At 67.2% G+C, this 55305-nt stretch carries 59 protein-coding genes (2 of these 59 cut by a window edge); 19 read left to right on the top strand and 40 right to left on the bottom strand.

The window, feature by feature from the left end; translation table 11 throughout:
• The 3 genes from KZX46_RS06265 to KZX46_RS06255 all read right to left on the bottom strand — a co-directional run.
• On the bottom strand, positions 1–363 hold the beginning of the coding sequence (locus tag KZX46_RS06265; protein ID WP_219775925.1) for a sulfate ABC transporter substrate-binding protein. The gene continues 642 nt to the left of window position 1, outside the view; only the first 363 of its 1005 coding nucleotides appear in the window; it begins with the start codon at positions 361–363; the stop codon falls past the left edge of the window.
• Between the two features lie 129 nt (positions 364–492).
• Positions 493–918 carry an Rrf2 family transcriptional regulator gene (locus KZX46_RS06260; RefSeq protein ID WP_216710555.1) on the bottom strand — a complete coding sequence of 142 codons (426 nt, stop codon included), beginning with the start codon at positions 916–918 and terminating at the stop codon, positions 493–495.
• Positions 919–964: 46 nt separating this feature from the next.
• Complete coding sequence (locus tag KZX46_RS06255) at positions 965–1909, bottom strand: DUF5996 family protein (RefSeq protein WP_219775924.1); 945 nt, start codon at positions 1907–1909, stop codon at positions 965–967.
• Between the two features lie 503 nt (positions 1910–2412).
• Here KZX46_RS06255 and KZX46_RS06250 point away from each other — a divergent pair.
• Positions 2413–3786 (top strand): DEAD/DEAH box helicase, encoded by a 1374-nt coding sequence (locus KZX46_RS06250; RefSeq protein ID WP_219775923.1) that lies wholly within the window; start codon positions 2413–2415, stop codon positions 3784–3786.
• 65 nt (positions 3787–3851) lie between these two features.
• Here KZX46_RS06250 and KZX46_RS06245 read toward each other — a convergent pair whose 3' ends face one another.
• The 4 genes from KZX46_RS06245 to KZX46_RS06230 are packed head-to-tail and all read right to left on the bottom strand — an operon-like array spanning position 3852 to position 6261.
• On the bottom strand, positions 3852–4307 hold the full coding sequence (locus KZX46_RS06245; RefSeq protein ID WP_216710552.1) for a peptidylprolyl isomerase: 456 nt from the start codon (positions 4305–4307) through the stop codon (positions 3852–3854).
• Between the two features lie 30 nt (positions 4308–4337).
• Positions 4338–4769: a thioesterase family protein gene (locus KZX46_RS06240; protein WP_219775922.1), complete on the bottom strand. Its 432-nt coding sequence runs from the start codon at positions 4767–4769 to the stop codon at positions 4338–4340.
• Entirely contained in the window at positions 4770–5444 is a 675-nt protein-coding gene (locus KZX46_RS06235) for a glutathione S-transferase N-terminal domain-containing protein (protein WP_219775921.1), read from the bottom strand. It lies immediately after the preceding gene.
• Between the two features lie 37 nt (positions 5445–5481).
• Positions 5482–6261, bottom strand: coding sequence for an enoyl-CoA hydratase (locus KZX46_RS06230; protein WP_219775920.1), 780 nt, complete (start codon positions 6259–6261; stop codon positions 5482–5484).
• 133 nt (positions 6262–6394) lie between these two features.
• Between KZX46_RS06230 and KZX46_RS06225 the strand changes: the two genes are divergently transcribed.
• Positions 6395–7336 (top strand): polysaccharide deacetylase family protein, encoded by a 942-nt coding sequence (locus KZX46_RS06225; protein ID WP_219775919.1) that lies wholly within the window; start codon positions 6395–6397, stop codon positions 7334–7336.
• A gap of 7 nt (positions 7337–7343) precedes the next feature.
• On the opposite strand, the gene KZX46_RS06220 is transcribed toward KZX46_RS06225, so the two are convergent.
• The 5 genes from KZX46_RS06220 to miaB all read right to left on the bottom strand — a co-directional run bounded on the left by KZX46_RS06220 (position 7344) and on the right by miaB (position 13074).
• A complete protein-coding gene (locus KZX46_RS06220) occupies positions 7344–9005 on the bottom strand; it encodes a S10 family peptidase (RefSeq protein WP_226896130.1) in 1662 nt (553 codons plus the stop codon).
• A 279-nt stretch (positions 9006–9284) separates the two neighbouring features.
• On the bottom strand, positions 9285–10193 hold the full coding sequence (locus KZX46_RS06215) for a hemolysin family protein (protein ID WP_216710547.1): 909 nt from the start codon (positions 10191–10193) through the stop codon (positions 9285–9287).
• Positions 10194–10198: 5 nt separating this feature from the next.
• Complete coding sequence (gene ybeY, locus KZX46_RS06210; protein ID WP_216710546.1) at positions 10199–10705, bottom strand: rRNA maturation RNase YbeY; 507 nt, start codon at positions 10703–10705, stop codon at positions 10199–10201.
• A 6-nt stretch (positions 10706–10711) separates the two neighbouring features.
• Positions 10712–11698 (bottom strand): PhoH family protein, encoded by a 987-nt coding sequence (locus KZX46_RS06205; RefSeq protein WP_219775918.1) that lies wholly within the window; start codon positions 11696–11698, stop codon positions 10712–10714.
• A gap of 89 nt (positions 11699–11787) precedes the next feature.
• Positions 11788–13074 (bottom strand): tRNA (N6-isopentenyl adenosine(37)-C2)-methylthiotransferase MiaB, encoded by a 1287-nt coding sequence (miaB, locus tag KZX46_RS06200; RefSeq protein WP_255615528.1) that lies wholly within the window; start codon positions 13072–13074, stop codon positions 11788–11790.
• 155 nt (positions 13075–13229) lie between these two features.
• Between miaB and KZX46_RS06195 the strand changes: the two genes are divergently transcribed.
• Together KZX46_RS06195 and KZX46_RS06190 are read left to right on the top strand one after the other, a co-directional pair.
• A complete protein-coding gene (locus tag KZX46_RS06195) occupies positions 13230–13607 on the top strand; it encodes a hypothetical protein (protein WP_219775916.1) in 378 nt (125 codons plus the stop codon).
• A 214-nt stretch (positions 13608–13821) separates the two neighbouring features.
• Positions 13822–14412, top strand: coding sequence for a hypothetical protein (locus KZX46_RS06190; RefSeq protein WP_219775915.1), 591 nt, complete (start codon positions 13822–13824; stop codon positions 14410–14412).
• Positions 14413–14527: 115 nt separating this feature from the next.
• On the opposite strand, the gene KZX46_RS06185 is transcribed toward KZX46_RS06190, so the two are convergent.
• A complete protein-coding gene (locus tag KZX46_RS06185; RefSeq protein ID WP_219775914.1) occupies positions 14528–15172 on the bottom strand; it encodes a DNA-3-methyladenine glycosylase in 645 nt (214 codons plus the stop codon).
• A 78-nt stretch (positions 15173–15250) separates the two neighbouring features.
• On the opposite strand from KZX46_RS06185, the gene KZX46_RS06180 reads away from it, so the two are divergent.
• The 5 genes from KZX46_RS06180 to KZX46_RS06160 all read left to right on the top strand — a co-directional run bounded on the left by KZX46_RS06180 (position 15251) and on the right by KZX46_RS06160 (position 18664).
• Positions 15251–15568: a 2Fe-2S iron-sulfur cluster-binding protein gene (locus tag KZX46_RS06180; RefSeq protein ID WP_219775913.1), complete on the top strand. Its 318-nt coding sequence runs from the start codon at positions 15251–15253 to the stop codon at positions 15566–15568.
• 64 nt (positions 15569–15632) lie between these two features.
• Positions 15633–16841, top strand: a complete 1209-nt coding sequence (locus KZX46_RS06175) for a sensor histidine kinase (RefSeq protein WP_216710540.1) — start codon at positions 15633–15635, stop codon at positions 16839–16841.
• Positions 16838–17632, top strand: a complete 795-nt coding sequence (locus KZX46_RS06170) for a LytTR family DNA-binding domain-containing protein (RefSeq protein ID WP_216710539.1) — start codon at positions 16838–16840, stop codon at positions 17630–17632. Before KZX46_RS06175 ends, KZX46_RS06170 begins: the two co-directional genes overlap by 4 nt.
• Before the next feature lie 134 nt (positions 17633–17766).
• Positions 17767–18351: an RcnB family protein gene (locus KZX46_RS06165; protein ID WP_219775912.1), complete on the top strand. Its 585-nt coding sequence runs from the start codon at positions 17767–17769 to the stop codon at positions 18349–18351.
• Positions 18352–18418: 67 nt separating this feature from the next.
• Positions 18419–18664 carry a hypothetical protein gene (locus tag KZX46_RS06160; protein WP_219775911.1) on the top strand — a complete coding sequence of 82 codons (246 nt, stop codon included), beginning with the start codon at positions 18419–18421 and terminating at the stop codon, positions 18662–18664.
• Positions 18665–18749: 85 nt separating this feature from the next.
• Here the strand turns inward: KZX46_RS06160 and KZX46_RS06155 are convergent, their stop codons facing one another.
• From KZX46_RS06155 to KZX46_RS06145, 3 genes are read right to left on the bottom strand one after another with little or no spacing between them, the layout of a single operon-like run.
• Complete coding sequence (locus KZX46_RS06155) at positions 18750–20198, bottom strand: efflux transporter outer membrane subunit (RefSeq protein WP_219775910.1); 1449 nt, start codon at positions 20196–20198, stop codon at positions 18750–18752.
• Positions 20195–21802 (bottom strand): DHA2 family efflux MFS transporter permease subunit, encoded by a 1608-nt coding sequence (locus KZX46_RS06150; RefSeq protein WP_226896128.1) that lies wholly within the window; start codon positions 21800–21802, stop codon positions 20195–20197. The genes KZX46_RS06155 and KZX46_RS06150 overlap by 4 nt, the downstream gene beginning before the upstream one ends.
• 1 nt (position 21803) lies before the next feature.
• Positions 21804–23045, bottom strand: a complete 1242-nt coding sequence (locus KZX46_RS06145) for an HlyD family secretion protein (protein ID WP_219775909.1) — start codon at positions 23043–23045, stop codon at positions 21804–21806.
• Between the two features lie 79 nt (positions 23046–23124).
• Between KZX46_RS06145 and KZX46_RS06140 the strand changes: the two genes are divergently transcribed.
• A complete protein-coding gene (locus KZX46_RS06140; RefSeq protein WP_219775908.1) occupies positions 23125–23562 on the top strand; it encodes a MarR family winged helix-turn-helix transcriptional regulator in 438 nt (145 codons plus the stop codon).
• Here KZX46_RS06140 and KZX46_RS06135 read toward each other — a convergent pair.
• Both KZX46_RS06135 and KZX46_RS06130 read right to left on the bottom strand, forming a co-directional pair.
• On the bottom strand, positions 23559–24320 hold the full coding sequence (locus KZX46_RS06135; RefSeq protein ID WP_219775907.1) for a M48 family metallopeptidase: 762 nt from the start codon (positions 24318–24320) through the stop codon (positions 23559–23561). The two genes, KZX46_RS06140 and KZX46_RS06135, sit on opposite strands and share 4 nt — an antisense overlap.
• Positions 24317–25888 carry a lysine--tRNA ligase gene (locus tag KZX46_RS06130; protein WP_219775906.1) on the bottom strand — a complete coding sequence of 524 codons (1572 nt, stop codon included), beginning with the start codon at positions 25886–25888 and terminating at the stop codon, positions 24317–24319. Before KZX46_RS06130 ends, KZX46_RS06135 begins: the two co-directional genes overlap by 4 nt.
• A 169-nt stretch (positions 25889–26057) precedes the next feature.
• Between KZX46_RS06130 and KZX46_RS06125 the strand changes: the two genes are divergently transcribed.
• Positions 26058–27569, top strand: coding sequence for a M20/M25/M40 family metallo-hydrolase (locus tag KZX46_RS06125; RefSeq protein WP_219775905.1), 1512 nt, complete (start codon positions 26058–26060; stop codon positions 27567–27569).
• Positions 27570–27605: 36 nt separating this feature from the next.
• Here the strand turns inward: KZX46_RS06125 and KZX46_RS06120 are convergent, their stop codons facing one another.
• On the bottom strand, positions 27606–28010 hold the full coding sequence (locus KZX46_RS06120) for a heme-binding protein (protein WP_219775904.1): 405 nt from the start codon (positions 28008–28010) through the stop codon (positions 27606–27608).
• Between KZX46_RS06120 and KZX46_RS06115 the strand changes: the two genes are divergently transcribed.
• Together KZX46_RS06115 and KZX46_RS06110 are read left to right on the top strand one after the other, a co-directional pair.
• Entirely contained in the window at positions 28005–28286 is a 282-nt protein-coding gene (locus KZX46_RS06115) for a hypothetical protein (RefSeq protein WP_219775903.1), read from the top strand. The two genes, KZX46_RS06120 and KZX46_RS06115, sit on opposite strands and share 6 nt — an antisense overlap.
• A gap of 112 nt (positions 28287–28398) precedes the next feature.
• The gene (locus KZX46_RS06110) at positions 28399–28875 is read left to right on the top strand and encodes a hypothetical protein (protein WP_219775902.1); all 477 of its coding nucleotides are present in this window, start codon (positions 28399–28401) and stop codon (positions 28873–28875) included.
• Positions 28876–28919: 44 nt separating this feature from the next.
• Here KZX46_RS06110 and KZX46_RS06105 read toward each other — a convergent pair whose 3' ends face one another.
• Positions 28920–30170 carry an arsenic transporter gene (locus KZX46_RS06105; protein ID WP_219775901.1) on the bottom strand — a complete coding sequence of 417 codons (1251 nt, stop codon included), beginning with the start codon at positions 30168–30170 and terminating at the stop codon, positions 28920–28922.
• Entirely contained in the window at positions 30167–31288 is a 1122-nt protein-coding gene (locus tag KZX46_RS06100; RefSeq protein WP_219775900.1) for a metallophosphoesterase, read from the bottom strand. Before KZX46_RS06100 ends, KZX46_RS06105 begins: the two co-directional genes overlap by 4 nt.
• Before the next feature lie 188 nt (positions 31289–31476).
• Between KZX46_RS06100 and KZX46_RS06095 the strand changes: the two genes are divergently transcribed.
• Positions 31477–31779, top strand: coding sequence for a hypothetical protein (locus tag KZX46_RS06095; protein ID WP_219775899.1), 303 nt, complete (start codon positions 31477–31479; stop codon positions 31777–31779).
• Between the two features lie 184 nt (positions 31780–31963).
• On the opposite strand, the gene KZX46_RS06090 is transcribed toward KZX46_RS06095, so the two are convergent.
• On the bottom strand, positions 31964–34348 hold the full coding sequence (locus KZX46_RS06090) for a hypothetical protein (RefSeq protein ID WP_219775898.1): 2385 nt from the start codon (positions 34346–34348) through the stop codon (positions 31964–31966).
• Between the two features lie 124 nt (positions 34349–34472).
• Here KZX46_RS06090 and KZX46_RS06085 point away from each other — a divergent pair, with 124 nt between their 5' ends.
• On the top strand, positions 34473–37220 hold the full coding sequence (locus tag KZX46_RS06085) for an ATP-dependent DNA helicase (RefSeq protein WP_219775897.1): 2748 nt from the start codon (positions 34473–34475) through the stop codon (positions 37218–37220).
• 65 nt (positions 37221–37285) lie between these two features.
• Positions 37286–37834: a histidine phosphatase family protein gene (locus KZX46_RS06080; protein WP_216709586.1), complete on the top strand. Its 549-nt coding sequence runs from the start codon at positions 37286–37288 to the stop codon at positions 37832–37834.
• Between the two features lie 355 nt (positions 37835–38189).
• Here KZX46_RS06080 and KZX46_RS06075 read toward each other — a convergent pair whose 3' ends face one another.
• The 11 genes from KZX46_RS06075 to KZX46_RS06025 are packed head-to-tail and all read right to left on the bottom strand — an operon-like array spanning position 38190 to position 46050.
• The gene (locus KZX46_RS06075) at positions 38190–39110 is read right to left on the bottom strand and encodes an NAD(P)/FAD-dependent oxidoreductase (protein WP_219775896.1); all 921 of its coding nucleotides are present in this window, start codon (positions 39108–39110) and stop codon (positions 38190–38192) included.
• 28 nt (positions 39111–39138) lie between these two features.
• Positions 39139–39408 carry a hypothetical protein gene (locus tag KZX46_RS06070; protein ID WP_219775895.1) on the bottom strand — a complete coding sequence of 90 codons (270 nt, stop codon included), beginning with the start codon at positions 39406–39408 and terminating at the stop codon, positions 39139–39141.
• Positions 39405–39785, bottom strand: coding sequence for an iron-sulfur cluster assembly accessory protein (locus tag KZX46_RS06065; protein ID WP_219775894.1), 381 nt, complete (start codon positions 39783–39785; stop codon positions 39405–39407). Before KZX46_RS06065 ends, KZX46_RS06070 begins: the two co-directional genes overlap by 4 nt.
• On the bottom strand, positions 39785–40246 hold the full coding sequence (locus tag KZX46_RS06060) for an SUF system Fe-S cluster assembly protein (protein WP_219775893.1): 462 nt from the start codon (positions 40244–40246) through the stop codon (positions 39785–39787). Before KZX46_RS06060 ends, KZX46_RS06065 begins: the two co-directional genes overlap by 1 nt.
• Complete coding sequence (locus KZX46_RS06055) at positions 40243–41451, bottom strand: aminotransferase class V-fold PLP-dependent enzyme (protein ID WP_219775892.1); 1209 nt, start codon at positions 41449–41451, stop codon at positions 40243–40245. The genes KZX46_RS06060 and KZX46_RS06055 overlap by 4 nt, the downstream gene beginning before the upstream one ends.
• Positions 41448–42185 carry a SufD family Fe-S cluster assembly protein gene (locus tag KZX46_RS06050; protein ID WP_219776874.1) on the bottom strand — a complete coding sequence of 246 codons (738 nt, stop codon included), beginning with the start codon at positions 42183–42185 and terminating at the stop codon, positions 41448–41450. Before KZX46_RS06050 ends, KZX46_RS06055 begins: the two co-directional genes overlap by 4 nt.
• Complete coding sequence (sufC, locus tag KZX46_RS06045; protein ID WP_219775891.1) at positions 42185–42925, bottom strand: Fe-S cluster assembly ATPase SufC; 741 nt, start codon at positions 42923–42925, stop codon at positions 42185–42187. Before sufC ends, KZX46_RS06050 begins: the two co-directional genes overlap by 1 nt.
• On the bottom strand, positions 42925–43320 hold the full coding sequence (locus tag KZX46_RS06040; RefSeq protein WP_219775890.1) for a hypothetical protein: 396 nt from the start codon (positions 43318–43320) through the stop codon (positions 42925–42927). Before KZX46_RS06040 ends, sufC begins: the two co-directional genes overlap by 1 nt.
• A complete protein-coding gene (gene sufB / locus KZX46_RS06035) occupies positions 43313–44800 on the bottom strand; it encodes a Fe-S cluster assembly protein SufB (protein ID WP_219775889.1) in 1488 nt (495 codons plus the stop codon). Before sufB ends, KZX46_RS06040 begins: the two co-directional genes overlap by 8 nt.
• Complete coding sequence (locus KZX46_RS06030; protein ID WP_216709576.1) at positions 44797–45240, bottom strand: SUF system Fe-S cluster assembly regulator; 444 nt, start codon at positions 45238–45240, stop codon at positions 44797–44799. Before KZX46_RS06030 ends, sufB begins: the two co-directional genes overlap by 4 nt.
• Before the next feature lie 42 nt (positions 45241–45282).
• Entirely contained in the window at positions 45283–46050 is a 768-nt protein-coding gene (locus KZX46_RS06025; protein WP_219775888.1) for an N-formylglutamate amidohydrolase, read from the bottom strand.
• Between the two features lie 14 nt (positions 46051–46064).
• Between KZX46_RS06025 and KZX46_RS06020 the strand changes: the two genes are divergently transcribed.
• Together KZX46_RS06020 and KZX46_RS06015 are read left to right on the top strand one after the other, a co-directional pair.
• The gene (locus tag KZX46_RS06020) at positions 46065–46946 is read left to right on the top strand and encodes a transglutaminase family protein (protein ID WP_219775887.1); all 882 of its coding nucleotides are present in this window, start codon (positions 46065–46067) and stop codon (positions 46944–46946) included.
• 5 nt (positions 46947–46951) lie between these two features.
• Positions 46952–47815, top strand: coding sequence for a transglutaminase family protein (locus KZX46_RS06015; RefSeq protein WP_219775886.1), 864 nt, complete (start codon positions 46952–46954; stop codon positions 47813–47815).
• A gap of 63 nt (positions 47816–47878) precedes the next feature.
• Here KZX46_RS06015 and KZX46_RS06010 read toward each other — a convergent pair whose 3' ends face one another.
• From KZX46_RS06010 to KZX46_RS05995, 4 genes are all read right to left on the bottom strand, one after another.
• Positions 47879–48643: a PEPxxWA-CTERM sorting domain-containing protein gene (locus tag KZX46_RS06010; protein ID WP_226896127.1), complete on the bottom strand. Its 765-nt coding sequence runs from the start codon at positions 48641–48643 to the stop codon at positions 47879–47881.
• Between the two features lie 236 nt (positions 48644–48879).
• The gene (locus KZX46_RS06005; RefSeq protein WP_219775885.1) at positions 48880–50145 is read right to left on the bottom strand and encodes an amidohydrolase family protein; all 1266 of its coding nucleotides are present in this window, start codon (positions 50143–50145) and stop codon (positions 48880–48882) included.
• A gap of 57 nt (positions 50146–50202) precedes the next feature.
• Positions 50203–50499 (bottom strand): type II toxin-antitoxin system RelE/ParE family toxin, encoded by a 297-nt coding sequence (locus tag KZX46_RS06000; protein ID WP_219775884.1) that lies wholly within the window; start codon positions 50497–50499, stop codon positions 50203–50205.
• A gap of 4 nt (positions 50500–50503) precedes the next feature.
• Positions 50504–50740, bottom strand: a complete 237-nt coding sequence (locus KZX46_RS05995; protein ID WP_370647502.1) for a type II toxin-antitoxin system ParD family antitoxin — start codon at positions 50738–50740, stop codon at positions 50504–50506.
• A 68-nt stretch (positions 50741–50808) separates the two neighbouring features.
• On the opposite strand from KZX46_RS05995, the gene KZX46_RS05990 reads away from it, so the two are divergent.
• Positions 50809–51150 (top strand): energy transducer TonB, encoded by a 342-nt coding sequence (locus KZX46_RS05990; RefSeq protein WP_219775882.1) that lies wholly within the window; start codon positions 50809–50811, stop codon positions 51148–51150.
• On the opposite strand, the gene prfB is transcribed toward KZX46_RS05990, so the two are convergent.
• From prfB to KZX46_RS05975, 3 genes are all read right to left on the bottom strand, one after another.
• A protein-coding gene (gene prfB, locus KZX46_RS05985) for a peptide chain release factor 2 (RefSeq protein WP_219775881.1) occupies positions 51147–52275 on the bottom strand; the annotation gives its coding sequence in 2 pieces (ribosomal slippage) (positions 51147–52205 and positions 52207–52275; 1128 coding nt in all). The genes KZX46_RS05990 and prfB overlap by 4 nt on opposite strands.
• 27 nt (positions 52276–52302) lie before the next feature.
• Positions 52303–53058: a hypothetical protein gene (locus KZX46_RS05980; RefSeq protein ID WP_219775880.1), complete on the bottom strand. Its 756-nt coding sequence runs from the start codon at positions 53056–53058 to the stop codon at positions 52303–52305.
• Positions 53059–53200: 142 nt separating this feature from the next.
• A protein-coding gene (locus KZX46_RS05975; protein ID WP_226896126.1) for a penicillin-binding protein 1A crosses the window boundary here: on the bottom strand, positions 53201–55305 show its 3' portion. Its footprint extends 310 nt past the window's final position; 2105 of the gene's 2415 nt are visible here — the last part of the coding sequence; the start codon falls outside the window, past its right edge; it ends in the stop codon at positions 53201–53203.

The following is a 55305-nucleotide window of genomic DNA, read 5'->3' as shown; positions in this document are numbered from 1 at the left end:
GACGATCGTCGAATAATACGGCGTCGAATTGTTCGGCAGGCGCTTCTGCCATGCCGCCGGGAGCAGCTTCGCCTTGTCGGCGATCTCGTCGATGTCATAGGCGAGCGCGAGCGTGACGACGTCGGCCTCGAGCCCGTCGATCACCGACCGCGCCTGCTTGCCCGATCCGCCGTGCGACTGGTTGATCGTGACGACGTCGCCGGTCTTCGCCTGCCACGCCTTGGCGAACGCGGCGTCGACGTCCTTGTACAGCTCGCGCGTCGGGTCGTAGCTGACATTGAGCAAAGTCACCGGCGCGGCGCGAACCGGGGCGGTCACCGCGGCGACCGCAAGCAGTACCGTCAATCCGATTATCGCGCGCATCGTCGCCTCCCGCAGGTCGTTACCGGGACACAACGTATCTCTACCCGGTAACTAGGCAATCGACCAAAATATTCGTCGCGCTAAAGCTGCGCTACGCCGCTTCCGCGCCGATTGTGCGGCCGCCTGCGCTCAGGCGGCTTCGCGCCGTTCGACCATGTCGGCAAGCGTCGTCCCGTCGAGGATCGACGCGGTGCCTTCGCGGACGGTCAGCATGACCTTGCGGATCACGCACGTCGCCTCGTCGTAGCAGTCGGCGCAGCGGTGGTACTTGGTCAGGCTGACGCACGGCACCAGCGCGAGCGGCCCTTCGATCGTGCGGATGATCTCGCCGAAGCTGATCGCGCGCGGTGCGCGGGCGAGGCGGTAGCCGCCCATCTTGCCGCGATAGCTCGCGACGAGCCCGGCGTTCTTGAGGTCGAGCAGGATGATCTCGAGAAACTTGCGCGGCAGTTTCTGGTCGGAGGCGATGACGCTGATCGGCACAGGGGCGACGCTGCCGGTACGGGCGAGGAAAATCAAAGCGCGCAGCGCGTAACGGGATCTTTGGGTCAACATCGGTACATCGCGGTAATGCACCCGCTCGCCCGCCAAAACAAGCTTTTCACGTCACAGCGCGTGGTACCCCGGGCACACCGACCCCGCATTCGAGGGCGTCGCGGTCCCATCCGCCAAGGTTGGCGGCGGCCGCATAGGTCGACTGGAGAAAGTCCATGATAGCGGCGTCGGGATCGGCGGCGGCGCGGACGTCGTCGTAGCGCAGGATGAACTCGCCGAGGCCACTGTCGAACTGCGCAGCGGCAGGCGCGACGGTGGCGGCGGCGAAGCCATCGGGCGCGGGATAGGCGTATGAATAGAAAGCGGGATGCGGATAAGCGTCGCTCCCCGGCCAGAATCCCGCACTCGATTCCTGATGGCTGTACGCCTCGCGCGCCACATCGAGCGGCAGGCCGGGACCGCCGGGATGGAGCGGCGCACGGCGGCCGGAAAAGCGGGTGACGGCAAGGTCGAAGCTGCCCCAAAAGAAATGCACCGGGCTCGCCTTGCCGAGGAAGCAGGTGCGGAATGCCTTGAACACCGTGTCGATGCGGACGAGCGCGCGGTGGAAGTCGCGGGCGGCGGCTGCGTCGAACGGACGGACCGCATGGTCGTCGCTGAAGCGGACGGCGTCGGGCATTTCGCTCGGCGCCTGGTCGATCGTGACGGCAACGCCGAGGTCGGCGAGCGCGGCCATCACCGCCGCGTAAAACGCCGCGATCGTTCCGGCTTCGAGCGCGATCATCTGCTCGGCACCGTCGCTGCACGACACCACCAACACCGCGTCGATCAGGTCGAAGTCGATCTGGAAACTTCGCGCCCCCGCCGGGATGGGCGATGTCGTCAGCCCGCGCGGCGTGACATAGAGCGCGACGTGCCAGCTATGGTTGAGCCACGGCGACAGCGTCAGCCGGACCTTGCCCGCGATCTGCGTCATCAACTGGAGGTGCAGCGCGGTCTCGCGCCACGCGGGCCAATCGAGTGTTGGCCATGGCGTCATTTTGTCGGTCATCGCTAACGCGTCCCCCGGTGCAGCGCTTCTCGACCTGAAACGCGTGGCGAAATAAGCCTGTCCTACACGCTGCCGCTCTGTCTAGGCTCGGCAGATGAGTTTGACGACTGCCCCTTTCCGCCGTGCCGTTCGACTGGAACGATGCGTGGAGAGTGTGTTTCGATTGAACGTGGCGTCAGGTTCGTCAACTTCGTCAAGCTGGCCTGACACTATCCATCGGCGTGGGCACCTCCGACTCGGGTCGGCCGATATCCCCTTGCGATGCGCACTCCGAGCAAAGCTTGACATGTTGCACCGCAGCAGCGATATGAGCGGCGCGTCAACGGACTCGTCCGTTCGGCGGGGTGCGTGATCAGCCGGTATCCGGCGCAGGCCCCGACCTCAGGCGCAGCCAACCAAGGCTACCCATATCACGCGGGTCGTCGAACGAGCCCGCGCTCGTTTGCCGATGTCCGGTAAGCGATTGTCGTGCGGCTCCTCCGCCCACGAAAGACTATTTCTCAATGACTTACTTCTCCGACTTCGGCCTTGCCGAGCCGATCTGCCGCGCGCTCGAAGCCAAGGGTTATACCGAGCCGACGCCGATCCAGACGCAGGCGATCCCGGTCGTCATGGCCAACCGCGACCTCTGCGGCATCGCCCAGACCGGCACCGGCAAGACCGCCGCCTTCGCCCTGCCGACGATCGACAAGCTCGCCAAGGCCCCCAAGGCGCTGACCCGCGGCGGCGTCCGCGCCCTCGTCCTGTCGCCGACCCGCGAGCTCGCCTCGCAGATCGCCGAGAGCTTCACCCAGTACGGCAAGTTCATGCGCCTGTCGGTCACGACCGTCTTCGGCGGCGTCCCGATCAACCGGCAGGAGCGGATCATGGCGCACGGCGTCGACGTCCTCGTCGCGACGCCCGGCCGCCTGATCGACCTGATCGACCGCGGCGCGATCGACTTGCGCAAGGTCGAGGTGCTGATCCTCGACGAGGCCGACCAGATGCTCGACCTCGGCTTCATCCACGCGCTGAAGCGCATCGTCACGCTGCTGCCGAAGTCGCGCCAGACGTTGTTCTTCTCGGCGACGATGCCGAAGGCGATCGAGGACCTCGCCGCGCGTTACCTGACCGACCCGGTCAAGGTCTCGGTCAAGCCCGCCGCGACGACCGCCGAGCGCGTTAGCCAGGCGGTCACCTTCGTCAACCAGGGCGAGAAGCCTGCGCTGCTCCAGATGATCCTCAAGCAGGACGGCGTCGACCGCGCTCTGGTCTTCACCCGGACCAAGCACGGCGCCGACCGCGTCGTCCGCCAGCTCGGCAATTCGGGCGTCGAGGCCGCGGCGATTCACGGCAACAAGTCGCAGGGCCAGCGCGAGCGCGCCCTCGAGATGTTCAAGAAGGGCCAGGTCAAGGTTCTCGTCGCGACCGACATCGCCGCGCGTGGCATCGACATCGACGCGGTCAGCCACGTCATCAACTACGAACTGCCGAACGTTCCCGAAAGCTACGTCCACCGCATCGGCCGGACGGCACGCGCGGGAGCCGGCGGCTCGGCGATCGCGTTCTGCGCCGACGACGAGCGGCCGTTCCTCCGCGACATCGAGAAATTGACCCGCATGAAGGTCGACATCCTGCCGCTGCCAGAGGACTTCCGTTCGCAGGTCGCAAAAACCGCCGCAGTCGAAAAGGCCGCGCCGCACGTCCCCCGCGACGTCGATCCCCGCAGCATGGCTGCGCGCCCGCACGGTAACAGCGGCCGTCGCGGCGGCGGCGGCGGTCGCGGTGCAGGCGGCGGCGGTGGTGGTTACGCCGGTGGTGGTGGCGGTGGTGGCGGTCGCCCGGCTCGCGACCCGCGCGTCGTGGTCAACCCGGTCCGCTCGCGCGGTCCGCGCTAAGCTAAACCGAAAGGGCCGCCGTTCCCTCGGGAACGGCGGCCCTTTTTTCGTTCAGGCCCGAATGATCAGACCGCGCGTGCCTTTAGGATCTTGCCCGGTGCGCGCGGCGGCTCGCCCTTCGGGAGGGCGTCGATGTGCTCCATGCCCGACACGACCTCGCCCCAGACGGTGTACTGGTTGTCGAGGAACGGTGAGTCGCCGAAGCAGATAAAGAACTGGCTGTTCGCCGAGTTGGGGTTGCTCGTCCGCGCCATCGACGCGGTGCCGCGCTTGTGCGGCTCCTTCGAGAATTCGGCCTTGAGGTCGGGCTTCTTCGATCCGCCGCTGCCGGTGCCGCTCGGGTCGCCGCCCTGCGCCATGAAGCCGGGAATGACGCGGTGGAAGACGACGCCGTCGTAGAAGCCCTCGTTCGCCAGCTCGGCGATGCGCGCGGTGTGGCCGGGGGCCAAGTCGTTGCGCAGCTTGATCGTCACGTCGCCGCCGTCGAGGGTCAGCACAAGGTTTTCAGGCGTATCGGTCATCGATTTACTCCGGTGAATGCGGAGGCGTACTTAGGGACGCAGCGCGAATTCGCCAAGCGCGGTTCGCAGCAAATCGGGGATCGGCGCAGGGCCGGCGTCGCCGCGATGGACCATGACGGTGTCGCACAGCCCGATGCATCCGCCGGGCTGGAACAGCCCCATCGCCACCCGCCAGCTCGATGTCCCCGTCGCCACGACCGCGACCCCGATCGATGTCGGGACGCGATACTTGCCCTCGCCGAGATAGTCGATTTCGACCCGTGCGACGAGAAAGCGCGGGCGGCCGACGCCAAAGCTGTCGCGGATATGCCAGTTGAAGCGGACCCGCGCCTCCTCGTACAGCCCCGCAACGGCGACGTTGTTGAGGTGGAAATTGACGTCCATGTCACCGAAGCGGGTCTCGACCGCGACGCTCCACGGATAGGCGGACGCGTCGAGCCGTCGCGGGTCGTGGCGCGCCATCTACGGCTTCGGCGCGTCGGCAGGCGGCGGCGCGCTGACCGCCTCGCCCTTAGTGTAAGCGGCAATCGTCGCCGGTCGTGCGCCGATCGCCTCGACCCAGCGCGCGACGTGGGCGTGGTCGTCGATCAGTCCCAACGCGGCGACCGCGCGAACCCACGGGTAGCTCGACATGTCGGCGACCGAATAATTCGCGCCCGCGGTGAACTCACTCTCGGCCAGCCGCCGGTCGAGGACGCCGAGCAGGCGCTGGGTTTCGTCGGTATAGCGCTTGATCCCGTACGGCACCTGCTCGGGGGCAAAGCGGACGAAGTGCATCATCTGGCCGGTCATCGGACCGAGCCCGCCGACCTGCCAGAACAGCCACTCCTTGACGGTCACGCGCTCGCGCAGCGTCTCGCCGGCAAAGCGCTTCGCCTTTTTCGCGAGGTACAGCAGGATCGCCCCCGATTCGAAGATGCTCAGCGGGCCGCCTCCGCCCGGCTGGTCGCCGTCGCCGGGCTCGTGGTCGACGATCGCGGGCATCTTGTTGTTCGGGCTGATCTTGAGGAAGTCGGGGGCGAACTGGTCGCCCTTGCCGATGTTTATCGGGTGGATCGTGTACGGTAGCCCGGTCTCCTCGAGCATCAACGTGATCTTGTGCCCGTTCGGCGTCGGCCAGAAATACAGGTCGATCATGGTCGTGGCTCCTTGGGATGCGCGACTTGGCGCGGGCTTATTGCGTCCGGCCGCGCGCCTGGACGGCGACGCGGTTGGTGGCGATGGTGTCGGGGGTGACACGTGCGTTGGCGGCGCTGCCACGCTCGTGTTCGATCGCCAGTCCATCGGAGAAGGTGGCGGCAAAGCCGTCATTGATCAGCCGCTTGAACGCGGCGGCAAAGCCCGGTTCGACCTGAGCCATGTCGGCGGCGAGCGCGCGCGCGGCGGCTATCAGTTGCGCGGCGGGGACGACGCGGTTGACCAGTCCCCAGCGCTCGGCGGTCGCGGCGTCGAGGAAGTTGCCCGACAGCGACAGCTCCTTGGCGCGGTGGATGCCGATCAGCCGCGACAGTTTCTGCGACAGCCCCCAGCCGGGCATAATGCCGACGCGGGCGTGGGTGTCGGCGAAGCGCGCGGTGTCGGCGGCGATCAGCACGTCGCAGGCGAGCGCGAGTTCGAAGCCGCCGGTAATGGCAACGCCGTTGATCGCGCCGATGACCGGCTTGCGGCACTGCTCGACTGCTTTGACGGGGTTGGCGCGTGGCTCGGTGCCGGTGGCGTCGGCCATCGCGCTCGCGTCGGATCCCAACTCCTTGAGGTCGAGCCCGGCGGTGAAGGCGCGGTCGCCTGCACCGGTCAGGATCACCACGCGCACTGCGTCGTCGGCGTCGAGCGCCGCCATCGCCCGCGCAAGATCGGCGCGCATCGCCTGCGACAACGCGTTCATCGCCTGCGGTCGATTCATCGTCACGGTGGCGATCGTGCCGTTGAGCGTCACCGTCAGAACTTCGGACACAGGCGACTCCGGTTGTGGGGGACGCGGCGACCCTATCGCTTCGCGCGGGGGAAGGTCAAAGCGCCGCTTGGCGACGGTCGTGATCTGCGCAAAGAAGGCGTGTTGAGGGCTCTTTTCAAAGGCGAGTGACCGAATGTCAAAGCGCGCGCTGATCGCGTTGATCCTGCTTGCCGCAAGCCCGGTCCATGCCGGCACCGTCGCGCTGACCTTCGACGACCTGCCGGTGTTCGGGCGGACCAAGCCGGTCGCCGATGGGGCCGCGATCACGCGCAAGCTGCTGGCGGGATTGCAGGCGAACCACATCCACGCGATCGGCTTCGTCAACGAGAGCCAGCTCGAGGACGATCCGGCGGGGCGGACCGCTTTGCTCGCCCGCTGGCTCGATGCCGGGATGGACCTTGGCAACCACACCTTCTCGCATCCGTCGCTCGATACGCTGCCGGTCGACGAGTATATCGCCGACGCCGCCAAGGGTGACGCCGTCACGCGGGTCCTCGACGCCGCGCATGGCAAGGTACCGCGCTGGTTCCGCTACCCGTTCCTCGAGACCGGGCCGACGCTGGCGATCCGCGACCGCTTCGCCGCGTGGCTGCGCAGCGACGGCTACCGCATCGCGCCGGTGACGATGGAGAACTCCGACGACATCTTCGCGATGGTCTATGACGAGGACATCGGCCGCGGCGACAAGCGCGCCGCGCGAAAGGTGCGCCGCGAGTACATCGCCTTTTCGCGCAGGATCGTGCCGTGGTATCGCAGCGCCGCGCGGATGCTCCTCGGCCGCGAGCCGGCGTACGTCTTCCTGCTCCACGCCAGCCGACTCAACGCCGACAGCATCGGCGCGCTGGCGGGAATTCTCCGTCACGAACACCTGCGCCCGGTATCGCTCGACACGGCGATGATCGACCCGGCTTATTCGTTGCCCGACACTTATGCCGGGCCGAACGGCGACGACTGGCTCGAACGCTGGGCGTATACGCAGAAGAAGGACCTGCCGTGGGACGTCCTGCCAGTGCCGCCGGGTGGAATTTCGCTCGAGGCGGCTCGGCTTGATTCGGGGCCTGCGAAGGAGCCGTGACCGCTTGCTACCGCGGCGCCGCGTCGTCGTAGAAGCGCGCAAGGTCGGCCTTCATCGAATGCAGCGCCTCGGTGTTGAGATAGACCATGTGCCCCGACGGGTAATACGCGAAACGCAGGTTGGGGCGCAGCGTCCGGTCGATCTGCATGTGGCCAAGGTCGTATTCGGTGCCGAAGAACGGCGTCGCCATGTCGTAGATGCCGTTCAACGAGTAGACCAGCAGGTGCGGATTCTCGCGCATCGCCGCCGACAGGTCGAGCGCGGTGTCGGCGTTGGTCGTCGCGCCGCCGCCGCGCTGCCCCGGCGCCCGGTGGTTGAAGTCCCACTTCAGCGTCTGCGAATAATAGGTCGGGCGGTAAGCCATGTCCGAGGTGAAGCCGAGGTCGTGCGCGAGATAATGGTGAAAGCTCGACACGAACGCGCCGGTGATGCCGGTGTCCGACGGGTCGAATTCGGGTGATTCAGCGGCGGCGTCGACATCGATGCCGGTGAAGCGGCTGTCGTAGCGCCCGAGCGTCCGGCGCTGGTCGCGAAGCAATTCCTTGCGGAAGCGGCCGAGATCGACGCGAAGATCGCTGTCGAGGATGAACTTGACCGACAGCCCGGTGAAGCCCGCCATCTGCTGCGCGATCGCCGACCGCTCGGCGTCGGGCAGGTCCTGCCCCTGCGCCAGTGCCTGCGCATACGGCCCGCGCGAGAATGCCCGCGCCTGCGCAAGGAAGGCGGGCAGGTCGGCGGGCGCCGGGATGCGGTGGTGATACGCAGCGGTCGCGGCATAGCTCGGCAGATAGTTGATCAGGTCCTGGTCGAGCCCGACCGCGCGACGGCCGTAGTTCATGATCGACGACAACAGGACGACACCATTGAGCTGCACCCCGTCCTGCGCGAGCCGGTACGACAACCCGCCCGACCGTGTCGTGCCGTATGATTCGCCGAAGATGAACTTGGGCGCGTTCCACCGGTCGTTGATCGTCAGCCAGCGCTCGATGCCGCGCGCGAAGGCGTCGATGTCGGCGTCGGTGCCCCACAACGACTGGAGCTTGGTGTCGCCGAGCGGCCGCGAAAAGCCTGCGCCGATCGCGTCGACGAAGACGAGGTCGGACTTGTCGAGCAGGCTGTCGGGATTGTTGACGAGCTGGAACGGCGGCCCCGCAGTCGCCCCCGGGCTGTCGGTCCGCACCCGCACCGGCGCGAGCGACCCCATGTGGAGCCACAGCGTCGAGGAGCCCGGACCGCCGTTGTACAGGAAGGTCACCGGCCGCCCGGGCTCGCCGGTGGTGTAGGCGACGTAGAACATGCTTGCGGTCGGCTTGCCGTCGTCGTCGCGGATCGTCACCGTTCCCGCCGTCGCAGTGTAGGCGATGCTCCGCCCGCCGATCGTCGCGGTGTGGCGCGACGGGACGCGCAATTCGCGGATCGGCGCGGTGGCGACGTCGCTGTCGCCAAGCTTATTCTCGCGGGCGCGCGCCGCGCGCGGATCGCCGGCGGGCTGGGTGTTGGTCGCGTCGCCGCGGCCGGCTTCGTCGGGCTCTGCGGTCGTGCCCCGCCGCGCAGCGCCGCGCGGCGTCTCGGCTCCGGCGGTCGTTCCGCCGTGGACGGGACGTTCCTGCGCGAACGCCTGCGTCGTCAGCGATGCCAAGGCAAATGCAGCTACCGCGAATCGCATCATGTCGTTCCCAATCAACCGCTTGTTTCGTTAACGCCGCCACACGGCGGCGTAAAGACCGCGCCCTGCACGCGGCGCGGCTCACCGATCAGGTACAAGGCGGCGCGGGCCGGAAATCTGGAAGTTGACGAAGTTGACGCCACGTCGAACCGAAACCCTCTCCCCGCGCAACCGCCGCGGTTCGCTTGCCGGTCTCCGCGTGTTTCGGGTTGCGCCATCGTTCGACCTTTCGTTTCGTTCGGCGAACGCTAGTGCGAGCGGGGACGTGTAGGACAGCGAATTCTATGCGGCGGGGACCGGGGGATACAGCCGCAACCGCCGGACCATCCGCGGGTCGCCGTCGATCACCTCGAAGCGCCAGCCCGAGGGATGGTCGATCATCTCGCCGACCGCGGGAACGCGCCCCGCGAGCATGAACACCATGCCACCGAGCGTATCGACCTCGCCGCCGATTTCCTCGGCCGCGAAGACGTGCCCGGTGGTTTCCTCGAGCTCCGACAGTTCGAGCCGGGCGTCGGCCTCGTACATATCGTCGCCGATTGCCTGGAGCAGCTTCGCGCCATCCTCGTCGTGCTCGTCTTCGATGTCGCCGACGATTTCCTCGACGAGATCCTCGATCGTCACCAGCCCGTCGGTGCCGCCGAATTCGTCGACGACGATCGCCATGTGCGTCCGCCCCGACCGCATCCGCGCGAGCAGGTCGAGGACGCGCATCGACGACGGCACGAACAGGACGGTGCGGAGCAGGGTGCGGACATCGAAGTCGGTGAACGGCTTCGAGCTGACCGCGTCGTCGAAAGTCGTCGCGATGCGGGTGTAGACGTCCTTGATGTGAATCATGCCGACGACGTTGTCGAGGCTGCCCTCGAACACCGGCAGGCGGCTGTGGCCCGCCTCGCGGAACAGCTCGACGAGATCGGCGAAGCGGTCGTCGACGTCGAATGCGACGATGTCGGCGCGCGGCACGGCGGCGTCGTCGACCAGCCGTTCGCCGAAGTGGAGCAGGTTCTTGAGCATCGTCCGCTCGACCGCCGACAGGTCGTCGCGGTCGGCCGGCTCGCCGACATGCTCGTCGATCGCCTCCTCGAGGCTTTCGCGGAGCGTCGGCTCGGCACCGCTGCCGCCGATCATCGTTCGGAGACCTCGCCACAGCCGTGTGGCGAAGTCGGTGCTAGGGTGGGGGTCGGCCATATCCCTTAATCGGTCGCCGCGTACGGATCGGCAAGCCCGAGTGTCGCCAGTGCGGCGGTTTCGAGCGCTTCCATATGCTCGGCCGCGGCATCGTCGCCGTGATCGAGGCCGAGCAGGTGGAGCATGCCGTGCGCGATCAGATGGCGCGCATGATCGATAAGGCTGAGCCCCTTGGCCGCCGCCTCGGCCGCGCAGGTTTCGTATGCCAGTACGATATCACCGAGCAGCACCTCGCCGTCGTCGGAGTTGGCGAGGCCGTCGAGCATGTCGGGCTGGACCATCGGGAACGACAGGACGTTGGTCGGCTTGTCCTGGTGCCGGTACTGCGCGTTGAGGGTGTGGACCTCGGCATCGCTCGTCAGCCGCACCGCGACCTCGACGGCATAGCCCGTGCGGTCGAGATGCGCATGCGTCGTCTGCGCGAGCGCGGCGGCGACGGCGGCGGACGCGATGCCCTCCCAGTCAGCGTCGCCCCAGTCTCCGTCAGCGACTTCGGTGTCGACGGTCAGCATCGCGCTTCAGCCATCCTGCGGCGGTCCCTCGTACGCCTCGACGATCGCGCCGACGATCGGGTGGCGGACGACTTCGCGTGAGCTGAAGCGGAGCGTCGCGATGCCGGGAATGCCGTCGAGCTTGCGGACCGCGTCGGCGAGCCCCGACGATGCCGGGTTGGGCAGGTCGACCTGGTTCGGGTCGCCGCAGACGACCATCCGCGAGCCCTGGCCGAAGCGGGTCAGGAACATCTTCATCTGGAGCGGCGTCGTATTCTGCGCCTCGTCGAGGATGATGAACGCGTTCGCCAGCGTCCGGCCGCGCATGAACGCGAGCGGGGCGATCTCGATCTCGCCCGAACTCAGCCGCCGCTCGACCTGCTCGGTCGGCAGCATGTCGTAGAGCGCGTCGTACAGCGGGCGCAGGTACGGATCGACCTTGTCCTTCATGTCGCCGGGGAGGAAGCCGAGCCGCTCGCCCGCCTCGACCGCAGGGCGCGACAGGATCAGCCGGTCGACCGATCCAGCGACGAGCTGGCTGACCGCCTGCGCCACCGCGAGATAGGTCTTGCCGGTGCCCGCCGGCCCGAGCGCGAAGATCACGTCGTCGCGGCCGAGCGCCTCGATATATTTCACCTGCGTCGGCGAGCGCGGCACGATCGTCTTGCGCCGGGTGCGGATGACGACCGCCGGATTGGGACCGCCGTCGTCGGCGAGGGTCAGCCCGGCGAGCGTCGGCTCGGCGCTCATCAGCACCGCCGCCTCGACATCGCCGACGTCGACGCCGTGGCCCTGCGTCAGGCGATTGTAGAGGGTGATGAGAATGTCGCGGGCGCGGGCGGCGCTGTCGGCCTCGCCTTCGATCGACACCTTGTTGCCCCGCGCCGCGATATAAACGCCGAGCCGGTTTTCGAGGACGATCAGGTTTTGGTCGTATTGGCCAAACAATGGCCCGAGCAATTGCGGCCGGTCGTATTCGAGCTCGAGCCGGACGCGGTCGCTCGCTCCTGTCACCGGCGATCCCGGACGCTGCGGGCGCGAGCCGCTGCCGCCGGAACGCGTTCCCCCACCCGAACTGCTCCGGGGCGCTGGTTTCTTCGGCACTAGGCGGCGGCTCGGGTCAGGGTCGACGTGTTGGCGATCACAGGCGCTCCTTCGAGGCTGTTGGGCTGGGCATCGATCAGGTCGACGGTGACGATATCCCCGATCTTCGCCGATGGCGAGACGACGAATACCGATTGCAGCCATGGTGACTTGCCGATCAGCTGTCCGGGACGACGACCGGGGCGTTCGAGCAACACATCGCAGCGCTTGCCGACGCTGGCGCGGTTGAACGCGAGCGCGGTTTCGCCGATCGTCGCCTGGAGTTCGGCGAGCCGCGCGTCCTTGACGTCTTCCGGAACCTGCTCGCCCATCGTCGCAGCGGGGGTGCCGGGGCGCGGGGAATATTTGAAGCTGTACGCCTGGGCGTAGCCGACTTCGCGCACGATGCTGAGGGTTTCGGCGAAATCGGCATCGGTTTCGCCCGGGAAACCGACGATGAAGTCGCCCGACAGCGCGATATCGGCGCGGGCGGCGCGGAGGCGGTCGAGGATCGCGAGGTAGCTCGCCCGGGTGTGGGCGCGGTTCATCGCCTTGAGAAGGCGGTCGGATCCCGACTGCACCGGCAGATGGAGGTACGGCATCAGCTGCGGCAGGTCGCGATGCGCGGCGATGAGTTCGTCGTTCATGTCGCGCGGATGCGACGTCGTGTACCGCAGGCGCACCAAGCCCCGCACGGCGGCGATCCGCGCCAGCAAATCGGCGAATGACGTCGTCACATCGCGATAGGCATTGACGTTCTGCCCGAGCAGCGTGAGTTCGCGCGCACCGCCTGCGACGAGCGCCTCGGCCTCGGCGACGAGCGCATCGGCGGGGCGCGAAAGCTCGGCGCCGCGCGTATACGGCACGACGCAGAAGGTGCAGAACTTGTCGCAGCCCTCCTGCACCGTGAGGAACGCCGACGCGGGCACGACGGCGCGGCGCGGCGGCAGGACGGCAAACTTCGATTCGACCGGCATGTCGGTGTCGACCCCGCCCGCCTTGAGCATCGCGGGCAGCCGGTGATACGCGTTCGGCCCGACGACGACGTCGACCGCGGGGGCGCGGCGGACGATCTCCGCCCCCTCGGCCTGTGCGACGCAGCCGGCGACGACGACGACCGGCTTGATCCCGTTGGGCCGCCGCGACGCTTTCAACCGGCCTATGTCGGAATAGACCTTCTCCGCCGCCTTTTCGCGGATGTGGCAGGTGTTGAGCACGACGATGTCGGCGCGCGCGGCGTCGGGCGCGGCGGCATAGCCCTCGGCCTCGAGCAGCTCGCCGATTCGCTCCGAATCATAGACGTTCATCTGGCAGCCGAAGGTCTTGACGAAATAGCTTTGGGTCACGGGGCCTCGCGCGGGTGGAGCGCCACCATAAGGCCTCACCGCCGCTGCGTCATCCGGCGATGATTGACTCGGGGGGCGGGGGCGGCTCAGTCTCGGCAAAAGCATTGGGGGCCCTCATGCCGATCGCTTTACTCGCCTTGCTTCTCGCTGCGCCAATTGCCGTTCCAGCGACTCTGCCGCCCGACCAAACGATCACGATCACCGGAATGCGGCTTAAGGACTATGCCGCCGCAGTCGACGCGTGCGCTGCCGGCCCGTGTTCGCCCAAAAAGGACATCGTCGTCTCGATCCGCTACGCCGAGGCGTTGTTCCGCGTCGGTAATTATATATCGGCGCGCGCCGTGTCCTCTCGAAGGCGGTCCGGCGCGAAGCGGGGGCGGGCAAGGTCGAGCCGGTTGCGTTGTCGCAACTCTATCTCGCCCAAGCGAACGTCGCCCGGCATTACGGCGAGCAGCGCGACGTCCGAAGCGCGACATATGCCAGCGCGACGGTGACGCATGAGTTCTTGCCCGCCGACAGCCCCGACCGGCTGTGGGCCGACCTGCGCGTCGCCGACCTGCGGCTTTCGATCGATCGGCGGGATGGCCTCGGCGCATATCGCGCAGTCGCCGCGGTCGCGCGCGCGCGGCGGGCCAGCCGTCGATCGCTGTCGCCGCCGACATTCATCTCGCGTGGGCCCTGCACAAGTCGCAACTTGATCCGGAGGCGTTGCGTATCCTCACGACTCTCGCCGCCGTCCCGGGCGACGCGGCGCGTCCGTACCGGCTGGCCGTGCGCATCCTCGCGGCGCGGATCGCCCGCGATGGCGGCGACAGGGCCGCGATCGACGCGGTGCTCCTCGATATCGTGGCAGAGCCCGACCTTGACGAGCCCATGCTCGTCTATAGTCCGCCGTTTCCCGAGCCGGCCGACCGGGTCGACGCCGATCGCTTCGGAGTTCGGATCGAAGATGCCATCAAGAATGTCGTCGTTTCGAGCGACTATGGCCTGCAATGGGTCGACATCGGTTTCGGCATCGCTGCCGATGGCTCCGTCGAGACGCCCGAGGTGCTGCGCGGTTCGCGGTCGTCGGCGTGGGCGGCACCGCTGGTCAAGATGATCGCGGGGCGGCGCTACATCCCGTCGGCGGTGACAGGCGGTGACGACACCCCCGGCCATTATCGGATCGAGCGATACACGCTGACCGCCGATTTCGAGGTTCCGATCGGCTCGTTGATCCGGCGCCGGTCGAATAAGCCGCATTTTGAACAGCTCGACCTGACCGACGGCAGAGCCCGCACCCCGCAGCATGCGAGCTAGAGCGAATTACTTACCAGGGAGACCGTTATCCCGCCTTTCTGGGAGTAACGGCAGTGAGCGCGATGATGGCTTTGGCTTAAATAATGTCAGAGCTCCACAGAAAGCTGGTCTCGACCTAAAGCGGCCCCTGACCCATCGCACCCGCCGCGCCGATCAGCGTATAATGGTGCCACAGGAACACCGCGAGCGCGCCGCGATATGGCGCGAACTCGGCGACGAGCTTGCGTGTTGCGGCTTCACTCGGGCGGGCGTCGAGGCCAAGGATGCGCCCCAGTTCGATCTGGACGGCAAGGTCGCCCGCCGGGAAGATGTCGGGGCGTCCGTCGGCGAACAGCAGATAGATTTCCGCCGACCAGCGCCCGATGCCCTTGACCGCGATCAGCCGCGAAATCGCTTCCTCGTCGTCCGCCGGCAGCGCGGCGAAGTCGAGCCCGTCGTGGACGCAGGCGTGGGCGAGCGCGTGGATATACGCTGCCTTCTGGCGTGACAGGCCGGCGGCGCGGAGGTCGTCCACCGGCACGTCGAGCACCGCCGACAGGTCGGTGAAGCCGCCGCACGCGAGACTCAGCTTGGCCCAGATGCTGTCGGCGGCCTTGACCGAGACCTGCTGCCCGACGATCGCCCGCATCAGCGTCTCGGGGCCGCGCTCGCGGATGCGGGGTTCGGGCATGCCGGCGCGGTCGATCGCCGCGGCGATCGCGGGCGATTTCGCCGCGATCGCGGTCATCCCGGTGTGCAACTCGGCGGCGGTCAGTCCCATGCGGCGGTCGATCCCTTGTCTCGCGGTGACGGACGCGTAATAGGCGCTTGCCTCATCATTCGTCGACAGGTCTACCCCGTGCCCCATATCCTTGTTACCGATCGCGCCGGAACCGAAGCCGAAGTTGCCGCCAAGCCCGGCCATTCGGTGATGGAGATCATCCGCGACGGCGGCTTTGACGAACTCCTCGCGCTGTGCGGCGGATCGTGCAGCTGCGCCACCTGTCACGTTTATGTCGATCCCGAGTGGTTCGACAAAGTCGGCCCGGCCAATCTCGACGAGGACGACCTGCTCGACAGCTCGGACCACCGCGTCGCGACGTCGCGCCTGTCGTGCCAGATCAATTTTACCCCGGCACTCGACGGGCTCAGGGTCCGGATTGCGCCGGAAGACTAAGGCCGATCGCCGGGTTCCTCCGGGGAGGTTTCCCAAAACCCCCCAACCCGGTAAACCATCGCCGATGTTGCGCCCCGAACTCCGCCACCAGGGCTTTTTCACCGACAAGAACCGTGCCTTCTGGTTGCTCCAGGGCGGCGGCTGGGGTGGTTATCTGCTCGTGCGGACGCTTGGCGGCCTCGCCAACCGGATGGGGCTGACCTTCGTCCTGCCGACGATCATCGTCACCGCAACGGGTTTTTCGCTGACGCTGCTGATGGCCGCAGCGTATCGGCGGGTCATCACGATGCGCGCCGTTTTCGTCTGGACGTTGACGCTGCTGATCCTCAGCGCGGCGTCGGCGCTGTTCTCGACGCTCGAGGTCTGGGCGCACGCGACCTTCTACGAGCCGGGGTGGAAGCCGCAGGGGATCGAGTTCCTCGGCGCGATCCTGCTCGACTTCTCGGTGCTCGGCGCGTGGAGCGGACTGTATTTCGGCATCAACTATTACCTCCTGCTCGCCGACCAGTCGGCGCGGATGGTCAGTGTCTCGGCGCAGGCGAATTCGGCACAGCTCGAGATGCTGCGCTACCAGCTCAACCCGCATTTCCTGTTCAACACGCTCAATTCGATCTCGACGCTGGTGCTGCTCAAGCAGACCGAGCGGGCGAACGCGATGCTCAGCCGCCTGTCGTCGTTCCTCCGCTACAGCCTCGTCGGCGAGCGCGAGGGGCTGGCGACGGTTGCGCAGGAAACCGAGGCGCTCAAGCTCTACCTCGACATCGAGCGGACGCGCTTTGAGGAGCGGCTGCGTGCGCGGTTCGAGATCGAGCCGCAGGCGATGATCGCGCGGCTGCCGTCGCTGATCCTCCAGCCTATCATCGAAAACGCGGTCAAATATGCGGTGACGCCGAGCGAGGACGGGGCCGACATCGACATTGATATCCGCGTCCTTGGGGCGAACGAGAACCGCCGCCTGATCATCACCGTTGCCGACACCGGCCCGGGGATCGACTTCGCGGCGTTGAACGGCGAGGCCCCGGTGACTACGTCGGGAACGGGTGTCGGGCTGCCGAACATTCGCGATCGGCTCGCTCAGGCGTATGGCGACGACCATCGGTTCGAGCTCGAACCGAACCTGCCGCGCGGTCTGATCGTGTTGCTGGACTTGCCGTTCCAGACCGACGACGGCAAAACGAGCGACGAGCTTTCGGTGGCAACCGAAGGCGGCCGCATCGATCTGAAGGCGGGGGCGCAGGTACCGGGACAATGGACCAGGGAAAGCGCAGTATGATTCGCACCATCCTCGTCGACGACGAACGCCTCGCGATCCAGGGGCTCGAGCTGCGGCTGGCACCGTTCGACGACGTCGAGATCGTCGAGCGCTGCGCCAATGGCCGCGAGGCGATCCGCGCGATCAAGACGCTCAAGCCCGATCTCGTCTTCCTCGATATCCAGATGCCGGGTTTCGACGGCTTTTCGGTCGTCGGCGGGCTGGCCGAGGTCGAGCCGCCGCTGTTCGTCTTCGTCACCGCGTACATGCAGCACGCGGTGAAGGCGTTCGAGGCGCATGCCGTCGACTATCTGATGAAGCCGGTCGAGGAGGACCGTCTTGCCGCGACGCTCGACCGCGTCCGCACCCGGCTCGACGAGAAGCGCAGCTGTGAGGAGCGCGAGCGGCTCAAGGACATACTTGTCCAGGTCGCTCCCGATTCGATGCCCGACGACATGGCGGCGGACGCCGATCCGGCGGCGAATCGCTTCGAGCGGATCATCAACATCAAGGATCGCGGGCAGATTTTCCGCGTCGAGGTCGACGATATCGAGCGGATCGATGCCGCCGGCGATTACATGTGCATCTACACCGCCGACCAGACGCTGATCCTGCGCGAAACAATGAAGGACCTCGAGAAGCGCCTCGATCCGCGCCGCTTCCAGCGCGTCCACCGCTCGACGATCGTCAATCTCGACAACGTCAAATCGGTCAAGCCGCACACCAACGGCGAATGCTTCCTCGTCCTCGGTTCGGGGACGCAGATCAAGGTCAGCCGCAGCTATCGTGATGTCGTCGCCCGCTTTCTCTAGCGCGTCGTCCAAGGCACGGTGCAGTAACGAATCGATGAACGCCGGATAACGGCGGAACTCACACGCGGTTCAGGGGTCGTGTGGCAATCCAGATGTCGATGGCAATGTGCCGTCGCGTTAAACAGAGGATTGCCATGCGTACGTTGATCTTGTCCGCGCTCCTGCTGACGGCGGCTGTCCCTGCCTTCGCGCAGGAAGCACCCCGCGATCAGAATTTTGAACATCGGGATGGCGACCACCGGGGTGACAATCGTGGTGGCGACAACCGTGGCGGTGACCAGCGCGGCGGCGATAACCGTGGCGACCAGCGCGGTGGCGACAACCGCAGCGGCGATAACCGTGGTTTCGACAACCGTGGCGGTGATCATCGCGACTTCCGTGGCGGCGACAATCGCGGCGGCTATGCCCAGGGCTACCGCCAGGGCGAGCATCGCGGTTGGGGCGACGACCGCCGCAATTTCCAGGCGGCGGAGGGCTATGGCCGCTGGCGTGGCCCGGCGTTCAATTACCCGCGCGGCTATGGCTATCGCTATTACGCCCCCGGCGCATTCCTGCCGCGCGTGTTTTTCGGCGGCAACTACTGGATCGGCAACCCCGGCTATTACCAGCTTCCGCCCGCTTACGGCGGCACGCGCTGGATCCGCGTCGGCCCCGATGCCCTGCTGATCCGCGGCTACGACGGCTATGTCGTCCGCGTCATCCGCGGCATCTTCTACTAATTTACCATTCCCGCGCCGGAGCGATATCGGTTCCGGCGCGTAATGATCTGACCTTTAGGAGAGCATAATGATCAAAAACTTGCTTCTTGCTGCGGCGGCCGTCGCGTCGCTCGGCGCGTCGATTGCTGCGAGCGCGCAGGACCGGATGGACGTCCGCCACGACCGGATGGAAATGCGCCATGACCGCCGCGACTTCCGCCACGATCGGCGCATGATGCGCCACGACCACCGGGAGATGCGCGGCCGCTACTTCTCGAACGGCCGTTATTACCATCACCGCTTTCGCCAGCACGGTCGGTGGATGTACCGCTAGCCGAGGCGCGTGACTGCCGCCCAATGGCGACGGACATGAATGAGACGGCCGGGCCCATCAAGGCCCGGCCGTCTCGCTGTGGGCATCAGGCTTCCCAACCCCCGCCCAACGCCTTGTACAACCGGGCAAGGTCGGTCAGCAGCGTCGCGTCGGACTGGGCGAGCGTGTTGCGGTTCGACAGCACCGATCCTTGCGCATCGAGCACCGGCTGGAAATCGGTCAGCCCGGTGAGAAAGCTTGCTTGTGCGAGCTGCGTCGCGCGTTCGGCGGCGGCGACACCGCGCCGGAGCTCGGCATTGCGCTTGAGCTCGGCATTATAGTCGGCGAGCGCGTCCTCAACGTCCTGCACCGCGACGAGCACGGTCTTCTTGTACGTCAGCAGCGCCTCGGCCCGGCTCGCCTCGCGCTCGGCGATCACCCCGCGCCGCTTGCCGCCGTCGAAGATCGGGAGCGTGAACGCGGCATTCCCCGTCGTTTGGATCGAATTCCGCTCGACCAACGTCGCGAGGCTGGTCGAGATCAGCTCGGCCATGCCCATCAGGTTGAACTTGGGATAGAGATCGGCGGTGGCGACTCCGACGTCGGCGGTCGCGGCGGCGAGCTGGCGTTCGGCGGCACGGACATCGGGACGGCGGCGGAGCAGGTCCGACGGCAGCCCGGCGGGGACCGCAGGCGGCAGCGCGGGAAGCAGCGCCGCCGGATCGAGCTCGGCGGTCAACGCCCCCGGCCCCTCGCCGACGAGAACCCCGAGCGCATGGATCTGGTCGCGCGCGCGTGCCTCGAGCTGCGGCAGCGTCGCGGCGACGTTCGACAGCTGGAGCGACTGCTGGCGCTGCGGCAGTTCGGAGACGAGCCCCGCCGACTGCCGCGCGTCGATCAGCCGGAGCGTCGCTTGCTGGCGGACGAGTTCGGCCTTGGCGATCGCGATCTGGCTCTGCAGCGAGCGCAGCATCAAATAGTCCGAAGCAACCTCGGCGACGACGCTGACCTGCATGTCACGGACGTTCCATTCAGCGGCGGCGGTGCGCGCGCGCGCGCCCGCGATGCCGCGCTGGACACCGCCGAACAGGTCGACTTCCCATGATGCATCAATGCCGATCGACCAGGTCGTGATCCCGCTGCCGGGCAGCGCGATGCCCTGACCCGGGGTCGAGCCCCCGCCGCCGCCGCTGCCGAACGCGCTGGCCAGCGAGGCGAGCCCCGCGTTCTTGCTGAAGTCGATGCGGTTGACCCCGGCGCTGGCGTTGGCCGACGGCAGCAGCGCCGACCGCGCCTCGCGCTCCTGCGCCCGCGCGCCGGTGATCCGCGTCTTCGCCGTCTGGAGATCGAGATTACCCGCGATGGCCCGCGTGATCAGCCGGTCGAGTTCGGGATCGTTGAACTGCGTCCACCAATGCGACGGGTCGGCGGTTGCCCCCGGAGCCGTCGCCTCGACGAAGCGCGGTGGCACCGGCAGTTCGGGAACCGCGTAATTCGGTCCGACCTTGCAGCCCGCGACGGCCAGCAGCGATGCAGTGAGGAAAAACCGCTTCATGCCGCGCCTCCTTGGCCGCCCTTGGGGGTCTTCAGCAGGAACACGACCGGCGCGACGCACAAGGTGAAGATCATCAGATCCGCGAAGACGTCGAGATAGCCCATCATCGACGCCTGCCGCTGAACGATCTGGTAGAGTTGCCCAAGCGCGGCCTGCTGCGCCTGTCCCGCCGCCATGCCCGCATTGCGTAGCACCGACTCGATGTTCGACAGCCCCGCTGGATAGTTCGGAGCGAGCGGATTGAGATGCTCGACCAGCCGCGACTGGTGGATCTGGGTGCGGTCGCTCAACACCGCCTGGCTCATCGCAATGCCGACCGACCCGCCAAGATTACGGAAGACGTTGAGCAGCGACGACGCCTCCGACGTCTGCTTCGGCTTGAGCCCGGTGTACGCGGCGTTGGTGATCGGCACGAACAGGAACGGCAGCGCGACCGCCTGGAACGCGCGCGACCATGCGACCGTGGCGAAGCTAGCATTGGTATCGAGCGAGGTCAGGTGCCACAGCGCCGCCGCCGAGACGAGCAGCGCCCCGCCGAGCAGCAGCCGGACGTCGACCTTGCCGACCATGCGGCCGACGATCGGCACCGCGCACACCGTCGCGATCCCGCCCGCGGTCATCGCCAGACCGGCGTTGGTCGCCGTATAATGGAACACCTGCTGGAGCATCTGCGGGATAAGCTGGGTCGAGCCGAACAGGATCACACCGGTGGTGAACATCACCGCGAGCACGGCGGCGAAATTGCGATTCGCCATCAGCCGGAGGTTGACGATCGGATCCTTGCGCGTGGTTTCCCAGATAACGAGGAAGGCGATCGCGACCGCCGCGACGATCGCCGTCGCGGTGATGAAGCCGCTGCCGAACCAGTCGTCGCGTTCGCCGCGATCGAGGAACAGTTCGAGGCTGCCGAGGCCGATCGCGACGAGCAGGAAGCCGACCCAGTCGACGCTGATGCCCTTTTTCAACAGCGCCTTGCGGTCCTCGACCAAGGCCTTGGGTTCGTCGACGAAGGTGCCGACGAGGAACAGCGACAGCGCTCCGACGGGCACGTTGATCAGGAAGATCCAGTGCCACGAATAGCTGTCGGTGACCCATCCGCCGATCGTCGGCCCGAGCACCGGCGCGACGATGATGACGAAGGCGTAGGCGGCGAACGCCTGCCCGCGCTTCGCTGGCGGGAATGTGTCGGCGAGCATCGACTGCTCCGACGGAGCGAGCCCGCCGCCGCCGATCCCCTGGAGGATGCGCGCGATGATCAGCGTCTGGATGTTCGGGGAAATGCCGCACAGGAACGACGCAGCGGTGAAGAGCACGACCGACAGCATGTAATAGCGCTTTCGGCCGATGACGTTCGACAGCCATCCCGAGATCGGGATGATGATCGCATTCGACACGAGATAGCTCGTCAGGACCCATGTCGATTCGTCGGGCGAGACCGACAGGCTGCCCCCGATGTGGTCGAGGCTGACGTTGGCGATCGCGGTGTCGAGCACCTCCATGAAGGTCGCGATCGAGATCACGCCGACGATCAGCCACGGCGAGCGATTGCCCGCCGCCGATCGCGACGCGTCCCAGCCGCCGCCACCGCCGCTCGGTCCGGCCAACTCAGCGGACCTTGACGCGCGGGACGACCGACATGCCGGGGCCGACCGGGTACGACTGGATACCGGGCGAATCGATCGAAATGCGAACCGGCACGCGCTGGACGACCTTGACGAAGTTGCCCGTCGCGTTCTCGGCGGGAAGCAATTGAAACGCCTGTCCCGCGCCGCGCTGGAACGATTCGACATGGCCGTGGAAAGCGACGTCGGGAACGGTATCGATCGTGATGTCGACCGGCTGGCCGACGCGCATCAGCTTGAGCTGGGTTTCCTTGAAGTTCGCCGTGATCCACAATTTGAGCGGCACGATCGCAAGCATTTCCTGCCCCGGCTGGACGTACGACCCGGGCGAAACGTTGCGGTTGGTCACCCTGCCGACGATCGGCGCGATGATCCGGCTATTGGCGAGATCGACCCCCGTCGCCGCGACCTGTGCGTCGGCGGCACCGATCGCAGTACGATCGCCGACGACCTGCGCGCGACTGGCTTTGACCTGCGCCTGTGCCTGCGTGACCTGGCGGATCGCGGCATCGCGGCGGCCGCGCGCCGAATTGACCGCCTGGACCGCGGCATCGACCTGCTGCGCGGCAACGGCGGCGGGATCGATCGCCTGTGCCGTACGGTAGCGGGCAAGGTCGGCGAGCGCCTTGTCGAGATCGGCCTGCGGCTGGATGACGTTCGCCCGCGCCGCTGCGACCTGCGCCAGCGAGACGCCGACCTGTGCCTGCGCCTCGACCACGGTTGCGCGCGCCTGCTTCGCCTGCGCGACGAGGCCTTCGTACTTCGCCTGCGGCTGGGCGGTGTCGATCACTGCGAGCAGTTCACGCGGGCCGACGATCTGATTGTCGTCGACCAGCACCTGCCGGACGATGCCAGAAACCTGCGGTGCGACGCGAACGATGTGCCCGTCGATATAGGCGTCGTCGGTCGACTCGTACTGCCGCGCGTCGAGCCAATAGAGCACGCCGCCGATGATCGCCGCGATCAGGACGACCGCGATCCCGAGCAGGAGGAGGGGGCGTTCCTTGAGCGGCTTCGGCGGCGGATCACCGTCGTCCTTCTTCTCGCCGTCCTTGTTCTCGTCGCCGTCTTTCGCGCCATCCTTCTTCGCGCCGTCGGCACCGCCGTCGCCGATACGCTTGCCGTCCTGTCCGGCATCGTCGGGCTTGCTGTCGTCGCCCTTGGACGACGGCCGCGCGGTATCCTCGGGCTTGTCGCCAGAATCGGAGTTTTCGGAAGGAGTCATGCTGGCTTTCTAAACGCGTTTATGATATCCAACAAGCATGAACGCCGCCACAATCACGGAATTGTTCGCGACTGCGAGAATGCAACGTCCCGAAGACGCGATCGGCTGCCTGTTGTGGCGCGTCGCGCACCGGCACCAACGCGAGATGGACCGCGCCCTCGCCGACATCGACCTGACGCATCTCCAGTTCGTCGCGCTCGTCCAGACGGCGTGGCTTAGTCGCGACGGAGCGACGGTGACGCAACCCGATCTCGCCGCGTTGAGCAACATTCACCCGATGCAGTTATCAAACCTGCTCAAAGCCTTGGCCGAAAAGTCGCTGATCTCCCGCCCGCGCAGCCCAACCGATTCGCGGATAAAGCAGGTCGTGCTGACCCCCGCCGGGCTTGCCGCCTTGGCGGAGGCGATGCCGCGCGCGAGCGGCCACCAGCAGCGTTTTTTCGACGACGTGCCGAAAGCCAGCCCCTTGCGCGAGGCACTGCGGCAGATCGTAGCAAGCTGGGGCGACGACCCTTAAGCGGCGAGTTTGCCGAACGGCAACAGCTTGCGCGCCTGCGCCTGCGCACTCTTGAAGTCGCCCGCCGTCAGCGGCGGGATGACCTGCGCCACGGCCTTCTTGAGCAGTGATTCATATGCATCGCGCGCCGGATCACGCGCCGCCATCTGGAGCACCTGCAGCGCGCGCGAGGCATTGTCGGGTCCCATGTCGAGCAGGGTCAGGCCATAGAACGCCGCATGAACCGGGTTCTTCGGGTCCTTGGTAAGCGCGGTCTCGAAGTCGGCGATCGCGACCTTGGTGTTCGCCCCCAGCAAGGTGCCCGCAAGGAACTTGCCGATCGTCGACACCGCGCCCGCATGCCACCCTCCGAGCGATGCCCAGGCGAGGCCGTTCGACGGATCGCGGGCGAGAACCGCCTCCATCCGGCTGCGCGTCTCCTTCGCCAGCCCGGGCGACTTGGCGAGCTTGCCGCGATACCCGACCGCCGTCGCCTTCTGGAGTTGTGCATCGAGGTCGTTCGGCGCGAGTTGCAGCGCCGCGTCGAAATCATGGTCGGCCTGGTCGATCAGCGTCTTCGCCTTGTCGCGATCGACCGTGTCGAAGCTGGCAACGATGATCGCCGCGCGTCCGGCAAGGACCAGCGAGTCCGCAGTCCCCTCGGCACGTCCCGCCGTCGCCGCCTCGTTGAAGCGACCGTCATGAAACAGCGTCGCTGCCGAGGCGAATGCGGCGGTCGACGTCGACAGCAGCAGCGCTGCCAGCAGGGATTTCATCACGTTAACGACTCCGCAATCAGGCCCCGCGCACCCTCCAACCCGTAAAGGGCGATAAACGATCCCATCCGTGGGCCATTACTGGTCCCGAGCAGGGTTTCGTACAGCGCCTTGAACCAGTCGCGCAGCGGGTCGAATCCCGCCGCCTTGCCGGCTTCGTAGACTTCGTTCTGATACGCCTCGGCGTCGGCTCCCGGTCCGATCGCGGCGAGCCGCGCGTCGAGATCGGCGAGCGCGGCAGCTTCGCGGGCATCGGGCTTGCGCCGCGCCAGCGTCGGCACGACGAAGTCGCGCGCATACCGGATCGCGTAATTGACCAGTGCGTCGAGTTCGGGATGCGTCGCCGCGCTCGTCCCCGGGAACGACCGCGAGACATACCCCCACAGCACCGCGGGGTCGCTCGTCCCCGCCACCGTGACAAGGTTGAGCAGCAGCCCGAAGGTCAGCGGCAGGTCGATCGCCGGCGGGTCGCCGCCATGCAAATGGAACGCCGGGTTGCCGAGCCGTTGGTCGACCGGCTGCCCGGGATACGCCGCGGCGAAGGCGAAATATTCGTCGACCGCCTTGGGGATGACGTCGAAATGCAGCCGCTTCGCCTTGCGCGGCGACTGGTACATGTACAGCGCAAGGCTTTCGGGCGCGGCGTACTTGAGCCATTCGTCGACCCCGAGCCCGTTGCCCTTCGACTTCGAAATCTTGCCCCCGGCGGCATCGAGGAACAGTTCATAGTTGAACCCCTCGGGCGGCTTCGCGCCCAAAATCCGCGCGATCCGCCCCGACAGCGTCACCGAGTCGATCAGGTCCTTGCCCGCCATCTCGTAATCGACCCCGAGCGCGACCCAGCGCATCGCCCAGTCGACCTTCCACTGAAGCTTGCAATGGCCGCCGGTGACCGGAACGGTGACGGTGTCGCCGGTCACCGGGTCGGCGTAGCTCACCGTCCCAGCATCGGCGTCGCGCGCGGTCAGCGGTACCTGCAGCACGATCCCGGTGCGCGGGCAAAGCGGCAGGAACGGCGCATAGGTCGCGCGCCGGTCGGGGCCGAGCGTTGGCAGGATCACCCCCATCACCGCGTCGTAATTCGCCAGCACCTTGAGCAGCGTCGCGTCGAACATGCCGCCGCGATAGCAATCGGTCGATGACATAAATTCATAGTCGAAACCGAAACGGTCGAGGAAGGCGCGCAGCCGGGCATTGTTATGCGCGCCAAGGCTCGCGTGCGTCCCGAACGGATCGGGCACCGCCGACAACGGCTGGCCGAGGTGGGCGCGCAGCATCTCCTGCTCGGGCAGATTGTCGGGCACCTTGCGGAAGCCGTCCATGTCGTCGGAAAACGCGACGAGCCGCGTCGGCACGTCGGACAGCACGGCGAACGCCCGCCGCACCATCGTCGTCCGAACGACCTCGCCGAAGGTACCGATATGCGGCAGCCCCGATGGGCCATAGCCGGTTTCGAACAGCACATGCCCTTTCGCCGGCCCCCCCGGATAGCGGTCGAGCAGCTTGCGCGCCTCCTCGAACGGCCACGCCTTGTTGGTCATGGCAGCGGTGCGAATATCGGTGTCGGTCATTGCGGGTGTGTCAACAATTATGACGGGGGAGGCAAGGGGCGGGGTCACCGCCACGTCGAGCACGTCGCGGCAAGCGCTGCGAGAATGTCGGTGCTGCCGGGCTTTCATCTTGGCAGACCGAGGGCGCCGTGCTTTCCTGCATTACGACCAAGCCGATCGGGGGATTAGCATGACGACGACGACCGACCGACGGACGATCCTCAAGGGCGCGGCGCTCGGGGCGGCGCTGGCAATGCCGGGTGCGGTGCTCGCCGATGCCGACCCCGCGCTGCGTCGCGCGGTCGCGGCCGGACACGACGCCGCGATCCGGCGACTGCGCGACTGGATTGCGCTGCCGACGATCGCCGCCGAAAAGCGCAACATCGAGGAGGGCTGCAAATACATGATGCAGCTCGCGACCGATGCCGGCTTCGAACACGTCGAGCGGGTGCCGACCGACGGCGTACCCGGGGTGTTCGCGACGATGAACAATGGCGCGAAGAAGACGCTCGCGCTGTATTTCATGTACGACGTCAAACAGTTCGACCCGGCTGAATGGTCGTCGCCTCCGCTTGAAGGCAAGATCGTCGACCGGCCGGGGCTCGGTAAGGTCATGATCGGGCGTGGCGCGACCAACCAGAAGGGTCCCGAGGCGGTCGTTCTCGCGGCGCTTCATGCGTACAAGGCCGCCGGGCGCAAGCCGCCGGTCAACCTTGTCCTCGTCGCCGAGGGCGAGGAGGAGATCGGCTCGCCGCATTTCCCGCAGATCGTCCGGCGCCCCGACGTTCTTGCCGCGCTCAAGCCGTGCGTCGGCGCGATCATTCCGTCGGGGTGGCAAAACCCGGTCGACGGCGGCGTCGTCGTCAACCTCGGCGCGAAGGGCATTGTCGAGCTCGAACTCGTCGCGTCGGGCGAGAAGTGGGGGCGCGGACCGGCGAAGGACCTGCATTCGAGCAACAAGGCGATCGTCGACAGCCCGGCGTGGCACCTTGTCGAGGCGCTCGCGACTTTGGTCAGCGCCGACGGCAACACACCCGTCATCGATGGCTGGTTCGACCGCGTCCGCCCGCTTACGGCGCGCGAAAAGGCGCTGATCGCGGACTCGGCGGCGAAGCGTGATCCGGCGGAGGCGATGCGCGGCATGGGCATCAAGCATTTCGTCGGCGACCTCAGCTGGCCGCAGGTGCTCGAACGCGAAGCAGCGATGCCGACGGTCAACATCGAGGGGCTCGTCGCGGGCTATACCGGCCCCGGCGGCAAGACGATCCTGCCGTCGCGCGCGGTCGCCAAGCTCGATCTGCGCCTCGTGCCCGACCAGACGAAGGACGACTGCGTCACCAAGCTCAAGGCGCATCTCGCCAGGCGCGGCTTCGGCGACATCGAGGTCAATGTCAGCGGCGGCTACGACCCGACCGAGACGAGCGAATCCTCGACGCTGATCAAGGCCGAGCTCGCGTCCTACGCCCGCGCCGGGGTCAAGACATCGGTCTATCCGCGCCTGTCGGGGTCGTGGCCGGGGTTCGTCTTCACATCGCCGCCGGTCTCGCTGCCTGCGGGCCAGTTCGGCTTCGGCCACGGCAACGGCGCCCACGCGCCCGACGAATATATGCTGATCGACAGCAGCAACCCGAAGGTGCTCGGCTTCGACGACGCCACGCTCGGCTTTATCGATTTCTTTGCGGAAGTCGCTGCAGTCGGCTGAGGCGGCCGCAGGGGGCGCGTCCGACCGCCTTCACTGTTAACGCGCAGGGGGCGCGGTGAGGGAACCGAGACGCACGGAGATGCGCGCGAGGCCCGCGGCGGCGCACGCCTCGTCCTTGTCACCGCCCGGAGCCCCGCCGACGCCGACCGCGCCAATGGCCTCGCCGTCGACCTTCACTGCCACCGCACCGGCAAGGAGCAGTATGTCGGGGAGGGTCGCGAAGGCTCCGGCGGCGGGGCTGACGCGAAGCGCAGCGACGCCGTCGCTCAGCCGGTCGAACCCGAAAACGGGCCCGAGCGTCACCTGGGTGTAAGCCTTGCGGAAGCTGGAGTCGCGGGTGTGGATCGTGCTGTGGTCGCCCTTCAGCTGGACGCGAACCACGCCCTCGGCATCGACCACCGTCACGGTCACGGGCCAGCCTTGCCGAGCGCAGACATGCACCGCCTCGCTCGCGGCCTCAACCGCGAGGTCGAGCAGGAGGATGCGGTCGGCATGCTGGACCTGGGCGATGGCTGGCGCGGCGCCAGCAAGGAGCGCCGCGGCTGCCAGTATCGTTGCGCGGCTCGCCCGTGCCCCGCAACCGGCGTTCGGGACGCGTTGTGGGTGGTCTGGGTCACGGCGGGTTCCTCGATGTGGCCCGGCATCGCGCCGGTGACGACGGGGTATGAGCTTCCGCTTCGAAGCAGTATCCGCTTAGATCGGGAGCTATGCTCCTGAAAAATGGAAGATAGCGGCCGTAGTGGAGTGCCGTTCGCATCGCACACGCGCTCTCTACACTTGGCATGACTTGGCCGGTTCGATATCTCAGCAAGACGACGGAGATCGAACGATGGTTGCGCAGCTGATCCAAGGTGTAGCGTTAAACAACAGCTCGCCGGTCGGCGGCATGCGCAACTACGATACCAATTGCGTTGCGATGGCGTTTTCCAAGGTGCTGGGCATCGGCGTCAACGCCACCGTCAACCTGTTGGTGTCGCGAGGCTGGGTTCCTGACGGGATCGCTTTGGAGAACGACGGAGCCATTTTGCGCATCGTCGCCGGTTTGCCGTTGGCCGAAGTGACGCGGGATGAGAAGTGGAGCGACCTCAAGCTTCGGATGAGCACACTCGCGGCCGGGCGCTATTTCGCGTGCAACACCAAGGCGGCCAAATTCAACACGCCCGCGAGTAACGGACATGCTTTCGCGATCATTCGCCATGCCAACGGCGGCTGGGGTACGGCAGCAAACAACGCCGAGCGGACCGGTGTCAGCTACGCATCGGCGATTGGCGAGTCGAATTCGATCAGCGTCTGGGGGCCAGCTTAAATCTCACACTGCTTCGCAGCCGGTTCGTTCGCGCGGAATCCGTATCAACCAAGTAACAGCCTTGTGCCGAGCGCCGCAGCGAGCGCCGGGATCATGGTGACCGAGCCCACTTTCAGGAACTTCCAGAAGCCGACGTCCTCACCCTCGCGGCGGATCGCCTGAAGCCACAGGATCGTCGCGAGGCTGCCGGTGATCGACAGGTTGGGGCCGAGGTCGACGCCGATTAACAGCGCGTCGACCATCAGGCGCGGGGGATGCGCCTGCGCGACGGCGGTGCTCGCGACGAGCCCGGCGGGCAGGTTGTTCATCAGGTTCGACGCGAAGGCGAGCACCGTTCCCGACAGCGCCGCGCCGCGGACCGGATCGGCCGCCAGCGCCTTCAGGGCATCGGCGACGTGCCTGATCACGCCGGTGCGGTCGAGCGCCTCGACCAGCACGAACAGCCCGGCGACCAGCGGCAGGACACTCCATGAGACCGACTTGGCCAGTTCGAACGGCGAGCGTTTCGCCAGTGCGCAGACCCCGAGCGTCGTCGCCAGCCCCGCAAGGCAGGTCGGCAAGCCCAGCGGCAGGTCGAATGCCGACATCGCGATCAGCAGCACCGCCGTCGCGACGATGCCGGCGAACGCCGCCTTGCCACCGGCGGACAGCGGCTCACGCTCGGCGTCGCTCTGGCAGGTGCCGGTGATCCGCTCGCGCTCGATCCAGCGCAGCGCGAAGAACGTCACCACGATCGCGGCGAGCGACGGCAGCCCGAACGAGGCGAACCACTGACCCAACGGGGGCATCTTGCCGCCGTACAGGACGAGATTGGCGGGGTTGGAGATCGGCAGCACGAAGCTCGCGGCGTTGGCGATCAGCGCGCAGGCGAACAGCAGCGGCAGCGGATTGGCCTTCGCCTTTTTCGCCGCGGCGAAGACCGCCGGGGTCAACACCACCGCAGTCGCATCGTTCGACAGGAAGATCGTAGTGACGATCCCGGTGGCATAGACGAGCAGGAACAGTCGCGGGGTCGAACCCTTGGCGTGGTTTGCCGCGGTCGCCGCGACCCAGTCGAACAGTCCTTGCGCGCGCGCGGTCTCGCTCAGCAGCATCATGCCGATCAGGAACAGATAGACGTCCATGCCTTTGCCGACCGCGCCTAGCGCCGCGTCGGGCGGCATCAGCCCCAACAGCAACAGCAGCAGCGCGCCGGTCACCGCCCAGATCGCCTCGGGCCATTTGAACGGGCGCGTGATCACGCCCGCGGTGGCGGCGGCGCAGATCCCCCACGTGGCGCCGGTGGCAAGCATCACAGGTGCATTCCATTCTTGTTCGGGCCGAGCTGGGTGCCGTCGATCCCGTGTTCGGGCCACGCGCCGATCGCGTGAATGTCGCGTCCCGGGGCGATCGGCGGGGCCCGGCGGGGGACTTCGTCGATTGGGCGGACAAGGATGCGGACGATGTCGCGGTCGGTGGCGGTCGCCACGACCAGCTCGTGGCAGCCCGACGGCAAAGTGATGTTCGCCCGCCATAAGGACGTGCAGGGAATTGCCTCCATCGCCACGGCATCCCTGCCGCCCGCGGAAAGTGTCACCGGACCATCGACGCGTCCGAAGACTTTGGCGACGATCTCGACCGGGCCGGGGCGGGGCACTTGCTGGGGGTCGGCGGGGCGCGTCACCATCCGGTAGTCGGCGGGTGCGACGATCTGCACGAACGGCCAGTCGCCGCCGAGCCGCTTGAAGCGCCAGCTCGGTACACGGTCGTGGACGGTGACGATCGAGAAGCCCGGACGTCCGCCGTCTTCCTCGATCTGGCCGGTCGACCGCGTCGCGCCATAGACGACGCGACCGTCGTTCAGCAGCTCGTTATAATGGGTATGGCCGGTGTCGACGAAGGCGACACGTGCATCGGCGAAGATCTGCGCGATCTCGTCGCCGTCGGCGGCAAGGTCGCCGGGATAGGCGTGCATGAACACAAGTGGTGTCTGCCCCTCCGCCTCGGCGCGGGCAAGTTCGCCGAGCAGGCGATTGCGATGATGCATCGTCAGCCGGAAGTCGGGGCCGCCCGCTCCGGCGGAAATGACGTCGAGGTAGATGCAGCGATGGCCTGCGACGACCTCAACCTCGGGGCGGTGGCCCTTGGCGAACGCAGCTTCGTACGTCGCGAGGTCGCCGCCCTCGAAGTCATGGTCTCCCGGAATCACGCGCCACGGGAAGTCGAGCCCCGCGAGTGTCTCGACAATCGCACGATATTGTGCCGGGGTTGCATGGTTGGCGTTGTCGCCCGGCAGGAAGGCGAAATCGATCGCGCCACGCAGATGTGTGTTGGCTTCGTCGACGATGCGCGCGAGCCGGTCGCGGCTGACCATGTCGTCGGCTTCGTCCATGTGAAGGTCGCCGATGTGCAGCCAGCTGATCGATCCGCTCATACCGGAAGCCCCTGTTGCAATTGCTTCGTCTCGCCTGTTGCGCCCGGTTTCCAGCCTGAAGACGGAATTCCCGGCCATCGAATATTGCAGGATCGCGATGTTCCGCGTGCCCGGACGTGAGTACGCGTCCGGCGGCAAGCCGGACGCGTACTCTGCCGGATCAGCCCCGCGGCGGCGGGGGCGGCGGCATGGCACCGCAGCCGGGCGGCGGCGGCGGGGCAGGCGACCGCGTGTCACCACGCCGGCCGTGCCGCGACGGCCGGGGCGCATCGACACCGCGTGCACCGGGAGGCGGCGGGGGCGGCGTCATCATGCCGGCGGGGCCGTCGGCGCGGCAGGGGCCCCCGGGCGGCGGCGGCGGCGGCATGTCGCGGGTGGCGGCGTCGCGCGGTGGCGGCGTCTGGGCGCTGGCGGGACCGGCAAGACCGGTCAATGCCAACGTCGCGATCGCCACGCCGGAGAGTATGATCCTCATGGGCTGTTTCCTCTAGCTGCAGCCTGTCTGGCAGGCGCAATCAGGGTATCGGGCCCGACTGCGGCTCGATCCGGGCAAAGCGTGTCGCTGTGTATCGCGTGGCACCAATCGCGCGTCGAAGTGTAGCCGCCGGCCGGAATGGCGGCGGTTCGACATCGTTCGCCCTGCGTCGGCGATGATGGACCGCCGGACGCTGAGGCTCAGCCGCCGATGCGCGCGATCGCTGCCGGGTTGTCGCGCAGCTTGAGGTACAGCTGCCCGTCGACGGGGCGGGGCACCGCCAAATTGTCTCCCGGATAGCCTTCGGGCACCTCGACCGGCTTGGCGAAGTCGGGGGTCGCCGATACCGCGGCGATCAGGAACAAGCCGCTCCCGGTCAACGCGCAGGCACCGCGTTTATCGGCGCAGCGCAGCCGGTCGAGCTTGGGCAGGCGGACGAGCGTTCCGAGGTCCTGCCAGTCACTGGCGACCCCGTCGTGGACGACGCGGAAGTGGAGCGGACCGAACACCGACGGCCCGAACGCCGTGGCGGCGTCGAGAGCCGCCACCGCGACGTGGTCGTCCTGCAGCGTCAGGCCAGCCGACGCCGTCAGCATCGTCGAGCCGCTGCCCGATACGGTCGCGACCTCGACAGTATCGCGGACGGTGAAAGTCGTATCCGGTCCCATGCGGAGCGAAAAGGTCAGCCGCGCGTCGTGCGGCAGCTGGCCGGTATCGTCGAGCTTGACCGAGAGGCGCGGGGCAACCGCGGGCAGCGCCACATTCTTTCCGATCAGCGTCACGATCGGCCGCGGCGCACCGACGGTGATCTTGAGGCTTTTCGAACGGCCGTCGTCGAAGCGCACGCGCCCGGTCGTCGACTGGCCGGGCGTCCAGTCGACCGCCGTGCCGTCCGCCGCCATGCGCAGCGTGTCCCCGTCCTTGGTCCGGGCGAGGACACCGGGCTTGAACGTCGCGCCGTCGACGACGAGGGTCGTGACCTCGTCGAGCCGATTCCCGGTGAGCGTGCCGAAATCGTCGCCGGCGTGGAGGTCGAAGCCACTGACCCGCGTCCGCTGCGCATAGCTCGTCACGGTGACGGCGTCGTCGGCCGCGCCGTCGTGCGCGATCAGCAGCGTCATCTTGCCGGCGTCGGACTTGGTCAGCGGCAGCGTCAGCGCGATCGTGTCGAGCCCGCTCGCCTTCCACGCGACCGGCCGCGCCTCGCCCGATGCCGACCGCAGCGAAACCCCGGTGACACACCCGGCGGCACCGCCGGTCAGCGTGATCGGCTCGTCGCGCCCGACGACCGGGACGGTATCGCTGTCGGCAAGGCGCCACTGCCCCGGCCGCGGCGTCTGGAGGTGGAATGTCGGCCCGTCGAACGGTTCGAAACCCCAGCTGCCGTGAAGTACGGCCTCGATCGAATCGCCGAGATGCGCGGCGGCCAACGCGCCGGTGGCGACGACAAAGCCGCCTTTTTCGGCAACCGGGACGGCGGGCAACTCGATCGCGTGGCCATCGCTCGTCGGCACCCTCAGCATCATGTCGTGGGCGTAGGCGGTGGCAAACACGAGCGGTGCGCCGCTGACGGGGAGCACGACTTCGGCATTCCGGGCGCAGACCGGTGCCGCTGGTTCGATCTTCTCGAGCACCGGCAGCCGTGACGGGATAACTGCGGGCAGCGCCGCGACGAGCACCGACTTCGGATTGTGAAACGACGGCACGGCGTTGAGGATCATGCCGAGCTGGTCGCCCGCCGTCGTCGCCAGCGCCGGGATGTACTGGTAGCGCGCGGTGTGAAACGAACTGAGCACGCCGATGATGTCGCGCACCGCCGAGATATACGGACTGTAATAGCCGAACCCTGCCTTGGGCGTCGCGGCGAGCTGGAGCGCGACATCCGACCCCGCCCCCGTCAGCGTGTCGGCGACGCCGTTGCTGTGACCGTCGTTGAGGACGAGCGAATCCTGGTTCTGCATCAGGCACGCCGCCTGCAACTCGGCAACCTTCTGCAGGCAGTCCGGGTTGATCTTGACCGCGAGACTGCGCGCCAACAGCGGCGTGATCGTCTCGAGCCGGTCGGGGTGGAGGACATCGCGCTTGCCGACCGCCTCGAGGAAAGCGACGAGCCGCGCGTGGTCGAGCGACGCCTGATTGAGCCCCTGCGACGCCCGCACCAGCGCGCCGGGCCGACCGCGGACCGCGTTGACCAACGTCGAAAAATCGCCGCCGGTTGCCGGGGCGAGGAACAGGATTACCTGCCGGGCCGACGCAGGCACGGTCAGCTTCAGTCCGGCAGCGCCCTTGGGCGTCCACGTCTGCGACTGGAAGAACCAGGTCTTCGGCGGCGGATTGGTCGCCCCGCGCAGGAAGGCAGCGACCAGCAGGTAGTGCGCCGACTGATCGGACGGCAGGTTGGTGCGGATCGACAGCTCGTCACCCTCGGCAAGCTGCGCCACCTCGGCGATCGGCAGCACGTGACCGTTGCGGGCAACCGTGATCTGGAGCGACGGGCCCGACAGGTCGAACGGCGCGGGATCGGCGCCAGCCATGGCCGGGACCAGCAGCGCGAGGACCGCTGCAACGAGTGATTTGCGCATCATTGTCCATCAACGCGAAAACCGGTCGTCTCGACCAACGCGGAATGGTGCGCAAGCGTTCGTTCCGCAGACAGGCCGCGAGCCGCCACCCGTTGTTCCGTCTCCGTTCTCGCGGTATACGGCGGCGATGCCCGCTGGTCTCCCTTACCCCGCGCTTGTCGCCAACCATGCCGGGATCTGGATCGATGCCGTCCCGGTGTCGCGCGGGGAAGCGATCCGGCGCGCGGCGGATACCCCACACCTGCTGCTCAACGCGGCGGTAACCGCGTCGCGCCTTGGCTATCCGGAATTGTCGGGGATGGACCTGCTCGAACTGTTTGCCTTCGTCCATCCGGCGCGCTTCGTCGTGCCGACCACCGGGGGGCTGGCGCGGGTCCTCGACCTGCCGGTTCCCGGCGACGGGGCGGCGGAGAGCGGATTTCTGCGCGACGCGGCGGCGCTGTTGCTCGACCGGCTCGGCGCGGCGGACTGGCGTGAACGGCACGGCGCGTACGGGATCGCGCAGGCGCTTGGCCGACTCCGCTGGAGCTGGGGGAGCGAGGTCGCGCGGCGGATCAAGGCCCCCGAACGTCCCGAACGGACGGTGTTCACGACGTTGCCGAAGTGGGAGGACGCGCCGCCCCGCGCCAAGCCGCGCGACGTCGCGGTTGCCGACGGCGAGGTCGACGCCCGCCTCGACCGGATGCTCGGGATCGGGGCCGAGCGCCGCGAGGGGCAGCGCGCGTATGCCCGCGCCGCCGCGCATGCCTTCCGCCCGCGCAGCCTCGCGTCCGCTCCCAATGTCGCGCTGATCGAGGCCGGGACGGGGATCGGCAAGACGCTCGGCTATCTTGCCCCGGCGACGTTGTGGGCCGAGACCGCGCAGGGGACGGTGTGGCTGTCGACCTATACCAAGGCGTTGCAGCGCCAGTTGGATCACGAGACCGCGCGCGCCTACGACCCGACGGTCAAGGCGGCGAAGGTCGTCGTCCGCAAGGGCCGCGAAAACTACCTCTGCCTGCTCAACCTCGAGGACGCGGTTCAGGGCGGGTTCGCCGGGCGGCCCGCAATCTTCGCCCAGCTCGCGGCACGCTGGGCCGAGTATAGCCGCGACGGCGACATGGTCGGCGGCGACCTGCCGGGGTGGCTGATGACCCTGTTCGGGCGCCCGGCGTTCGCCGCGCTGACCGACCGGCGCGGCGAGTGCGTTTACGCCGGCTGCCCGCACTACCGGACGTGCTTCATCGAACGGTCGACCCGCGCCAGCATCCACGCCGACCTCGTCATCGCCAACCACGCGCTGGTGATGATCAACGCCGTCCGCGGGCGCGCCGAGGGGGCGGCGATGACGCGGATCGTGTTCGACGAGGGGCATCATTTGTTCGACGCCGCCGACGCAACCTTCGCCGTCGCGCTGACCGGGAACGAGGCGATCGAGGTCCGCCGCTGGATTCTCGGCCCGGAGAAGACCGCACGCGGACGACGGCGCGGGCTGTCGGCGCGGCTGTCGGACCTGATCAGCTACGACACCGAAGGCGCGCTGGCGCTCGAGGAAGCGAGCCGTGCCGCCCGCGCCCTGCCTGCCGATGGCTGGGGCGCGCGGCTCGTTGCCGGCATCGCCGACGGGCCGGTCGAACTTCTCCTCGCTGCCGTCCGTGCGCAGGTCTTCGCCCGCGCCGCCGATCGGCCCGGGCACAGCGAAGCCGGGTACAGCCTCGAAACCGAAGTCGCCGAGGTCCAGCCCGCTGTCGTCGAGGCCGCCGAGGGGGCGGCGCAGGCGCTGGAGGCATTGTCGCGCCCGCTCGCGGCACTCGAGGCGCGGCTCGTCGCGGTCCTCGACGACGCCCCCGACTGGCTCGACGGCGCGGCGCGTGCGCGGGTCGAGGGCGCGGCGGCGGGGCTGCGGCTGCGCTGCCAGACGCTCGGCAGCTGGGTCGGGCTGCTCGCGCGGCTCGGCGGCCCCGCCGACGCCGACTTCATCGACTGGTTCGCGGTCGACCGGATCGAGGGCCGCGAGCTCGACGTCGGCGTCCATCGCCACTGGCTCGACCCGACGCGGCCGCTGGCGAAGGCGGTGTTCGAGCCGGCGCATGGTGTCGTTGTGACCTCGGCAACACTGCGGGCGCGGACAGCGGTGCGGGCCAGTGCGGGCAACAGTGCGGCCAATGGCGCGGACAGCGGTGCGCCCGACGACGACTGGCGGACGTCAGAACTGCGGACCGGGGTGACGCACCTCGCCTTGCCACCGCAGCGGTTCGCGGTCGACAGTCCGTTCGACTATGCCACCAACGCCCGGGTGCTGATCGTCACCGACATCAAACGCGGCGACATCCCCGCGCTGGCGACCGCGTACCGGCGGCTGATCGAGGCAGCGGATGGCGGCACGCTCGGGCTGTTCACCGCGATCGCCCGGCTGCGCGCGGTCCACGCGCGGATCGCCGACCCGCTGGCGAAGGCGGGATTTCCGCTCTACGCCCAGCACGTCGACCCGATCGACACCGGCACGCTGGTCGATATTTTCCGGGCCGAACCAAGGGCTTCGCTGATCGGGACCGACGCGCTGAGGGATGGTGTCGACGTGCCCGGCCAGTCGTTGCGCCTCGTCGTCATGGAGGGCGTGCCGTGGCCGCGCCCGACCGTCCTCCACGCCGCGCGCCGGGCGGCGTTCGGCGGCGCGGCGTACGACGACCTCGTCACCGCCGGGCGGCTGGCGCAGGCGTTCGGGCGGCTGATCCGCCGCGCCGACGACCGCGGCACCTTCGTCCTGATCGGCCCCGCTGTACCAAGCCGGCTCCTCACCGCCTTCCCCGCCGGCACCCGCATCGACCGCGTCGGCATCGACGATGCCGTCGCCGCCGTCAGCGACAGCCAGCACATCGCCGCACCCGTCGATTAAACCTTCGTTGTCATATTCGTGCGCTACCGCTAGGCCCGAATTCTGGTGACGAAGGGCCGACGCCGGTGAAGACGCTGACCTTGCTGCGCCATGCCAAGTCGACGTGGGACGACCCCGTCGAGCGCGATTTCGACCGCCCGCTCAACGGGCGCGGGCGGCGCGCTGCAGCGCGGATCGGGCAGTGGCTGCGCGACGAGGGGCGCGGCGATGATGGCGCACCCTTCGACCATGTCCGCGCGTCCCCGGCGGTGCGTGTCCGCCAAACCATCGAGGGGGTCGAGGACGGGTTGCGGCGGCGGCTGAACCCGATGTTCGACGCGCGCATCTATCTCGCGAGCGCGGTGACATTGCTCGATATCGTCCAGGGTTTCGAGGAATCTGCAGCGACCGCGCTGCTGATCGGCCACAACCCGGGGCTGGAGGACCTGCTCCTGCTCGTCACCCCCGACGCCGATCCGTTGCGGGGAGAGGCCGAGATCAAATATCCGACGGCGACGCTCGCGGTCCTCGACCTCGATATCGCGACGTGGCGCGACGCCGGAGCCGGCTGCGCGCATCTCCGCCACTTCATCCGCCCGCGCGACCTCGACGCCAGCCTCGGCCCGGACGACTGAGGCCGAGCGCCCGCGACCCTGGAAGGTTACACAAGTCCACTGAACGACCAGCTTTTCGCGGTCACCGACGTACCCTCAGGGCATCCGGGCAGCGCGCTAATCGGCCGCCGGCCAGCCGCGGAAGGTTACACAAGTCCACTGAGCGACCAGCCTTTCACGCCTGAAAGCGGCGATCAGCTACTGCACGTCGAGGAATCGCGGGCTTCGGCACAGTGCTCCGGCATCGGCACCGGGGAGTTTCCAGCAATGAGAAAGAGCATGCCACCGGCGGATACGCACCGGGTCGAACGCTCGATCATAGCCGATCGCCGACCCTGTAGGACAGCGCTGGCTCGCGACCCGCCGCGACGTCGCCCTACCGGTACATCGGCCTGACCTCGGCAAGGTCGTTGCGGATCGTCGTCGCGGCGACCCCGCCCTCGCCCATCGCATGGCTGATCTGGTCGAGTCCGAGGACGACGTCGCCCGCGGCATAGAGGCCCTTGATGCTCGTTCGCTGGTGCGTGTCGACGATGACGCAGCCGGCGTTCTCGGTCTTCGCGCCCAGCGCTTCGGCGAGTTCGGAGTGGATTTCCGATCCGAGCGCCGGATAAACGCTAGCGAACGAGAGTCGCCCGTCTGCCGCCGTGAGCGAAAGCCCGTCGGCGTCGAGGGTAAACTCGCGTGCCGGACCGTCGATCAGGACGACACCCGCGTCGGCAAGCCTGCCGCGCTGTTCAGCCGTCAAATCGTGCGGCCCGTCGGCGGCGACGAGCGTGACGTCGCCGGTATAGCCGCGCAGGAACAGCGCCTCCTTGGTCCCGCGGTCGCTGGTACCGATGATGCCGACCTTGCGATCGGTGACCTCATAGCCGTCGCAAATCGGGCAATAACGCAATGCGCCCGCGGCGAGAGCGGCGTCGTGGAGGGCGTCGTCGATTGCCGGGCGGTGGTTGAACACGCCGGTCGCGAGCAAGACGGCGCGCGCGCGGACGGAACCGGCGCTGCCATGTGCGACGAAGCTGTCGCCGTCACGCTCCATGCGCTCGACCCGGTCGACGACGACCGACGCGCCATATTCGACCGCCTGCTCGCGCATCGCCGCGACGAGCGCAGTGCCGGTAATCCCGCCGGGGTAGCCGGCGTGATTACGCGTCAATGGGATGGTTTCGGCGCGGCTATGCCCGGCATCGACGACGATCGTCCGCAGGTGGAATCGCGCGAGATAGATTGCGGCGGTCAGCCCCGCCGGGCCACCGCCGACGATGACGACATCGCAATCCTCTGCCTCGGCCATCACGCGCTCCCTATCGTCCGGCAGGGGGTCAAAGCGCGGACGAGACCGTCCTGTTCCGTGCGGCTTTTTTGTCCGCCTTGCGCTGGGCCTCATCGGCCTTGCGCTGCGCTTCCTCAGCTTTGCGCGCACGTTTGCCGCGCCTGCGGTCGCGCTCTTTCTGCCCGGGAGCGACGGTGTTGATCCCGGCCCCGACGATCCGGATCGGCGCGGTGACGACGTCTGCCGCGGCACCGACGACGGTCGAGACGCAGCCGCCGAGGCCGAGGAGTAGCCCGGCGACGGCGACCTTGCGGATCAAACGGTGAAGCTCTCGCCGCAGCCGCACTGCCCCTTGGCGTTGGGGTTGTTGAAGACGAAGCCAGCGGCGAAATCGTCCTCGGCCCAGTCCATCTCGCTGCCGATCAGGTACATCAGCGAGCCGCCGTCGATGAAAAGCGTCCCGCCCGGGGTCGCGACCGCCTCGTCGCCTGGCTTGGCTTCGGTAACATAGGTCAATGAATAGGCGAGGCCGGAACAGCCGCGCTTGGGGGTGGTCAGCCTGACGCCGGCAGCGGTTTCGGGGGCCTTGGCGATCAGGTCGGCGATGCGTGCGGCGGCGTTGGCGGTCACGGTGATCGGCGCGGGACGCGGGCGGCGGACACGCGGGACGATCGCCGCTTCGGCGAGGGCGTCCATCACAGCATCCCCAGTTCGAGCTTGGCCTCGTCGGACATCTTGCCGGGGTCCCATGCCGGGTCCCAGACGAGATTGACGTCGGCGGTGGCGACTCCGGGCACGGTCATCACGCGCATCTCGACCTCGCCGGGCATCGTCTCGGCGACCGGGCAGTGCGGCGTCGTCAGCGTCATCGACACGGTGACGTGCCCCTCGTCGACCTCGACGCCGTAGATCAGGCCGAGGTCGTAGATGTTGACCGGGATTTCGGGGTCGAAGATTCCGCGCAGCGCCTCGATCACTGCATCATGGACCTCGCCGCCGGGCGCATCGGCGGGAATCGTCGCGGGGGGCTGGTTGAGGAAGCCTTCGAGATAATCGCGCTGATGAGCGGAGCCGACCGGGGGCGCTTTCGCCACGATGGGGGCTTCGTCGACTTCGACGCTGGTGAAGCTGCGCCCAGTCTCGTTGAGATCGCTCATCCGAAGATCCTCGTCACTCGCTTGACCCCGTCGACCAGACGCTCGACGTCGCTCAGATCGTTGTACACCGCGAAGCTCGCCCGCGCCGTCGCCGGCACCCCAAGCACGTGCATCAGCGGCTGGCAGCAGTGATGCCCGGCGCGGATTGCGACCCCGCCTTCATCCAATATGGTGCCGATATCGTGCGGATGCACCCCGGCGATCGCGAAGCTGACGATGCCCGCCGACGCGTCGGGGCCGAACAAAGCTACCGAGTTCATCCCGCGCAGGGCATCGCGCGCGGCGCGGGCGAGACTGCGTTCGTGCGCGTCGATGACGTTGATGCCGATGCCCTCGACATAGTCGATCGCCGCCGCCAGCCCGATCGCGCCGACGATATGCGGGGTGCCCGCTTCGAAGCGCGCGGGGGCGGGGGCGTAGGTCGTGCGTTCGAAGGTCACCGTCTCGATCATCGAGCCGCCGCCGTGCCATGGTGGCATGCTGCCGAGGATCTCACGGCGCGCCCACAGGACGCCGATGCCGGTCGGGCCATATAGCTTGTGCCCTGAGAAGGTATAGAAATCGGCCCCGAGTGCGGCGACGTCGATCGCCAACCGCGGTGCCGCCTGGCAGCCGTCGACGAGGAGCAAGGCGCCGGAGGCGTGCGCCGCTGCCGCGACCCGCTTGATATCGGTGACGCCGCCGAGCACGTTCGAGATGTGCGTCAGCGCGACGAGTTTCGTTCGCGGGGTCAGCATCGCTTCGAGCGCGTCGAGGTCGATCTGGTGGTCGGCGGTCAGCGGCGCGACGTCGATCTCGATCCCGGTGCGGTCGCGGAGCAACTGCCACGGCACGATATTGCTGTGGTGTTCGAGCGCCGAGATCAGGATGCGGTCGCCGTGCTTGAGGCTGTTGCCCCACGAATTGGCGACGAGATTGATCGACTCGGTCGCGCCGCGAACGAAAACGATCTCGTCGGCGCTGCCGCCGATGAAGCGCGCGACGGTCGCACGCGCTGCCTCGTAACGCTCGGTCATCGTCGCCGAGCGGGCATAGACGCCGCGATGGACGGTCGCATATTCCGGGCCATAGGCGCGCGCGATCGCGTCGATGACGACGGCGGGCTTCTGCGCGGTCGCGGCGGAGTCTAGGTACGCCCAATTGTCGGCGAGGCCGGGGAAATCGGCGCGGTGGTCGTGGCGGAGGTTGAAGACGGGGGCGTTCATGCCGCGCTCCGCAGCCAGTCGACCGCCAGCGCGGCAAATGCCTCGTTCCCGGTCAACGCATCGGCGATGAATGCCTCGGTCAGCAGCGCCTTCGCTTCGGCCGGGCCGACGCCGCGGCTGGCGAGGTAGAACAGAGCTTGTTCGTTCAATTCACCGACCGTCGCGCCGTGGGCGCACTTGACGTCATCGGCGAAGATTTCGAGTTCTGGCTTGGCGTTGGCGGTCGCCGAGCGCGACAGCAGCAGCGCCTTGACCGACTGGACCGCGTCGGACTTCTGCGCATCGCGCGCGACCGCGACCTTGCCGAGGAAGCTGCCCGTCGCGCGGTCGTCGAGGACGCTGCGGATCGTCTGGTGGCTCGTCGCATTCGGCTCGGCGTGGCGGACGGTGGTGACGATTTCGAGCGTCTGCTCACCGCGCCCGAGGATGACCCCGCCGAGGCCGAAATGCGCGCCGTCGCCGAGCGTGACGTCGAGCGCGACGCGGCCGTAGGCGCCGCCGAGATTGAGCACGGTCATGTCGAGCCGCGCCCCGGCTTCGACGGTGATATCGAGCTGGACGATCCCGACCGCGCCGTCAGCGGCATCCTGGAGGATATCGCGGGTCAGGCTCGTCCCGGCGGGAACGACGACGACTTCGGGGGCCGCGACCGGCCAGACGCGCGCGACCGCTGCGAGGTCGCTATAGCGCCACGCCTCGTCGCGGCGGGTCGGCAGCGCGGTCGTGCGGCCCATCACGCGGCAATGTCCTGATAGCCGTCGCGCTCGAGCGTCAGCGCGAGTTCGGGGCCGCCGCTGCGGACGATTCGCCCACCGACGAGGACGTGGACACGGTCGGGGACAACATAGTCGAGCAGGCGCTGGTAATGGGTGATGAGCAAGGTCGCGCGGTTCGGCGAGCGGCCGCGGTTGATCCCGTCCGACACCACCCGCAACGCGTCGATGTCGAGCCCCGAGTCGGTCTCGTCGAGCACCGCGACGCGCGGGTTGAGCACAGCCATCTGGACCATCTCGTTGCGCTTCTTCTCGCCGCCCGAAAAGCCGACGTTGACCGGGCGCTTGAGCATGTCCATCGACAGGCCGAAGCCCTCGGCCTCGGTCTTGACCAGCTTCATGAACTCGGCCCCCGACGCCTCGGCCTCGCCGCGCGCGCGGCGCTGGGCGTTGAGCGCGGTGCGCAGGAAGGTCAGGTTCGACACGCCGGGAATCTCGACCGGATATTGCAGCCCGAGGAACAGCCCCGCCGCCGCGCGCTCGTGCGCGTCCAAAGCGAGCAGATCGGTCCCGTCGAGCGTCACCGAACCGCCGGTGACGTCATAGCCCGCGCGCCCGGCGAGGACGTACGACAGCGTCGACTTGCCGGCACCGTTCGGGCCCATGATCGCGTGGACCTCGCCCGCGGCGACCGTCAGGCTCAGGCCGTTGAGGATCGCCTTGCCGTCGACGGTCGCGTGAAGGTCGGTGATGGTCAGCATTACTGGGCTTTTTCCTGGTCGAGCTTGGTGCTGACGGCGGTAACGACCGTCTGGCTGCGAAGATCGGTTTCGATCGCCAGCACCGACTGTTCGGCGACGGCGGTGTTATACTCGGCCGACTCCTTGGGGGCACCGATGCGACGGAACTTGCTGACCTCGGCGACGAGCTTGGCCCGCACCGGCATACATTCCTTGAATGTCGCGTCGGCGGCATCGGCGGCCTGTGTCGTCGGGGTTGCGAGCCGCTTGACCGTGGTGTCGAGGCAGTTTGCATAATCGTTGGTCGCCGCATCGACCTTGGCGCGCGCCAGTTGGCCGTCGACGGGAGCGCGCGTCGGCGGTGATCCGCACGCGGCGAGCGCGAGCACGGCGATCAAGACGAGCCGATTATCCAACGCTGCCCTCCAGGCTGATGCCGAGCAACTTTTGCGCCTCGACCGCGAACTCCATCGGGAGCTGCTTGAGAACCTCGCGGCAGAAGCCGTTGACGATCAGCGCGACCGACTCCTCCGCGTTAAGCCCCCGCGACATCGCGTAGAAAAGCTGGTCGTCGCTGATCTTCGACGTCGTCGCCTCGTGCTCGATCTGCGCGGTAGGGTTGCGCACCTCGATGTAAGGGACGGTATGCGCGCCCGACTGCGACCCGAGCAGCAGCGAATCGCACTGGGTGAAGTTGCGGACATTCTCCGCCGACGCCGCGACGCGGACCAGACCGCGATAGGTATTGTCCGACCGCCCCGCCGAAATCCCCTTCGACACGATCGTCGAGCGGGTGTTCTTGCCGAGGTGGATCATCTTGGTTCCGGTGTCGGCCTGCTGGCGATTGTTGGTCACCGCGACCGAGTAGAATTCGCCGACCGAACCTTCGCCCGACAGGACGCACGACGGGTATTTCCACGTGATCGCGCTGCCGGTTTCGACCTGCGTCCAGCTAACCTTCGACCGCGCACCTTTGCACAGCGCGCGCTTGGTGACGAAGTTGTAGATCCCGCCGACGCCGTTCGCATCGCCCGGATACCAGTTCTGGACGGTCGAGTATTTGATCTCGGCATCGTCCATCGCGATCAGCTCGACGACCGCGGCGTGAAGCTGGTTCTCGTCGCGCATCGGCGCGGTGCAGCCTTCGAGATAGCTGACGTGGCTGCCCTTGTCGGCGATGATCAGCGTGCGCTCGAACTGGCCGGTGTTGGCGGCGTTGATCCGGAAATAGGTCGACAATTCCATCGGGCAGCGAACGCCCTCGGGGATGTAGACGAAGGTGCCGTCGGAAAAGACCGCGCTGTTGAGACAGGCGAAGAAATTGTCGCGGACCGGCACCACGCTGCCGAGATACTTGCGGACGAGGTCGGGAAATTCCTTCACCGCCTCGCTGATCGAGCGGAAGATCACCCCGGCGCGCTCGAGTTCGGCGCGGAAGGTCGTCGCCACGCTGACGCTGTCGAACACCGCGTCAACCGCGATTCGGCGCGAGCCCTCGACACCGGCGAGCATTTCCTGCTCGGCGATCGGGATGCCGAGCTTCTCGTAAGTCTTGCGGATTTCGGGGTCGAGTTCGTCGAGCGAGCCGATCGTCGCCTTCGCCTTGGGCGCGGCGTAATAATAGGCGTCCTGATAGTCGATCGGTGCGACTTTGAGCTTGGCCCAATCGGGCGCCGTCATCGTCTGCCAATGCCGGAACGCCTTTAGACGCCAGTCGAGCAACCACTCGGGCTCGGACTTCTTCGCCGAGATGTAGCGGACGGTGTCCTCGGTCAGGCCCTTGGGCGCCATCTCCGATTCGATGTCGGAGACGAAGCCCCATTTATACGTCGCAAGGTCGTCGACCGCGTCGTGCGCGGCGTCGTTGCGGAAGGGGGCGGTAAGCTGGTCGGTCACGCGACTACCTCGATCTGGGCCATCGCCACCTGCGCCACCGGACCGGCAAGGTCGGCAAGCGTCACGGCGGCGAGGGCAGCGCGTACCGCGACGTTGATAGGACGCCAATGCGGGCGAACCGCACAGCTTCCTTCAAGCGCGCACGCCGATACTTCACCATGCTGGCAGTTGGTCAGGGCGATCGGGCCATCGACCGCCTCGACAATGTCGGCGACGCTGATCGCCGCCGTTTCGCGCGCCAGCCGGAACCCGCCCGCGACGCCGCGCGAACTGGCGAGCAGCCCGGCGCGCTTCAACAATCCCATAACCTTGGCGACCGTCGGCGCAGGGATGCCGGTCCGCGCCGCCACCGCCGCCGCCGACAGGCAGCAGTCGGGACTGCGCGCTGCCGCAGTCATCACGACCACCGAATAATCGGCGAGGTTGGTCAGGCGGAGCATGAAGCGCGCACGGTCCTTAAAAGCGGAGCGAATTGGTGCGGCTTATGTGGGGGAGGGCGCCGCCAAGTCAAGCGCTGCGGGCAACATCGCCGTCAGCCGCGCGCTCCATTCGTCGATCCCGGCACGGCTGGCGAGCAGATCCTGGCGGATTTCGATCTCGACATACGGCAGTCCCGCCGCGAAGGCGTGGCGCGGGATCGTATAGTCGATGTTGTCCATCGCGTACGGCTCGTTGTCGCCGACGACGAGCGCGGGGTCGGCGCGGAACACCGCAAGCATCGCCTTCGCCAAGGCGTCGTTCGCGCCATTGTGGAGGACGCCGCAATGCCATGGCCGCGCGACCCCGCGCATCTTGGGGGTGAAGCTGTGAAGCGCGACGAGCTGGGTCGGTTGTCCCGCCGCAATCCGCCGCTCGAGCTCGGCAGCGATGATGGCATGGTAGGGTGTATGGATAGCTTCGACCCGCGCGGCGCGCGCAGCCGCGGTGAGCGCGGCGTTGCCCGGGACGGTCGTGCCGTCGCTCACTGCGGGAATCGCGTCGGCCGCGCCCGGATTGCGGTTGCAGTCGATCACCAGCCGCGAATAGACCTGCCGGATGAAAACGGCGTCGAGCGCGACAGCCAGCCGTTGGCCGAGGTCGGCTATCCCGATGTCCCAGCCGATGTGGCGCGACAATTCGGCGTCCCCTAGCCCGAGGTTGGCGAGGGCATTGGGAACTACGCGCCCGGCGTGATCGCCGATCAACAGGAACGATGACCGGCCCGATGGGTTGACCACCGCCGCTGCATCGGGTTCGTTCTGGTCGAGCAAGCCTTGGATCCTCCATGCCGATCCTGACCATCGCGCATATCACGACCTACGCCTACCGCCAGCCGGTCGCGTTCGGCGATCACCGGATCATGGTCCGCCCGCGCGAAAGCTACGACCAGCGGCTGTTGGCTTCGCGGCTCGACATCGACCCGGCGCCGTCCGAGGTCCGCTGGCTCCAGGACGTGTTCGGCAATTCTGTGGCAATCGCGTGCTTCAATCGCCGTGCGACGAAATTGCGGATCGCCGGGCACACCCGACTCGATCACCGACCGCAGGCGATCGAGGCCGTCGCGGTCGAAAGCTATGCGCGGCGCTACCCGTTCACCTATTCGTCCGAGGACATGCCCGACCTGCTGCGCTCGATCGAGCGCCAGCACCACGACCCCGACCGCATCGTCGATCGCTGGGCGCGGAGTTTCATCGGTGGCGAGGGGCGGATCGAAACGACCGAGCTGCTCGCGACGATGACGGCAACGATTCGGCGTGAGTTCGCCTATCTTGCGCGGCACGAAGCGGGAACGCAGACGCCGATCGAAACGCTCCAGCGGCGGCGCGGGACATGCCGTGACTTCGCTGTGCTGATGATCGAGGCAGCGCGCGCGCTCGGCCTCGCCGCACGATTCGTGTCGGGCTATGTCTATGACCCGCATTCGAAGAACGACCGGCTCGGCGGCGGCAACACGCATGCGTGGGTGCGCATCTTTCTCCCCGGCTCGGGCTGGGTCGAATACGACCCGACCAACGGCATCGTCGGCAACGTCGGACTCGTCCGCGTCGCCATCGCCCGCGACCCGTATCAAGCGGTCCCGCTGTCGGGAACGTGGAGCGGCTTCCCTGCAAGTGAACTCGGAATGGACGTGAGCGTTAACGTTACCGTCGACGATCCCGAGGAGTAAGACCGATGTTGATCCGCGCTGGTTATGACATCGCTTTCGCCGCGACCGCGCCGACGCCGATGATGGCGATGCTCAGCATCCACCCATCGCGCAACAAGGATCTCAAGACGCCGCACCGGCTCCTCGCCAGTCCCGACGTCCCGACCTACGACTATGTCGATGCGTTCGGGAACACCTGCACCCGGCTAACCGTCCCGGCAGGCGGGGTGACGCTGAGCTGCGATTTCATCATCGAGGATAGCGGCATCCCCGACATCCAGTCGCCGCATGCGATCCAGCATCCGATCGAGGAGCTGCCCGACGACATCCTGATCTATCTGCTCGGCAGCCGCTACTGCGAGACCGACCGGCTGTCGGACACGGCATGGTCGTTGTTCGGCCACATCCCCGCGGGGTGGCAGCGGGTATTGGCGATCGTCGACTTTGCGCACAACCGGATCAAGTTCGGCTATCAGGATGCGCGGCCGTCCCGGACGGCCTGGGACGCGCATCAGGAGCAGGTTGGCGTCTGCCGCGACTTCGCGCATCTTGCGATTACGCTGTGCCGCTGCATGAATATCCCGGCGCGCTATTGCACCGGCTATCTCGGCGACATCGGGGTCGAGCCGATCGACGCGGCGATGGATTTCAGCGCGTGGTTCGACGTCTATCTCGGCGGCGAGTGGCACACCTTCGACGCGCGTCATAACCAACCGCGGATCGGGCGAATCCTGATGGCGCGCGGGCGCGATGCGACGGATACCGCGCTGACGACCGCCTTCGGTCCGGCGGTGCTCAGCCGGTTTGAGGTGCACACCGACGAGGTGCCGGAGGTCAATCCGGCGATGGGCGCGACGGCCGCGACCGGTGCCGCCGAGCAGTATATCTAGGCTGGGACGCAAAATGGCGGGGCCGCCGTGTCCGGCGGCCCCGCCAATCTGCACGAAGCCGGGTTAGGCTGTGACCGACACGCGGCGGCGGCGTGTGGCAAAACCGACGAGACCGAAACCGGCGATCATCATTGCCCAGCTGCTCGGCTCGGGGATCGTATTGCCGCTGATGGTGTTGAAGAAGCCGACGGTGTGGTTGTCGGATTCATAACCAGCGTTCGCTGTCGTCTCGCGGAAGACGACCTTGTCGAACGTCCCCGAGAGATCGAAGAAGTTGATGAAGACGTACGGCTGGGTGTTGTTATCGCCAAGGAACGGCGCATCGGGGTTGCCGAGGTAGGCGGGCTTTGAGATCGTCGCGGCAAGGACGCCGGCGGGGTTCAGCGTGCCGACAAGCGTTTCACCCTTGTAGAAATCGACGACGTTGCCGGTGTCGAGCGCCGAGAGGTAATAGCCGAAATAGTTGATCCCGTTCGGCACGGTGATCGGATCGGCGGTCAAGGTCAGGCTGTATGACGGCGTATAATCGAAGGCGACCGCATATTTGCCCGAACCGCCGGCACCGCCGTACTGGTCCGCATTATTGATCTGAAGGCCCGAATAACTTCCCGTGATCGCACCGGAGGTGCCGAAATCGGTCGTGAACGACTGGCCGCTGCCGGTGCTGCGCGAGTTGAAATCCTCGACGCCGTCGATGTCGAAGCCGGCGCTGCTGTGTTCGACGCCCGGGTTTTCGTACGTGATCTTGAATGTGTCGAGAGCGAAGGCCGGAGCCGATACCACGAGGGCCAGGCCAAGGGCCGCAAGGGTCGATAGCGAACGCATCATAAAAAAATCTCCCGAGCGCGACCTCTCGCCCGCTCGGTCGTTACGTCGCAATAACCATGCCAGTCATAACGAGTATTAAGGATATCACCGGTTTACATTTCTCCCAAAGGCTTACGCGAATAATCATTGGAATATCGCGATTTTAGTTAATGATTATGCGAGGTAATTGTGTCGGATATCTTTACATTGGCGGTCCGCCGCGGCCTGCCCGACCGCCCCCTCGAAATATCACAAGACTATTTTGCCGTGCGACCGTCTTTCACCAACACTCCGCCTTTGATCACCACCGGGATCGCCTGCAGCAGCTTTACATCGCCCAGCGGATCGCCCGCGACCGCGATCATGTCACCCCAGTCACCCGGCTCGAGCGCGCCGACATCGGTCCGCCCGAGCGCGAGCGCCGCGGTCGTCGTCGCCGCGCGGATCGCTTGGAGCGGGGTCATGCCCCACTGGACCATCGTCGCGAACTGGCGCGCATTGGTGCCGTGCGGATAGACCCCGGCGTCGGTCGCGAAGCCCATCTTCACCCCGGCCTTGACCGCGCGCTGGAAGGTTTGGCGCTGCTTGAGGCCGATCGTCTTTTCCTTGTCGAGACTCTCCTGCGACGTGCCGTTCGCAGTCCCCGTCGCGAGGATATAATCGTCGTTGTAGATATCCATGTCGAAGAAGCTGCCGTGCGCCTTGGCGAGCACGATCGTCGCGTCGCTGGCGAGGCTGGCGTGCTCGATCGTGTCGACGCCGGCCATGATCGCGGTGCGGATGCCGTCGTCGCCGTGCGCGTGCGCCGCAACTTTCATTCCGAGCATGTGCGCCTCGTCGGTGATCGCCCTCATCTCATCGAAGGTGAGCTGCTGCGCGCCGACCGCGTCCCCGGTCGAGAACACGCCGCCGGTCGCGCAGATCTTGATGACCTGCGCGCCGTATTTGTGCAGCCAGCGGACCTTGGCGCGGGCCTCCTCGGGTGAATCGACGATCGACGCGTCCTTGCGATCGTACGACGGCGGCAGCGTGGCGTTGTCGCAATGCCCGCCGGTCGCGCCGATCGCATACGCCGCGGTGACGATACGCGGCCCGGCGATAAGGCCCGCGTCGACCGCCTGTCGCAGCGCGACGTCGTCGAAGTGGTCCGAGCCGACATTGCGGACCGTGGTGAAGCCCGCGTCGAGCGTCGTCTTCGCATTGGCGACCCCGACGATCGTCCAGAAGCCATCGGTATAGGCATAGCGCCGATAGCCCCCGATCGCGGCGTCGCCGGTCAGGTGGACGTGAAGGTCGATCAGCCCGGGAAGGAGGGTCATGCCGGGCAAGTCGATCCGCCGCGCGTCGGCGGGAATAGCGATGCCGCTGCCGCTCGCAACGACATGGCCGTCGGTAACGACGACGACGGGGTTGTCGATTGTCTTGTCGGTAGCGGGGTCGAGCAGGTGGGCGGCAGTGACTGCGACGGTTTCTGCGGTCGCGGGCGTGGCGAGGACGGCGGCGAGTAACAGTGTGCGGATCATGGTGGCCCCTTGTCTAGCCTCTCCTGTAGGGGACGAACCAAAGGTGCGAAAGGCCGCTCACTCCTCGCCGGAACCCAGCCAATCCTCGCGGCCATGACGCACCCGCAGGACCAGAATACCGTCGGTGTCGACCTCGTAGACGATCAGGTGCGCCTTGTGGCGCCACGCCCGCACCGGCGGTTCGATCTCGCGCCTCAGTCGGGCAGCGAAGGGATTGTCGGCGAGGAAGGCCAGCGCGGCGGACAACCCCGCGTAATAAGTCTCGGCATGTGCCACGCCGAACATCTCGATGCCGGCAAAGAAGATCGCGTCGATATCGTCGTCGGCAGCACGGCTCAGCCGATAGACGGGCACCGCCCTATGCCGTCACCCCTGCTCGGCGAAGAACGCCTTCGCGAATATCCGCCATGCTCCGCTCACCGACGCCGCTCGCGCGCGCCTCATCGACCAGGCGCTGAATCGCCGCGATCTTCTCCCGCCGCTCCTGCTCGCGCCGGACCAGATCACGGACGAAGTCGCTTACATTGCTGTACCGTCCCGTCGTCGCCTGCGCCTCGATCCACTGCTTCATCGGGTCGGGGAGAGAGATGTTCATCGTGGCCATTGGCGATATCTAGGGCTTATGGCAAACCTTGCCAAGCCGAGCTGGCAGCGGAGGGTGCGATGTATCGGACAACGGTCGCGGCGGCATGCGCTCTGGTCGGCAGCGCGGCCAGCGCACGCGCGCAGAATGCCATTGCGAGTGATTACCCGCCGCAGGCAATCGCCGAACGGCGCGAAAGGGTGACCAAGGTCGATGTGCTGATCGGCGCCGACGGCCTCGTCAAGAAATGCGCGGTCCAGTCTTCGAGCGGGTCTACCGACTTCGACGAAAAGGCCTGTATCGTCGCTTTTCGCAGCTTCAAGTTCACGCCAGCGCGCGAAAACGGCTTCGCAGTCGAATCGACAAAGATCGTCCCGATCCGGTGGGAAGTCCGGAAAAAGACGACCAATCCCGCCCCCTAATCCGCGTCGTCGACGTCGACCTGTTCGCCCGTAACCCGCTGGCTCAGCGCCGCCGCCATGAACGGGTCCAACGCACCGTCGAGCACATCCCCTGGCGCAGTGCTGGTGACGCCAGTCCGCAGGTCCTTGACCAGCTGGTACGGCTGGAGGACGTACGATCTGATCTGGTGACCCCAGCCGATGTCGGTCTTGCCCGCCTCGACCTCCGCCGATTCCGCCTCGCGCCGCTGAAGCTCGCGTTCGTACAGCCGCGCCTTGAGCATCTTCATCGCCGTCGCGCGGTTCTTGTGCTGCGACCGCTCGTTCTGGCACGCAACGACGACGCCGCTCGGCAAATGGGTGATGCGGACCGCTGAGTCGGTGGTGTTGACGTGCTGCCCGCCCGACCCAGAGGCGCGGTAGGTGTCGATCTTCAAGTCCTTGTCGTCGACGACGATGTCGATGTCGTCGTCGACCACCGGGTAGACCCAGACGCTGGCGAAGCTGGTGTGCCGCCGCGCCGCGCTGTCGTACGGGCTGATCCGGACGAGGCGGTGGACGCCGCTTTCGGTCTTGGCCCAGCCGTACGCGCCCGCGCCCTTGAACAAAAGCGTCGCCGACTTTATCCCCGCCTGCTCGCCGGCGTGATAGTCCATCAGCTCGACCTTGAAGCCGCGCTTCTCGCCCCAGCGGGTGTACATTCGCTGGAGCATCCCGGCCCAATCCTGGCTCTCGGTCCCGCCCGCGCCCGAATTGACCTCGATATAGCTGTCGTTGCCGTCGGCCTCTCCGGCAAGGAGGGCTGCAACCTTGTCGGTCTCGGCCTTCGCTGCGAGCGCGCCCAGCGCAGCGACGCCGTCGTCGGCCATAGCGGTGTCGCCCTCGGCCTCGGCCATCTCGATCAGTTCGGAGGTGTCGGCGAGTTCGCTCTCGATCGCGCGCGTCGCCGAGATCGCCTCATCGAGGCGGCGGCGTTCCTGCATCACCGCCTGCGCGGCCTTGGGGTCGTTCCACAGCGTCGGGTCTTCAACCCGCGCGTTCAGTTCGTCGAGACGGCGGAGGGCGCGATCCCAGTCAAAGAAACCTCCTCAGCAGGTCGAGCGCCTGCTGAATTTTAACGACATGGGCTTCGCCCTCGGCACGCATGGGTACATCTCCGGATTAGCCGCGGACTTAGGGATGGACGGGCGCCGTGTCCATTACCGGGGCCTCGGGCGGTCGGCTTGCGCGCACGCGGCCGAGGCCCGGCAGGATCCACGGCGTCGAAGCGCAAATCGCATTCGTCGCGCTCGGAACTGCCGAAGTAACCGTGCCGTCGGCGAGCCTGGCGATCAACTGCGCCTTGAGTTCGGGATAGGTCGGAGCGGCGTCTCCGATGATCGGCGGCGCAAGCGTCGAATGACGCAGACACGTGTAAAGGTCGACGAACCAGACGTGCGCGGGTTTCGCCGCTCCCGGCTTTGCCAATCCAGCGGAGACCTGCACCGCCTGTCGATCGTCTGTCAGCTGCATCGACGCCGGGTAGGCGACGGGGTCGTCGGGAACGATGATGAACTCGACCGTCCGGTGAAACTGGCCTTGGTCGATTGCGGCTTCGAAGGAGCTGACCGCTGCTGACCCAGCGTGGAAGGTCTCGATCCGCCGCCCCGCTTGCGCCAACTCGTTTTCGTTGGCTTGAACCAGCGCAGCACGGTCGCGAGCAAAGGCCACCTTGTCGTTCAGTCCCAAGTCCGCGCGCAGGCGGAGAAACCCGGCGCGTGCGCTCAACTTGGCCTCGGGATGAATCTCGACCTTGACAAGGGAAGCGGCGGCGGTGGCCCAGTCCCCCTCGCGGACGGCAAGGTCGGCGCGGAGGATGTGCGCCAGATACGCCGGATAATTTGCTACCGGACACTGGACAGCACCATCGAGAGCCGTCTTTGCACCCATAAAGTCGTTCTTCGCGGCCAGGGCGGTCGCAGTATCAACCTGCAGAGTGATCGAGGCGGGCGCGCATGCGGTAGCCGCGGATGGCGTCGCAAGATCCAGCAATAATAGCAGACCGGTCAGCATCACCCGTTCTCCCGCGCCGTTAGTATATTCCGCCCGCCTTGCGCAAGAAATCGGAGTCCGAGCGGACCACGATGCGGCCTTTTTCGGCGACAGGATCGCGCGCCAGGCTCCCGGTGCGGCGGGGTTCGCTCTCCGGTTTGAACGCTTCCCAGATGATCGACGCCTTGATGTCGGTATCGTCGGGGGTGCCGCCGTAGACTCGCTTGCCCGAGCGGCGCTCGACCTTGACCATGCGGATGCCGGGGGCGACCTGGAACGGGATCTTTGGCATGTCCTTCAACGCGACGTCGGCGAATTCGTGGAACACCGGCACCGCGATCGTCGATCCCTGCGCGCCGCCGCCGAGCGGGCGCGGCTTGTCGTAGCCGAGGTACAGCCCGCCGACGAGGTCGGGGGTGCCGCCGACGAACCAGACGTTGGTCGGGCCGTTGGTCGTGCCGGTCTTGCCCGCCATCGGGCGTTCGAAGTCGCGCAGACGTACCGCCGTGCCGCGGGTGACGACGCCTTCCATCAGATGGACGATCTGGTAGGCGGTGCGCGCGTCGATCGCCTGTTTCGGGACGCCGCCGGGGCGCGGCATCGGCTCGCCGGCATAGTCTGGCGTGTTGCAGCCGTCGCACTGGCGCTCGTCGGCGCGCCAGATCACCTTGCCATCGCGGTCCTGGACGAAGTCGATCAGTGTCGGCGACATCTTGCGCCCGGCGTTGAATAGCTGTGAGTAGGCGTTGACCATGCGCCCGACCGTCGTGTCGCCCGCGCCGAGCGCGATCGCGAGCACCGCCGGATAGTCGCCGACGCCCAACGCCTTGGCCTGCGCGACGACCTTGTCCATGCCGGTGTTGTACGCGACACGCACCGTCATTAGGTTGCGCGACTGCTCAAGCCCCCAGCGCAACGTCTGCGCCCCGGCATAGCCGCCGCCGAAGTTCTTGAAGCACTTGGTCCCGAGCGACTTGGTCTGAAACACGCAATACGGCGCGTCGACGACGATCGACGACGGGGTGAAGCCGTTGTCCATCGCGGTCGCATAGACGATCGGCTTGAAGGTCGACCCCGGCTGGCGCAGCGCCTGCGTCGCACGGTTGAAGCTCGAGGCGCGCGCGTCGAAGCCGCCGACCATCGCCAGCACCCGCCCGGTGTGCGGGTCCTCGGCGACGAACCCGCCCGAGATCGCCGGGATTTGACGCAGTGCGTAACTGCGCCCCGACTTCGCCACGGGGACGACATCGCCGGTCTTGAGCAGCCGCGCGGCGGGGATGTTGTTGAGCGTGCTCGTCGCGCTCGACGCGAGCAGCGTGCCGGTCGAGCCGTCGGTAAAGCCGATGCGGAAGTCCTCGCCCTCGCGGCCGAGCACGACTGCCGGGTACCAATCGGCGTAGCCGACGCCGAGATGCACCGACTGCAAGCGCTCGGGCCAGCCGTCGCCCGTGTCGATGTGCGCCGGGGCGCCGTGCCAGCCCTTGCCGCGGTCGTAGCGGACGAGGCCGTCGCGCAACGCCTTCTCCGCCGCCGCCTGCAGCTTCGGGTCGAGCGAGGTGCGGATCCAGAGGCCGCCGCCGTAGACGCTGTTGCGCCCGTCGCCGGGCTTCTCGCCGAACTTGGCGATCAGCGTCCGCCGCACGTCCTCAAGGAAATAATCGCCGGTATCGAGCTTCGGTGGGGCGCGGTTCGCCACCGCGTCGATCGGCTCGGCGGTCGCTGCGGCTGCCTCGGCCTTGGTGATATAGCCATTCGCCGCCATCTGGTTGAGCACATACGCCCGCCGCGCGAGCGCGCGTTCGACATGGACGGTCGGCGAATAGGTCGACGGCGCCTTGGGCAGGATCGCAAGATACGCGTCCTGCGCGAGGTCGAGATCGGCGACCGACTTGCCGAAATACGACTGCGCTGCCGCCTCGACGCCGTAGCTGTTCCGCCCGAGGAATATCTGGTTGAGGTAGAGTTCGAGGATCTGCTGCTTGGTGAACGCCGCCTCGATCCGCCGTGCGAGCACCGCCTCCTTCAGCTTGCGGACGTAGCTGACCTCGCCGTTGAGCAGCAGGTTCTTCGCCACCTGCTGGGTGATCGTCGAGGCGCCCTTGGGCCGGCCCGACGAGCCGAGGTTGGTCCATGCGGCGCGGGCGA

The organism is Polymorphobacter sp. PAMC 29334 (assembly GCF_019431245.1).
GTDB lineage: Bacteria > Pseudomonadota > Alphaproteobacteria > Sphingomonadales > Sphingomonadaceae > Polymorphobacter_B > Polymorphobacter_B megasporae.
Note: the sequence above shows the minus strand (reverse complement) of the source record. Positions and strands in the feature narration are given on the sequence as shown.

Coding starts and splice junctions, on each gene's coding strand:
- KZX46_RS06260 (WP_216710555.1), bottom strand. CDS start 918: ATGTTGACCCAAAGATCCCGTTACGCGCTGCGCGCTTTGATTTTCCTC.
- KZX46_RS06255 (WP_219775924.1), bottom strand. CDS start 1,909: ATGACCGACAAAATGACGCCATGGCCAACACTCGATTGGCCCGCGTGG.
- KZX46_RS06250 (WP_219775923.1), top strand. CDS start 2,413: ATGACTTACTTCTCCGACTTCGGCCTTGCCGAGCCGATCTGCCGCGCG.
- KZX46_RS06245 (WP_216710552.1), bottom strand. CDS start 4,307: ATGACCGATACGCCTGAAAACCTTGTGCTGACCCTCGACGGCGGCGAC.
- KZX46_RS06240 (WP_219775922.1), bottom strand. CDS start 4,769: ATGGCGCGCCACGACCCGCGACGGCTCGACGCGTCCGCCTATCCGTGG.
- KZX46_RS06235 (WP_219775921.1), bottom strand. CDS start 5,444: ATGATCGACCTGTATTTCTGGCCGACGCCGAACGGGCACAAGATCACG.
- KZX46_RS06225 (WP_219775919.1), top strand. CDS start 6,395: ATGTCAAAGCGCGCGCTGATCGCGTTGATCCTGCTTGCCGCAAGCCCG.
- KZX46_RS06220 (WP_226896130.1), bottom strand. CDS start 9,005: ATGATGCGATTCGCGGTAGCTGCATTTGCCTTGGCATCGCTGACGACG.
- KZX46_RS06215 (WP_216710547.1), bottom strand. CDS start 10,193: ATGGCCGACCCCCACCCTAGCACCGACTTCGCCACACGGCTGTGGCGA.
- ybeY (WP_216710546.1), bottom strand. CDS start 10,705: ATGCTGACCGTCGACACCGAAGTCGCTGACGGAGACTGGGGCGACGCT.
- miaB (WP_255615528.1), bottom strand. CDS start 13,074: ATGAACGTCTATGATTCGGAGCGAATCGGCGAGCTGCTCGAGGCCGAG.
- KZX46_RS06195 (WP_219775916.1), top strand. CDS start 13,230: ATGCCGATCGCTTTACTCGCCTTGCTTCTCGCTGCGCCAATTGCCGTT.
- KZX46_RS06185 (WP_219775914.1), bottom strand. CDS start 15,172: ATGGGACTGACCGCCGCCGAGTTGCACACCGGGATGACCGCGATCGCG.
- KZX46_RS06175 (WP_216710540.1), top strand. CDS start 15,633: ATGTTGCGCCCCGAACTCCGCCACCAGGGCTTTTTCACCGACAAGAAC.
- KZX46_RS06170 (WP_216710539.1), top strand. CDS start 16,838: ATGATTCGCACCATCCTCGTCGACGACGAACGCCTCGCGATCCAGGGG.
- KZX46_RS06165 (WP_219775912.1), top strand. CDS start 17,767: ATGCGTACGTTGATCTTGTCCGCGCTCCTGCTGACGGCGGCTGTCCCT.
- KZX46_RS06160 (WP_219775911.1), top strand. CDS start 18,419: ATGATCAAAAACTTGCTTCTTGCTGCGGCGGCCGTCGCGTCGCTCGGC.
- KZX46_RS06155 (WP_219775910.1), bottom strand. CDS start 20,198: ATGAAGCGGTTTTTCCTCACTGCATCGCTGCTGGCCGTCGCGGGCTGC.
- KZX46_RS06145 (WP_219775909.1), bottom strand. CDS start 23,045: ATGACTCCTTCCGAAAACTCCGATTCTGGCGACAAGCCCGAGGATACC.
- KZX46_RS06140 (WP_219775908.1), top strand. CDS start 23,125: ATGCAACGTCCCGAAGACGCGATCGGCTGCCTGTTGTGGCGCGTCGCG.
- KZX46_RS06130 (WP_219775906.1), bottom strand. CDS start 25,888: ATGACCGACACCGATATTCGCACCGCTGCCATGACCAACAAGGCGTGG.
- KZX46_RS06125 (WP_219775905.1), top strand. CDS start 26,058: ATGACGACGACGACCGACCGACGGACGATCCTCAAGGGCGCGGCGCTC.
- KZX46_RS06115 (WP_219775903.1), top strand. CDS start 28,005: ATGCACCGCCTCGCTCGCGGCCTCAACCGCGAGGTCGAGCAGGAGGAT.
- KZX46_RS06110 (WP_219775902.1), top strand. CDS start 28,399: ATGGTTGCGCAGCTGATCCAAGGTGTAGCGTTAAACAACAGCTCGCCG.
- KZX46_RS06100 (WP_219775900.1), bottom strand. CDS start 31,288: ATGAGCGGATCGATCAGCTGGCTGCACATCGGCGACCTTCACATGGAC.
- KZX46_RS06095 (WP_219775899.1), top strand. CDS start 31,477: ATGGCACCGCAGCCGGGCGGCGGCGGCGGGGCAGGCGACCGCGTGTCA.
- KZX46_RS06090 (WP_219775898.1), bottom strand. CDS start 34,348: ATGATGCGCAAATCACTCGTTGCAGCGGTCCTCGCGCTGCTGGTCCCG.
- KZX46_RS06085 (WP_219775897.1), top strand. CDS start 34,473: ATGCCCGCTGGTCTCCCTTACCCCGCGCTTGTCGCCAACCATGCCGGG.
- KZX46_RS06075 (WP_219775896.1), bottom strand. CDS start 39,110: ATGGCCGAGGCAGAGGATTGCGATGTCGTCATCGTCGGCGGTGGCCCG.
- KZX46_RS06065 (WP_219775894.1), bottom strand. CDS start 39,785: ATGGACGCCCTCGCCGAAGCGGCGATCGTCCCGCGTGTCCGCCGCCCG.
- KZX46_RS06060 (WP_219775893.1), bottom strand. CDS start 40,246: ATGAGCGATCTCAACGAGACTGGGCGCAGCTTCACCAGCGTCGAAGTC.
- KZX46_RS06055 (WP_219775892.1), bottom strand. CDS start 41,451: ATGAACGCCCCCGTCTTCAACCTCCGCCACGACCACCGCGCCGATTTC.
- KZX46_RS06050 (WP_219776874.1), bottom strand. CDS start 42,185: ATGGGCCGCACGACCGCGCTGCCGACCCGCCGCGACGAGGCGTGGCGC.
- sufC (WP_219775891.1), bottom strand. CDS start 42,925: ATGCTGACCATCACCGACCTTCACGCGACCGTCGACGGCAAGGCGATC.
- KZX46_RS06030 (WP_216709576.1), bottom strand. CDS start 45,240: ATGCTCCGCCTGACCAACCTCGCCGATTATTCGGTGGTCGTGATGACT.
- KZX46_RS06020 (WP_219775887.1), top strand. CDS start 46,065: ATGCCGATCCTGACCATCGCGCATATCACGACCTACGCCTACCGCCAG.
- KZX46_RS06015 (WP_219775886.1), top strand. CDS start 46,952: ATGTTGATCCGCGCTGGTTATGACATCGCTTTCGCCGCGACCGCGCCG.
- KZX46_RS06010 (WP_226896127.1), bottom strand. CDS start 48,643: ATGATGCGTTCGCTATCGACCCTTGCGGCCCTTGGCCTGGCCCTCGTG.
- KZX46_RS06005 (WP_219775885.1), bottom strand. CDS start 50,145: ATGATCCGCACACTGTTACTCGCCGCCGTCCTCGCCACGCCCGCGACC.
- KZX46_RS05995 (WP_370647502.1), bottom strand. CDS start 50,740: ATGAACATCTCTCTCCCCGACCCGATGAAGCAGTGGATCGAGGCGCAG.
- KZX46_RS05990 (WP_219775882.1), top strand. CDS start 50,809: ATGTATCGGACAACGGTCGCGGCGGCATGCGCTCTGGTCGGCAGCGCG.
- KZX46_RS05980 (WP_219775880.1), bottom strand. CDS start 53,058: ATGGGTGCAAAGACGGCTCTCGATGGTGCTGTCCAGTGTCCGGTAGCA.